This is a genomic window from Brevundimonas sp., from assembly GCF_032017145.1.
Lineage (GTDB): Bacteria > Pseudomonadota > Alphaproteobacteria > Caulobacterales > Caulobacteraceae > Brevundimonas.
Window position 1 is genome coordinate 1 of the sequence record NZ_DALZQC010000002.1, and the last position, 52609, is coordinate 52609.

At 65.6% G+C, this 52609-nt stretch carries 65 protein-coding genes, 3 pseudogenes and 1 other annotated feature (1 of these 69 cut by a window edge); of the genes and pseudogenes, 40 read left to right on the top strand and 28 right to left on the bottom strand.

The window, feature by feature from the left end; all coding sequences use genetic code 11:
- Positions 1-78 precede the first annotated feature (78 nt).
- From ctaD to RTU05_RS00470, 9 genes are all read left to right on the top strand, one after another.
- On the top strand, positions 79-1764 hold the full coding sequence (gene ctaD / locus RTU05_RS00430; protein WP_312594758.1) for a cytochrome c oxidase subunit I: 1686 nt from the start codon (positions 79-81) through the stop codon (positions 1762-1764).
- Positions 1765-1916: 152 nt separating this feature from the next.
- Positions 1917-2894 carry a heme o synthase gene (gene cyoE / locus RTU05_RS00435; protein WP_312594760.1) on the top strand — a complete coding sequence of 326 codons (978 nt, stop codon included), beginning with the start codon at positions 1917-1919 and terminating at the stop codon, positions 2892-2894.
- A gap of 3 nt (positions 2895-2897) precedes the next feature.
- On the top strand, positions 2898-3068 hold the full coding sequence (locus tag RTU05_RS00440; protein WP_312594762.1) for a hypothetical protein: 171 nt from the start codon (positions 2898-2900) through the stop codon (positions 3066-3068).
- Positions 3065-3601: a cytochrome c oxidase assembly protein gene (locus RTU05_RS00445; protein WP_312594764.1), complete on the top strand. Its 537-nt coding sequence runs from the start codon at positions 3065-3067 to the stop codon at positions 3599-3601. The genes RTU05_RS00440 and RTU05_RS00445 overlap by 4 nt, the downstream gene beginning before the upstream one ends.
- 141 nt (positions 3602-3742) lie before the next feature.
- On the top strand, positions 3743-4651 hold the full coding sequence (locus tag RTU05_RS00450; RefSeq protein ID WP_312594765.1) for a cytochrome c oxidase subunit 3: 909 nt from the start codon (positions 3743-3745) through the stop codon (positions 4649-4651).
- Between the two features lie 125 nt (positions 4652-4776).
- Entirely contained in the window at positions 4777-5049 is a 273-nt protein-coding gene (locus tag RTU05_RS00455; RefSeq protein ID WP_312594767.1) for a DUF983 domain-containing protein, read from the top strand.
- On the top strand, positions 5046-5798 hold the full coding sequence (locus RTU05_RS00460) for an SURF1 family cytochrome oxidase biogenesis protein (protein ID WP_312594769.1): 753 nt from the start codon (positions 5046-5048) through the stop codon (positions 5796-5798). Before RTU05_RS00455 ends, RTU05_RS00460 begins: the two co-directional genes overlap by 4 nt.
- Before the next feature lie 55 nt (positions 5799-5853).
- Positions 5854-7068: a pitrilysin family protein gene (locus RTU05_RS00465; protein ID WP_312594771.1), complete on the top strand. Its 1215-nt coding sequence runs from the start codon at positions 5854-5856 to the stop codon at positions 7066-7068.
- 180 nt (positions 7069-7248) lie between these two features.
- Positions 7249-7803: an NAD(P)H-dependent oxidoreductase gene (locus tag RTU05_RS00470; protein WP_312594773.1), complete on the top strand. Its 555-nt coding sequence runs from the start codon at positions 7249-7251 to the stop codon at positions 7801-7803.
- A 15-nt stretch (positions 7804-7818) separates the two neighbouring features.
- Here the strand turns inward: RTU05_RS00470 and RTU05_RS00475 are convergent.
- Together RTU05_RS00475 and RTU05_RS00480 are read right to left on the bottom strand one after the other, a co-directional pair.
- Positions 7819-8232, bottom strand: a pseudogene (locus RTU05_RS00475) (MAPEG family protein).
- Positions 8233-8449: 217 nt separating this feature from the next.
- Positions 8450-8662 (bottom strand): cold-shock protein, encoded by a 213-nt coding sequence (locus RTU05_RS00480; RefSeq protein WP_248117799.1) that lies wholly within the window; start codon positions 8660-8662, stop codon positions 8450-8452.
- A 237-nt stretch (positions 8663-8899) separates the two neighbouring features.
- On the opposite strand from RTU05_RS00480, the gene RTU05_RS00485 reads away from it, so the two are divergent.
- On the top strand, positions 8900-9109 hold the full coding sequence (locus RTU05_RS00485; RefSeq protein WP_312594775.1) for a hypothetical protein: 210 nt from the start codon (positions 8900-8902) through the stop codon (positions 9107-9109).
- Positions 9110-9126: 17 nt separating this feature from the next.
- On the opposite strand, the gene RTU05_RS00490 is transcribed toward RTU05_RS00485, so the two are convergent.
- Entirely contained in the window at positions 9127-10605 is a 1479-nt protein-coding gene (locus RTU05_RS00490) for a SulP family inorganic anion transporter (RefSeq protein WP_312594895.1), read from the bottom strand.
- Positions 10606-10664: 59 nt separating this feature from the next.
- Positions 10665-10728, bottom strand: a sequence feature (sul1 is cis-regulatory element that is thought to sense ions involved in sulfur or methionine metabolism; They are found in Alphaproteobacteria).
- Between the two features lie 85 nt (positions 10729-10813).
- Complete coding sequence (locus RTU05_RS00495) at positions 10814-11650, bottom strand: metal-dependent hydrolase (RefSeq protein ID WP_312594777.1); 837 nt, start codon at positions 11648-11650, stop codon at positions 10814-10816.
- Between the two features lie 101 nt (positions 11651-11751).
- Here RTU05_RS00495 and RTU05_RS00500 point away from each other — a divergent pair, with 101 nt between their 5' ends.
- The 3 genes from RTU05_RS00500 to RTU05_RS00510 are packed head-to-tail and all read left to right on the top strand — an operon-like array spanning position 11752 to position 14622.
- Entirely contained in the window at positions 11752-12306 is a 555-nt protein-coding gene (locus RTU05_RS00500; RefSeq protein ID WP_312594779.1) for a TetR/AcrR family transcriptional regulator, read from the top strand.
- 38 nt (positions 12307-12344) lie between these two features.
- Entirely contained in the window at positions 12345-12923 is a 579-nt protein-coding gene (locus RTU05_RS00505) for a GNAT family protein (RefSeq protein ID WP_312594781.1), read from the top strand.
- 31 nt (positions 12924-12954) lie between these two features.
- Positions 12955-14622, top strand: a complete 1668-nt coding sequence (locus RTU05_RS00510; protein WP_312594782.1) for a bifunctional diguanylate cyclase/phosphodiesterase — start codon at positions 12955-12957, stop codon at positions 14620-14622.
- A 16-nt stretch (positions 14623-14638) separates the two neighbouring features.
- On the opposite strand, the gene RTU05_RS00515 is transcribed toward RTU05_RS00510, so the two are convergent.
- Positions 14639-15745 carry a DUF5694 domain-containing protein gene (locus RTU05_RS00515; protein ID WP_312594783.1) on the bottom strand — a complete coding sequence of 369 codons (1107 nt, stop codon included), beginning with the start codon at positions 15743-15745 and terminating at the stop codon, positions 14639-14641.
- A gap of 127 nt (positions 15746-15872) precedes the next feature.
- Here RTU05_RS00515 and RTU05_RS00520 point away from each other — a divergent pair, with 127 nt between their 5' ends.
- Both RTU05_RS00520 and RTU05_RS00525 read left to right on the top strand, forming a co-directional pair.
- Positions 15873-17573, top strand: coding sequence for a protein kinase domain-containing protein (locus tag RTU05_RS00520; protein ID WP_312594785.1), 1701 nt, complete (start codon positions 15873-15875; stop codon positions 17571-17573).
- Positions 17574-17708: 135 nt separating this feature from the next.
- The gene (locus RTU05_RS00525; RefSeq protein ID WP_312594787.1) at positions 17709-18542 is read left to right on the top strand and encodes an outer membrane beta-barrel protein; all 834 of its coding nucleotides are present in this window, start codon (positions 17709-17711) and stop codon (positions 18540-18542) included.
- A gap of 25 nt (positions 18543-18567) precedes the next feature.
- Here RTU05_RS00525 and RTU05_RS00530 read toward each other — a convergent pair whose 3' ends face one another.
- The gene (locus tag RTU05_RS00530; RefSeq protein ID WP_312594789.1) at positions 18568-19137 is read right to left on the bottom strand and encodes a YqgE/AlgH family protein; all 570 of its coding nucleotides are present in this window, start codon (positions 19135-19137) and stop codon (positions 18568-18570) included.
- Positions 19138-19284: 147 nt separating this feature from the next.
- On the opposite strand from RTU05_RS00530, the gene RTU05_RS00535 reads away from it, so the two are divergent.
- Both RTU05_RS00535 and RTU05_RS00540 read left to right on the top strand, forming a co-directional pair.
- Positions 19285-19770, top strand: a complete 486-nt coding sequence (locus RTU05_RS00535; RefSeq protein WP_312594791.1) for a peroxiredoxin — start codon at positions 19285-19287, stop codon at positions 19768-19770.
- Positions 19771-19810: 40 nt separating this feature from the next.
- Positions 19811-20242 (top strand): very short patch repair endonuclease, encoded by a 432-nt coding sequence (locus RTU05_RS00540; protein WP_312594793.1) that lies wholly within the window; start codon positions 19811-19813, stop codon positions 20240-20242.
- On the opposite strand, the gene RTU05_RS00545 is transcribed toward RTU05_RS00540, so the two are convergent.
- The 5 genes from RTU05_RS00545 to RTU05_RS00565 form a co-directional block, all read right to left on the bottom strand.
- On the bottom strand, positions 20218-22119 hold the full coding sequence (locus tag RTU05_RS00545) for an ATP-binding protein (RefSeq protein ID WP_312594795.1): 1902 nt from the start codon (positions 22117-22119) through the stop codon (positions 20218-20220). The two genes, RTU05_RS00540 and RTU05_RS00545, sit on opposite strands and share 25 nt — an antisense overlap.
- 67 nt (positions 22120-22186) lie before the next feature.
- Positions 22187-23236: a quinone-dependent dihydroorotate dehydrogenase gene (locus RTU05_RS00550; RefSeq protein ID WP_312594897.1), complete on the bottom strand. Its 1050-nt coding sequence runs from the start codon at positions 23234-23236 to the stop codon at positions 22187-22189.
- A 5-nt stretch (positions 23237-23241) separates the two neighbouring features.
- On the bottom strand, positions 23242-23586 hold the full coding sequence (locus tag RTU05_RS00555) for a DUF952 domain-containing protein (RefSeq protein ID WP_312594797.1): 345 nt from the start codon (positions 23584-23586) through the stop codon (positions 23242-23244).
- On the bottom strand, positions 23583-24107 hold the full coding sequence (locus RTU05_RS00560; RefSeq protein ID WP_312594799.1) for a histidine phosphatase family protein: 525 nt from the start codon (positions 24105-24107) through the stop codon (positions 23583-23585). The genes RTU05_RS00555 and RTU05_RS00560 overlap by 4 nt, the downstream gene beginning before the upstream one ends.
- A 48-nt stretch (positions 24108-24155) precedes the next feature.
- Positions 24156-24899: a methyltransferase domain-containing protein gene (locus tag RTU05_RS00565; protein WP_312594801.1), complete on the bottom strand. Its 744-nt coding sequence runs from the start codon at positions 24897-24899 to the stop codon at positions 24156-24158.
- Positions 24900-24945: 46 nt separating this feature from the next.
- Between RTU05_RS00565 and gloB the strand changes: the two genes are divergently transcribed.
- The gene (gloB, locus tag RTU05_RS00570) at positions 24946-25668 is read left to right on the top strand and encodes a hydroxyacylglutathione hydrolase (protein WP_312594803.1); all 723 of its coding nucleotides are present in this window, start codon (positions 24946-24948) and stop codon (positions 25666-25668) included.
- 406 nt (positions 25669-26074) lie between these two features.
- On the opposite strand, the gene RTU05_RS00575 is transcribed toward gloB, so the two are convergent.
- From RTU05_RS00575 to RTU05_RS00590, 4 genes and pseudogenes are all read right to left on the bottom strand, one after another.
- Positions 26075-26791: a DUF4908 domain-containing protein gene (locus RTU05_RS00575; protein ID WP_312594805.1), complete on the bottom strand. Its 717-nt coding sequence runs from the start codon at positions 26789-26791 to the stop codon at positions 26075-26077.
- 100 nt (positions 26792-26891) lie between these two features.
- Positions 26892-27617, bottom strand: a complete 726-nt coding sequence (gene phbB / locus RTU05_RS00580; protein WP_312594806.1) for an acetoacetyl-CoA reductase — start codon at positions 27615-27617, stop codon at positions 26892-26894.
- Positions 27618-27725: 108 nt separating this feature from the next.
- Complete coding sequence (locus RTU05_RS00585) at positions 27726-28787, bottom strand: NAD(P)-dependent alcohol dehydrogenase (RefSeq protein ID WP_312594808.1); 1062 nt, start codon at positions 28785-28787, stop codon at positions 27726-27728.
- A gap of 75 nt (positions 28788-28862) precedes the next feature.
- Positions 28863-29273, bottom strand: a pseudogene (locus tag RTU05_RS00590) (DUF72 domain-containing protein); the annotation flags it as partial.
- Between the two features lie 40 nt (positions 29274-29313).
- Here RTU05_RS00590 and RTU05_RS00595 point away from each other — a divergent pair.
- Entirely contained in the window at positions 29314-30948 is a 1635-nt protein-coding gene (locus tag RTU05_RS00595) for a recombinase family protein (RefSeq protein ID WP_312594809.1), read from the top strand.
- A 25-nt stretch (positions 30949-30973) separates the two neighbouring features.
- On the opposite strand, the gene RTU05_RS00600 is transcribed toward RTU05_RS00595, so the two are convergent.
- From RTU05_RS00600 to RTU05_RS00615, 4 genes are all read right to left on the bottom strand, one after another.
- Positions 30974-31381 carry a hypothetical protein gene (locus RTU05_RS00600; RefSeq protein ID WP_312594811.1) on the bottom strand — a complete coding sequence of 136 codons (408 nt, stop codon included), beginning with the start codon at positions 31379-31381 and terminating at the stop codon, positions 30974-30976.
- On the bottom strand, positions 31375-31743 hold the full coding sequence (locus RTU05_RS00605) for a hypothetical protein (protein ID WP_312594813.1): 369 nt from the start codon (positions 31741-31743) through the stop codon (positions 31375-31377). The genes RTU05_RS00600 and RTU05_RS00605 overlap by 7 nt, the downstream gene beginning before the upstream one ends.
- 148 nt (positions 31744-31891) lie before the next feature.
- Positions 31892-32383, bottom strand: coding sequence for a hypothetical protein (locus RTU05_RS00610; protein ID WP_312594815.1), 492 nt, complete (start codon positions 32381-32383; stop codon positions 31892-31894).
- A gap of 216 nt (positions 32384-32599) precedes the next feature.
- Positions 32600-33034 (bottom strand): hypothetical protein, encoded by a 435-nt coding sequence (locus RTU05_RS00615; RefSeq protein WP_312594817.1) that lies wholly within the window; start codon positions 33032-33034, stop codon positions 32600-32602.
- 52 nt (positions 33035-33086) lie between these two features.
- On the opposite strand from RTU05_RS00615, the gene RTU05_RS00620 reads away from it, so the two are divergent.
- From RTU05_RS00620 to RTU05_RS00630, 3 genes are all read left to right on the top strand, one after another.
- Positions 33087-34454, top strand: a complete 1368-nt coding sequence (locus RTU05_RS00620; RefSeq protein ID WP_312594819.1) for a hypothetical protein — start codon at positions 33087-33089, stop codon at positions 34452-34454.
- An 86-nt stretch (positions 34455-34540) separates the two neighbouring features.
- Positions 34541-34699, top strand: coding sequence for a hypothetical protein (locus tag RTU05_RS00625; RefSeq protein ID WP_312594821.1), 159 nt, complete (start codon positions 34541-34543; stop codon positions 34697-34699).
- A gap of 29 nt (positions 34700-34728) precedes the next feature.
- Positions 34729-35448, top strand: a complete 720-nt coding sequence (locus RTU05_RS00630) for a hypothetical protein (protein ID WP_312594822.1) — start codon at positions 34729-34731, stop codon at positions 35446-35448.
- On the opposite strand, the gene RTU05_RS00635 is transcribed toward RTU05_RS00630, so the two are convergent.
- Positions 35445-36185, bottom strand: coding sequence for a hypothetical protein (locus RTU05_RS00635; RefSeq protein ID WP_312594824.1), 741 nt, complete (start codon positions 36183-36185; stop codon positions 35445-35447). The two genes, RTU05_RS00630 and RTU05_RS00635, sit on opposite strands and share 4 nt — an antisense overlap.
- A 67-nt stretch (positions 36186-36252) precedes the next feature.
- On the opposite strand from RTU05_RS00635, the gene RTU05_RS00640 reads away from it, so the two are divergent.
- From RTU05_RS00640 to RTU05_RS00715, 16 genes are all read left to right on the top strand, one after another.
- Positions 36253-36582 carry a hypothetical protein gene (locus tag RTU05_RS00640; protein ID WP_312594826.1) on the top strand — a complete coding sequence of 110 codons (330 nt, stop codon included), beginning with the start codon at positions 36253-36255 and terminating at the stop codon, positions 36580-36582.
- A 61-nt stretch (positions 36583-36643) separates the two neighbouring features.
- The gene (locus RTU05_RS00645) at positions 36644-37048 is read left to right on the top strand and encodes a hypothetical protein (RefSeq protein WP_312594828.1); all 405 of its coding nucleotides are present in this window, start codon (positions 36644-36646) and stop codon (positions 37046-37048) included.
- A gap of 72 nt (positions 37049-37120) precedes the next feature.
- Positions 37121-40630, top strand: coding sequence for a hypothetical protein (locus RTU05_RS00650; protein ID WP_312594830.1), 3510 nt, complete (start codon positions 37121-37123; stop codon positions 40628-40630).
- A gap of 3 nt (positions 40631-40633) precedes the next feature.
- Positions 40634-40933: a hypothetical protein gene (locus RTU05_RS00655; protein WP_312594831.1), complete on the top strand. Its 300-nt coding sequence runs from the start codon at positions 40634-40636 to the stop codon at positions 40931-40933.
- Positions 40933-41343 carry a hypothetical protein gene (locus RTU05_RS00660; RefSeq protein WP_312594832.1) on the top strand — a complete coding sequence of 137 codons (411 nt, stop codon included), beginning with the start codon at positions 40933-40935 and terminating at the stop codon, positions 41341-41343. Before RTU05_RS00655 ends, RTU05_RS00660 begins: the two co-directional genes overlap by 1 nt.
- On the top strand, positions 41340-41729 hold the full coding sequence (locus RTU05_RS00665) for a hypothetical protein (RefSeq protein ID WP_312594833.1): 390 nt from the start codon (positions 41340-41342) through the stop codon (positions 41727-41729). Before RTU05_RS00660 ends, RTU05_RS00665 begins: the two co-directional genes overlap by 4 nt.
- Complete coding sequence (locus RTU05_RS00670) at positions 41730-42026, top strand: hypothetical protein (protein ID WP_312594834.1); 297 nt, start codon at positions 41730-41732, stop codon at positions 42024-42026.
- A gap of 131 nt (positions 42027-42157) precedes the next feature.
- Positions 42158-42964 carry a site-specific DNA-methyltransferase gene (locus RTU05_RS00675; RefSeq protein ID WP_312594836.1) on the top strand — a complete coding sequence of 269 codons (807 nt, stop codon included), beginning with the start codon at positions 42158-42160 and terminating at the stop codon, positions 42962-42964.
- Positions 42965-43300: 336 nt separating this feature from the next.
- Positions 43301-43444 carry a hypothetical protein gene (locus RTU05_RS00680; protein WP_312594838.1) on the top strand — a complete coding sequence of 48 codons (144 nt, stop codon included), beginning with the start codon at positions 43301-43303 and terminating at the stop codon, positions 43442-43444.
- On the top strand, positions 43441-43620 hold the full coding sequence (locus tag RTU05_RS00685) for a hypothetical protein (RefSeq protein WP_312594840.1): 180 nt from the start codon (positions 43441-43443) through the stop codon (positions 43618-43620). Before RTU05_RS00680 ends, RTU05_RS00685 begins: the two co-directional genes overlap by 4 nt.
- On the top strand, positions 43620-43991 hold the full coding sequence (locus RTU05_RS00690) for a response regulator (RefSeq protein ID WP_312594841.1): 372 nt from the start codon (positions 43620-43622) through the stop codon (positions 43989-43991). Before RTU05_RS00685 ends, RTU05_RS00690 begins: the two co-directional genes overlap by 1 nt.
- Positions 43991-44167: a hypothetical protein gene (locus RTU05_RS00695; protein ID WP_312594843.1), complete on the top strand. Its 177-nt coding sequence runs from the start codon at positions 43991-43993 to the stop codon at positions 44165-44167. The genes RTU05_RS00690 and RTU05_RS00695 overlap by 1 nt, the downstream gene beginning before the upstream one ends.
- Entirely contained in the window at positions 44164-44376 is a 213-nt protein-coding gene (locus tag RTU05_RS00700) for a hypothetical protein (RefSeq protein ID WP_312594845.1), read from the top strand. The genes RTU05_RS00695 and RTU05_RS00700 overlap by 4 nt, the downstream gene beginning before the upstream one ends.
- A 32-nt stretch (positions 44377-44408) precedes the next feature.
- Positions 44409-44537: a hypothetical protein gene (locus RTU05_RS00705; protein WP_312594847.1), complete on the top strand. Its 129-nt coding sequence runs from the start codon at positions 44409-44411 to the stop codon at positions 44535-44537.
- On the top strand, positions 44534-44929 hold the full coding sequence (locus RTU05_RS00710; RefSeq protein ID WP_312594849.1) for a hypothetical protein: 396 nt from the start codon (positions 44534-44536) through the stop codon (positions 44927-44929). Before RTU05_RS00705 ends, RTU05_RS00710 begins: the two co-directional genes overlap by 4 nt.
- A 229-nt stretch (positions 44930-45158) precedes the next feature.
- Positions 45159-45497 (top strand): M15 family metallopeptidase, encoded by a 339-nt coding sequence (locus RTU05_RS00715; RefSeq protein ID WP_312594851.1) that lies wholly within the window; start codon positions 45159-45161, stop codon positions 45495-45497.
- A 378-nt stretch (positions 45498-45875) separates the two neighbouring features.
- Here the strand turns inward: RTU05_RS00715 and RTU05_RS00720 are convergent.
- The 3 genes and pseudogenes from RTU05_RS00720 to RTU05_RS00730 form a co-directional block, all read right to left on the bottom strand.
- Positions 45876-46217, bottom strand: a pseudogene (locus RTU05_RS00720) (DUF72 domain-containing protein); the annotation flags it as partial.
- Entirely contained in the window at positions 46214-46534 is a 321-nt protein-coding gene (locus RTU05_RS00725; protein WP_312082175.1) for a type II toxin-antitoxin system RelE/ParE family toxin, read from the bottom strand. The gene RTU05_RS00725 and the pseudogene RTU05_RS00720, both read right to left, overlap by 4 nt.
- Entirely contained in the window at positions 46531-46785 is a 255-nt protein-coding gene (locus tag RTU05_RS00730; RefSeq protein ID WP_312594853.1) for a type II toxin-antitoxin system ParD family antitoxin, read from the bottom strand. Before RTU05_RS00730 ends, RTU05_RS00725 begins: the two co-directional genes overlap by 4 nt.
- A gap of 103 nt (positions 46786-46888) precedes the next feature.
- Here RTU05_RS00730 and RTU05_RS00735 point away from each other — a divergent pair, with 103 nt between their 5' ends.
- Positions 46889-47620, top strand: coding sequence for a hypothetical protein (locus RTU05_RS00735; protein WP_312594855.1), 732 nt, complete (start codon positions 46889-46891; stop codon positions 47618-47620).
- Here RTU05_RS00735 and RTU05_RS00740 read toward each other — a convergent pair.
- Positions 47617-48978, bottom strand: coding sequence for a glutamate--cysteine ligase (locus RTU05_RS00740; protein WP_312594857.1), 1362 nt, complete (start codon positions 48976-48978; stop codon positions 47617-47619). The genes RTU05_RS00735 and RTU05_RS00740 overlap by 4 nt on opposite strands.
- Positions 48979-49067: 89 nt before the next feature.
- A complete protein-coding gene (locus tag RTU05_RS00745) occupies positions 49068-49787 on the bottom strand; it encodes a 16S rRNA (uracil(1498)-N(3))-methyltransferase (RefSeq protein ID WP_312594859.1) in 720 nt (239 codons plus the stop codon).
- Between the two features lie 96 nt (positions 49788-49883).
- Between RTU05_RS00745 and RTU05_RS00750 the strand changes: the two genes are divergently transcribed.
- A complete protein-coding gene (locus RTU05_RS00750) occupies positions 49884-51419 on the top strand; it encodes an AarF/UbiB family protein (protein ID WP_312594861.1) in 1536 nt (511 codons plus the stop codon).
- Between the two features lie 5 nt (positions 51420-51424).
- On the opposite strand, the gene RTU05_RS00755 is transcribed toward RTU05_RS00750, so the two are convergent.
- The 3 genes in view from RTU05_RS00755 to RTU05_RS00765 are tightly spaced (at most 43 nt apart) and all read right to left on the bottom strand, a layout consistent with a single transcriptional unit that may run on beyond the window.
- On the bottom strand, positions 51425-51679 hold the full coding sequence (locus tag RTU05_RS00755) for a Txe/YoeB family addiction module toxin (protein ID WP_312594863.1): 255 nt from the start codon (positions 51677-51679) through the stop codon (positions 51425-51427).
- The gene (locus RTU05_RS00760) at positions 51676-51933 is read right to left on the bottom strand and encodes a type II toxin-antitoxin system prevent-host-death family antitoxin (protein WP_312594865.1); all 258 of its coding nucleotides are present in this window, start codon (positions 51931-51933) and stop codon (positions 51676-51678) included. The genes RTU05_RS00755 and RTU05_RS00760 overlap by 4 nt, the downstream gene beginning before the upstream one ends.
- Positions 51934-51976: 43 nt before the next feature.
- A protein-coding gene (locus tag RTU05_RS00765) for an acyl-CoA dehydrogenase family protein (protein WP_312594899.1) crosses the window boundary here: on the bottom strand, positions 51977-52609 show its 3' portion. It continues 531 nt past the right edge of the window; 633 of the gene's 1164 nt are visible here — the last part of the coding sequence; its start codon lies off the right edge, out of view; it ends in the stop codon at positions 51977-51979.

The window sequence follows — 52609 nt, forward strand, 5'->3', positions numbered from 1 at the left end:
GCCGTCGCTCCCGGCGCTCAACCCGTTCCCGCCGCGGCGCCCGCCGCGCCGGCCGCCCAGTAAGAGGCGAAAAGACATATGGCTGACGCTACCGTAACCCGTGACGCGACCCCCATCGGTCACGCCCACGACCACCATCATCACGACGACCACAAGGTGGGCTTCTTCACCCGCTGGTTCCTGTCGACCAATCACAAGGACATCGGCACGCTCTATCTGATGTTCGCCATCATGGCGGGCATCGTGGGCGGCGCCCTGTCGGGTCTGATCCGCTGGGAACTGGCCGAGCCGGGCATCCAGATCTTCAAGGAAGGCTCGTCGATCCAGCTCCTGGGTCTCGTGGAGCAGTCCAAGCACGGCTACAACGCCGTGGTCACGGCCCACGCCCTGATCATGATCTTCTTCATGGTCATGCCGGCGATGATCGGCGGTTTCGGCAACTGGTTCGTGCCCATCATGATCGGGGCGCCGGACATGGCCTTCCCGCGCATGAACAACATCTCCTTCTGGCTGCTGGTCGCCGCCTGGTGCCTGCTGATCCTGTCGATGTTCGTCGACGGCGGGCCGGGCAAGGGCTTCGGCGGCGGCTGGACGGCCTATCCCCCGCTGTCGACCTCGGGCCACGTCGGCCCCGCCTTCGACCTGGCCATCTTCGCCCTGCACGTCGCGGGCGCCAGCTCGATCCTGGGCGCGATCAACTTCATCACCACCATCCTGAACATGCGCGCCCCGGGCATGACCCTGCACCGGATGCCGCTGTTCGCCTGGTCGGTGCTGATCACCGCCTTCCTGCTGCTGCTGTCGCTGCCCGTGCTGGCCGGCGCCATCACCATGCTGCTGACGGACCGCAACTTCCACACCCACTTCTTCGATCCCGCCGGCGGCGGCGATCCGATCATGTACCAGCACCTGTTCTGGTTCTTCGGTCACCCGGAAGTGTACATCCTGATCCTGCCGGGCTTCGGCATCATCAGCCACATCGTCTCGACCTTCAGCCGCAAGCCCGTGTTCGGCTATCTGGCCATGGCCTACGCCATGGTGGCCATCGGCTTCGTCGGCTTCATCGTGTGGGCGCACCACATGTACACGGTCGGCATGAGCATCAATCTGCGCGCCTATTTCATCGCCGCCACCATGATCATCGCGGTGCCGACGGGCGTGAAGATCTTCAGCTGGATCGCCACCATGTGGGGCGGCTCCATCAGCTTCAAGACGCCCATGCTGTGGGCGATCGGCTTCATCTTCCTGTTCACCGTCGGCGGCGTGACCGGCGTGGTCCTGTCGAACGCCGGCATCGATTACAGCCTGCACGACACCTATTACGTGGTGGCCCACTTCCACTATGTGCTGTCGCTGGGCGCCGTCTTCGCCATCTTCGCGGGCTTCTACTACTGGTTCGAGAAGATGTTCGGGGTGAAGTACAACGAGTTTCTGGGCGCGCTGCACTTCTGGATCATGTTCGTGGGCGTGAACCTGGTCTTCTTCCCGCAGCACTTCCTGGGTCTGCAGGGGATGCCGCGCCGCTACATCGACTATCCCGACGCCTTCACCCTGTGGAACCACGTCTCGTCGATCGGCTATGCGATCACGGCGGTCGGCGTGGTGGTGTTCCTGATCATGCTGGCCGAGGCGGCGATCCGTCGCCGGCCCGGCGTGGCCAATCCGTGGGGCGAGGGCGCCACGACCCTGGAGTGGACCCTGTCCTCTCCGCCGCCGACGCACCAGTTCAACGAACTGCCTGTGGTCAAGGGCGACGAGCACTAAACCTCTTGCGTCACCCTCGGGCTTGGCCCGAGGGCTCACGGCGGAAGCGGACCTGAAAGACTGCGAAGGGCCTCGGGCGGAATGTTCGAGGCCCTTTTCGTATCGTGGAGACGTGGACCCTCGGGACAAGCCCCAGGGTGACGGTGTAGAAGATGACCATCGTGACCCCGACTGACCTCACCCCCCCCGCCCTCTCGACCGCCCAGCCGGAAGACTTCTTCCAGCTGTTGAAGCCGCGCGTGATGTCGCTGGTGGTGTTCACCGCCGCGACCGGGCTGATCGTCGCGCCGGGGTCGGTCAATCCGCTGGTCGCCGCCATCGCCATCCTGTGCATCGCCGTGGGCGCGGGCGCCGCCGGGGCGCTGAACATGGCGCTGGAAGGCGAGACCGACGCCCTGATGCGCCGCACGCGCGGCCGCCCGGTGGCGGCGGGGCGGGTCAGGAAGAACGACGCCATGGCGTTCGGCGTGATCCTGAGCCTGTTCTCGGTCATGCTGTTGGGCATGAACGCCAACTGGCTGGCGGCGGGGCTGCTGGCCCTGACCATCGTCTATTACGCCGGCTTCTACACCCTGCTGCTGAAGCGCCGGACGCCCCAGAACATCGTCATCGGCGGGGCGGCGGGCGCCTTTCCGCCGGTGATCGGCTGGGCGGCGGCGACGGGCCAGGCGCCGTGGCAGGCGTGGCTGCTGTTCGCCATCATCTTCCTGTGGACCCCGCCGCACAGCTGGGCCCTGGCGCTGTACTCGGCCGGCGACTACGCCAAGGCGGGCATTCCGATGATGCCGGTGGCGCGCGGCGCCCGGTCCACCCGGCTGCAGATCCTGATCTACAGCCTGGTCTTCGTGCCGACCGCCATCGCCCCGGCCCTGGTCGGCCTGGGGGGGCTGATCTATCTGGTCGTGTCGGTCGTCGGCGGCCTGGGCTTTCTGGGTCTGGCCTGGCGGCTGTTCCGCTCACGCGCGGGCGACGAGCCGGACAAGGCCGACACCGTGGGACGCGAGGCCGCATTGTATGACGTCAAGGCCCAGGCCAAACCGGCGCGGGACCTGTTCGCCTTTTCCATCCTGTATCTGATGGCCCTGTTCTCGGCTCTGTTGGTCGAGGCCCTGGCCGGCCTGGGAGCGTAAGCCATGCGTCTGACCCCCGAAGAGCTGCGCGCGCGCAAGCGTCGCAACGTCTGGATCGCCAGCGCCCTGGTCGCCTTCATCGTCCTGGTCTTCGCCACCACCGTCCTGCGCCTGCAGCAGAACCAGGCGGCGGAGCGTGAGCTGGAGCGCGCCGTCGCGACGTCCCAGCCGTGAGGAGCGACCGCAAGAACCTGATCGCCATCGTCTGCGTGCTGGGCGTGATGGGGATGACGGGCGCGGCCTTCGCGGCGGTGCCGCTGTATCGGATGTTCTGTCAGGTCACCGGCTTCGACGGCACGGTGCGGCGGGCGGAAAAGGCGCCCGATCAGGTGCTTGACCAGACGGTCCTGGTGCGGTTCGACACCAATGTCCGTGGCCTGCCCATGACGTTCAAATCCGAACAGGCGACCCAGCGCGTGCGGATCGGCGAGACGGGCCTGGCCTATTTTGACGTGACCAACACCTCGGACCGCCCGATCCAGGTGCGGGCCGGCTACAATGTCGTGCCGGAGTATACGGGGCCGTATTTCCAGAAGCTGCAGTGTTTCTGCTTCACCGATCAGACGCTGAATGCCGGAGAGACGCGCCAGTTCCCGGTGCAGTATTTCATCGCCCCCGAACTGGCCACCGACCGCGAGGCGCGGGGCGCGCGCGAGATCACCCTCAGCTACACCTTCTATCCGTCGGTGGATGCGCCGGCGGCCTGACGGCGGGGCTTGATTAGGGCCGACGCGGCGTCTGGCCTGTTGCGCTCGACGCCGTTATGTCGGAAGAAAAGACGACTTCATCGCAGGATCGAGGCCCGACAAAAGGCCCGGCCGAGGATGGATTTGAGGGGAAGAGACCGCATGGCCGACGCGCACGCCGCTCCGCAGCACGACTATCACCTGGTTCCGCCCAGCCCGTGGCCGCTGGTGTCGTCCATCGGCGCCACCATCATGTTCATCGGCGCGGTGATCTGGATGAAGGGTCTGGCGCCGGCCGACGGCGGCCCGATCGCCGCCAACTTCCTGGCCCAGGGCAAGCCCGGAATCTTCTTCGCCGGTCTGGCCGGGGTGCTGATCTCGGCCTTCTGCTGGTGGTCGGACGTCATCAAGGAGTCCAAGGCGGGCGACCATACGCCGGTCGTCTCCATCGGCCTGCGCTACGGCATGATCCTGTTCATCGCGTCGGAGGTGATGTTCTTCGTCGCCTTCTTCTGGATGTTCTTCGACATGGCCCTGTTCCACGAATCGCGGGCGCTGACGCCGGAAGTGGGCACCTGGGCCGACACCGCCAAGGCCTGGTCGACCTGGCCGCCGAAGGGCGTGGAGGTGCTGTCGCCGTGGCAACTGCCGCTGTTGAACACCGTGACCCTGCTGCTCAGCGGCTGCACCGTCACCTGGGCGCACCACGCCATCCAGGTCGGGGACCGCAAGGGCGCCAAGATCGCCCTGGGCATCACCGTGGCGCTGGGCGTGCTGTTCACCTGCGTCCAGGCCTATGAATATCACCACATCCTGCACGAGAAGCTGTTCTTCAACGAAGAGGCGGTCAACTCGGGCCTGTATGGTTCGATCTTCTTCATGGCCACGGGCTTCCACGGCTTCCACGTCCTGATCGGCACCATCTTCCTGGCGGTCTGTCTGATCCGCCTGCTGAAGGGCGACTTCACCCCGCAGAAGCATTTCGGCTTCGAGGCGGCGGCCTGGTACTGGCACTTCGTGGACGTGGTCTGGCTGTTCCTGTTCGCCTTCGTCTATGTCGTCTTCGGTTGATCCAAGACGGGCCTGAGACTGTCGAAACGGCGCGGGACGAGGGATCGTCCCGCGCCGTCGTCGTTTGCGATCACCCGGTTCGCGCGGGGTTGAAGGGGCGCTGCCCGCGCTGCGGCCGGGGGCGGTTGTTCGACGGTTTCCTGAAGGTTCAGCCGGCCTGCGAAGTCTGCGGTCTGGATTTCTCCACCATCCAGACCGGCGACGGCCCGGCGACCTTCATCATGCAGATCGCCGGCTTCCTGGTGGTCTTCTCGGCCCTGTTCGTGGAGATCAGGTTCCATCCGCCCATGTGGCTGCATCTGATCGTCTGGCTGCCGATGGTGGCGGGCCTGTCGCTGGCGCTGATGCGGCCGGGGCGGGGGCTGATGATCGGCCTGCAGTACAGGAATCAGCGATGAAGCGTTTCCCCTGGATTCTGACCGTGCTGACGGCGGCGGCCATCGTGCTGCTGGTCGGCCTGGGCGTGTGGCAGGTCCAGCGCCTGAAGTGGAAGGAAGGACTGATCGCGGCGGCCGATGCGGCGGCGTCGAAACCGCCCGCGCCGCTGGACCAGGTGCTGGCCGAGACAAGGAATGGGGGCGACCTGGAGTTCCGCAAGGCCCTGATCGTCTGTCCGGGCCTGGCCAGCGCGCCCTTCGTGGAGCTTCAGTCGATCCATGACGGCGAGGCCGGGGTGCGGCTGATCTCGGCCTGTCGGCCGTCGGGGCATGACTTCACCGTTCTGATCGACCGGGGCTTCCTCGGCGACGGCGTGACGGCCCGGCCGCGCGTGGTGGAGACGACCCTGCCGCTGGTGATGGTGGGCGAGTTCCGCACCTTCGACAAGCCCGGCGCCATGAGCCCGGCGCCCCGCGACGGCCGCTTCTACGCCCGCGACACCGCGGCGATGGCCAGGGCGCTGAACGTCACGGGGCCGGTGCGGCCCGAGGCCGTGTTCGCCGTCACCGCCGTCAATCCCGAGTTTCCGGCGCTGAGACCCTCCGCGCCCCCGGCCGCCTTTTCCAACAACCATTTCGGATACGCCCTGACGTGGTTCGGACTGGCGATCGCCCTGGCGGGCTTCTATGTGGCCCTGCTTCGCCGTCGAATGAAGAAAGACGGCCCTCAAGCAGCCGCGCGTCGTGTGCGCGGCGATAGGAAAGACTAAGGTCCTGACTGCTCTCCATACCCTGTCCAACGGCGTCCGCGTCGTCTGCGACCCCATGCCGGGGCTGAAGACCCTGGCCGTCGTCGTCACCGTCAAGGGCGGGGCGCGCTGGGAGTCGGAAGACCGCTCCGGCTGGTCGCATCTGCTGGAGCATCTGGTGTTCAAGGGCGCCGGCGACATGGCCGCGCGCGAGATCGTCGAACGGATCGAGGCCGAGGGCGGCACGATCAACGCCTCCACCGGCTACGAGCGGACCAGTTTCGAGGTGCGCGGCCTGGAGGGCTCGCTGCCGCTGGCCATGCAGGTGCTGTCGGACCTGGTGTTGCGCCCCACGCTCGATCCCGCCGAGATCGAGCGGGAAAAGGACGTGGTGGCCCAGGAGATCGCCGAGGCGTTCGACACGCCCGACGACCATGTGTTCGAAATGGTCCAGACCCGCGCCTTCGCCAGACAGCCGCTTGGCCGGCCCATTCTGGGCTCGGTCGCCAGCCTGAAGCCCGCCGACAAGGCCACGGTCGAGGCTTGGCGCGCGCGGCTGTATTCGCCCGAACGGATGGTGGTGTCCGTGTCCGGCGCCGTGGACGAGACCGAACTGCTGGCCCTGGCCGAGCGCTGGTTCGGCGATGCGGTCGCCACGCCGACCGCCGCCCCGGCCCCGGCCGTCTTCGTCGGCGGCCACGCCAAGCTGACGCGCAAGATCGAACAGGCCAATCTGGTGTTCCAGCTTCCGGGCCTGTCGGCGACCGATCCGGCCCTGTCGGCCATGCGGCTGTTCGGCGAAATCCTGGGCGGCGGCATGGCCTCGCGCCTGTTCCAGAGCGCGCGCGAGGAGCGGGGCCTGGCCTACGCCATCGACGCCTATCAGGAGCCCTACGAGGACGCGGGTGTGCTGGGCGTCTACGCCGGGGCGGCGGCGGATCGCGCCAGGGAGCTGGCCGAGGTTTCGGCGGCCGAGGTGCGGGCGCTGGCCGAGCACGGCCCGACCGACAAGGAGCTGTCGCGCGCCAAGGCGGTGATGAAGGCCGGGCTGTGGATGTCGGACGAAAACCCGATGAGTCGGGCGGGGCGCAACGCCGCCCAGACCCTGATCTTCGGCGCGCCGCTGTCCAGCCTGTCGATGACCGAGACGCTGGAGGCCCAGACTATCGCGGATGTGCGCGCGGTCGGCGCAAGGCTGTTGTGCAGCGGCAAGGCGGCCAGCGCCGTGCTGGGGCCGAGATCGGCGTCGGCGGCGGGCGAGGCCTTTGCGACGGCCCTGTTCAGTCTCTAGATTCAATCGACATTCAGCCCTGAACCGCCATTGCGGGTCCTTCGCTCCGCTCAGCCCCGGAATGACGATCTGAGATATCGGTCGACTGAATGTGGATTGGCTTTGGCGGAACTCCAGGCGGGAGGTGGCGGTTAAGCTGACGCTTCAGCGAGCGGCTGGGGCTCAGCCTCGGAGAACCCCATGTCCGTCCGCGTCGCCCTGATCGTCGGCAGTCTGCGCGAAGGCGCCTATTCGCGGGCCATTGGCCTGGAACTGAAGGCGCTCGCCGCACCGGCGCTGGAGCTGGATCTGGTCGAAATCGGCGACCTGCCGCTCTACAACCCCGATCTGGAGACCGATGCGCCGCCGCCCGCGTGGACGCGGTTCCGCGAGGAAATGGCCAAGGCTCAGGCCGTGCTGTTCGTCACGCCCGAATACAATCGCTCCATCCCCGGCGCGCTGAAGAACGCCCTGGACGTCGGCTCGCGCCCCTATGGCCACAGCATCTGGGCCAAGAAGCCCGCCGCCATCGTCAGCGTCTCGCCCGGCGCCCTGGCCGCCTTCGGCGCCAACCACCACCTGCGCCAGCCCCTGGTCTTCCTGGGGATGCCGACGATGCAGCAGCCGGAAGCCTATATCGGCAATGTCGCCGACCTGCTGGACGACAACGGCAAGCTGAAGAAGGACGACACCCGCAAGTTCCTGAAGGACTTCATGGACGCCTTCGCCGCCTGGATCGATAAGAACGCCGCCTGATGCGCGGCGGGCGGCTCACCAGATCAGGATCAGCGCGCGCCCGACCATGACGGCCAGAACCATCGTGGCCAGGACAAACAGCGAAAAGCGCGCCATCACCCGGTTAATGCTGATCTGAACCAGGCTGTGCAGCACCCTCAGCGCCACATAGGCCCAGGCCAGGCCCGCCATCCAGGCGTCGCCATGACCCGCGACCTGGATGGCCAGGGCTGCGGCATAGAAGATGGTCGGCTGCTCCATCAGGTGGTTTTAGTTGTCGGCGGCCTGGCGGACCGGGGCGGGCAGGACGTTCAGACTGCCCGGCATGGCCGCGTCCTGGGGCGTGATGCCCGCCTTCTGCATGGCCGGGATGCGTTTGACATACATCCACGCCCAGATGATCAGCGACCATGTCACCAGCGCCAGCACCGGCGCGACCATTGTCGTCATCGCGACATCCTCCCCCAAAGAACGCCGATACTAACGGGGTTGGCCAGGTCCGAAAAGCGCAAGCTTAACCGGAACGACGTTCTGGCGTTGGAACGTGTGTCCGAAGTCTCGACCGCCGCGCAGGCCCGTGTCGAACGGCGCCGCTCCAGGCGATAGGTCAATTGAAAACGGCGGCTCCGTGAGGAGCCGCCGTCGTCGTATCAGCGATGTGCTGAAATCAGCCTTGGGTCTGGAGCTGGCCAGCCGATTCCTTGCCCGAACGCTTGTCGCGTTCCAGCTCGTAGGAAACCTTCTGGTTTTCGTCCAGGCCGCGCAGGCCGGCGGCTTCAACAGCCGAAATGTGCACGAAGACGTCCTTGCCGCCGTCGTCGGGTTGGATGAAGCCGTAGCCCTTGGTCGCGTTGAACCACTTAACAGTGCCGGTAGCCATTAGTAGACCTCCGTTAGAAGTTGACCGAGGGAACGTCCCTGCGGCCTGTCGGGTCTGAATGGAGCGGCCTGGACTCGTGCGTTCGCAGAGAGAGTGGGCGTTACGCAGAGAGATCGACGAGGCTTATGTGCGCAGGTCTTCGTGACAAATGCAAGCGCGCCGCGTCGGAGGATAAAATCCAGCGCCTGGAACGGTTTAGCTTGCAAGGCGTTGATGTGGCGAACGAAAGGCATTTCCATGAATCGCACCCATGTCGTGGAGCGCGCCTATCAATTGGCCCGCACGCAAAACTGTCTCAATACCGGCGACGTCGTGAAGGCGCTGTCGGGCGAGGGCTACTCCGGCGCCGAGATTTCGCACTTCCAGGGCAGTTCGATCCGCGCCGATCTGAACCGCATCTGCAAGATGCCCAAGGCCGAGATCGAGGCCACGCCGGACGCGGCCTGAGGGGCAACCCTAAAAGCTCAATGCGCGCCGGCGTCGGCCGGCAGATGCATCTTCTCGAACCGCCCCACCCGCGCGACCAGGGTGCGGGCGGCGTCGTTCATGCCGACCACCTGAACCTGGGCGCCCTGTCGGCGATAGCGGAACACCACCTTGTCCACGGCGGCGACGCCGGTCAGGTCCCACAGATGGGCGTCGGTCAGGTCGATCTCGACATGCGTCGGCCGGCCATGGTGTTCGAAACTGGCGGCGAACAGATCGGCTGAGCCGAAGAACAACTGGCCCGACACGCGGTATCGCAGCACACCGGGTTCCGATGTCTGGACTTCGGTCACGCCCAAGGTCTTGCCGACCTTTCGCATGAAGAAGACGGCCGACAGCAGGACGCCCAGCATCACCCCCTTGGACAGGTCGTGGGTGACGACGACGGTCGCCGTCGTGGCGATCATGACGATGGAGGACTGGATCGGCAGGTTGCGCAGCTTCAGCACCGAGTTCCAGTCGAACGTCCCGACCGACACCATGATCATGACCGCCACCAGGGCCGCCATCGGAATGCGCGCCACCCAGTCCTGAAGCGCCAGCATCAGGAACAGCAGGAACAGCCCGGCCCACAGGGTCGACAGTCGGCCCCGCGCGCCCGATCCGACATTGATCATCGACTGGCCGATCATGGCGCAACCCGCCATGCCGCCGAACAGGGGCGACAGGATGTTGGCGATCCCCTGGCCCCGCGTCTCGCGATCCTTGTCCGAGGCGGTGTCGGTCACGTCGTCGATCAGATTGGCGGTCAGCAGGCTCTCCAGCAGGCCGACGAAGGCCAGGGTCGCCGAGATCGGCGCGATGAGGGTCAGCGTCTCCCACGTCAGCGGCACGGCCGGCAGGTGGAACGCCGGCAGGGCCGTGGGCATCTGGCCCATGTCGCCGACCGTCCGCACGTCCAGCTTCATCACCATCACCACGGCGCTGATGACGACAATGGCGATCAGGGGCGAGGGGACGGCCTTGGTCAAACGCGGCGCGCCATAGATGATGGCCAGGGCCGCCGCGACCAAGACATAGGTGATCGGCCCGGCCCCGATCAGTTCGGGCATCTGGGCCAAAAAGATCAGGATCGCCAGCGCATTGACGAAGCCGGTCATCACGCTGCGGCTGACGAACTTGATATAGCGGCCCAGCTTCAGCAGGCCGATGACGATCTGAAACACGCCGCACAGGATGGAGGCGGCGAACAGATATTCGACGCCATGGTCGCGAACCAGGGTGACCATCAGCAGCGCCATGGCCCCGGTCGCCGCCGAGATCATGGCCGGCCGGCCGCCGACGAAGGCGATGGTGATCGCGATCACGACGCTGGCGTACAGGCCCACCGCCGGATCGACCCCGGCGATCAGGGAGAAGGCGATGGCCTCGGGGATCAGGGCCAGGGCCACGACGGTTCCCGCCAGCAGGTCGCGGCGCGGACTGGCGAGCCATTGCTGGCGCGCGGAAGCGATCAGGGTCATGTCAGGATTTCATCTGGATGAGCCGCGCCCGACGATGCGGTTTCTGGCGGTTCGGTTTCCCAGCGGATCGGCGGCGGGGATAGCCACCCGTCGCCTGCGAACAGGGCCGGGTCCAAGGTGATGACGTCCTGATGCGTCAAGCGCGTGCGGAAAGCAAGCGCAGGCTCCGGGGCGCCCGAAGGACGCCCCGGACTGGAGGGCTTTACGCCGGCTGGGCCAGGCCCGTTTCGGCCTCGGCGATCAGGTCGCGGTCGTCGACCTGCCAGGGGTGGAAGTCGGGGCGGTAGAAGGCGAAATAGTCGCCGATCATCCGGCGATACAGGCCCGGCTTGAACCACAGCCAGCGGAACAGGCCGAACCGGGCGCGCAAGCCGACGATGCCGTCCTGTTTCAGCAGCATCAGACTGGTCTGGCGCACCGTCTTGGTGAACAGCAGGGTCGTCAGCAGCATGGCCCAGCGGCGCAGCCGCCAACGCTGCAGCGGCGACATCTCGCGCGTCGCATGCAGGAAGACGTCATAGGCCACGCCCTTGTGCTCGATCTCCTCGATGGAGTGCCAGCGCCACAGCCGCGCCAGATCGTGGGGCGATCCCTTCAGCAGGTCGGGGTCGGCCAGCAGCCGGTGGGCGAAGGCGGCGGTGAAATGCTCCAGCGCCATGGTCGCGGCAAGTTGCGCCAGCGGCGGCCGGGCGCGGGCGATGTTCAGCCGCTGGGCGACATAGGCCTCGATCTCGGCGGTCTGATAGCCGGCGCGTTCTGTGATGGCGTTGAAGGCCATGTGTTCGCGCGTGTGCGCCCCCTCCTGCACCGTGAAGGCGCGGATGTCGGCGGCCAGGTTGGGCGGCGCGTCCTTGGCGAAGCGTTTGACCGACTGGATGAAGAACCGCTCGCCGTCGGGGAAGGTCAGGCTGAGCGCGTTCATCACCGCCGTGCCGAAGGGGTCGCCGTTGAACCACCAGCGTGGCGTGGCGGCCTCGCGGTCGATATGCAGGTCTCGCGGCTTGATCTGGAGGTCGGCGGGGGTGGCGGATTTCGCCATGATAAGGCTCCTTAAGGGTCTGCCCCTCGATTTCGAGGCCAATATGGAGTTAACTGACATCTATGTCAACTAATGGTCCGGCAAGACGCCGTCGAGGGGCGGTGGCGCGTGAAGAGGCGCTGGACGCGGCGCGCGATCTGCTGCTGTCCGGCGGCCCGGCGGCGGTGACGCTGAAGGCCGTGGGCGAGCGGATGGGGGTGGGTCACGCCAATCTGATCCACCACTTCGGCTCGGCGGCGGGGCTTCAGGGCGCCCTGATGGACCGGATGGTGCGCGACCTGGCCGACCGGATCGAGGCGGGGCTGGGCGCGGGACGCGACGACGTCGAGCCCGACCGGCTGATGACGGCGGTGTTCGACGCCTTCGGCCAGGGCGGGGCCTCGCAGATGGCGGCCTGGCTGGCGCTGGCGCGCGAACAGGGGCGGGCCGAAAGTTTCGCCCAGGTGGTGCGCGATCTGGCCGACCGGCTGGCGGCCATGGCGCCCGACGATCCGCGCGCGGCGGAACGGGCCAAGGCCCTGGTGGTCACGGCGGCCTATATGGCCTTCGCCGAGGGTCTGATCGGCGACATACTGACCCCGATGCTGGGCGCGCCGGACGGACTGGGGCGCGATCTGGCGCTGAAACTGACGGCGACGCTTTTGGCCGAACCGTAAGGTTCAGGCCAGGGCTCTTGATGCTATAGTCCCCGCCGATGGCCCTCCTGGACTGGATGAGCGATGTGGGCGGACCCGTGGTGCGCGGGGACGGCGTGCTGCTGCGCCCGCCGCGCGCCGGCGACTACGCCGCCTGGTCCACGCTGCGGGACGGATCGCGCGACTATCTGCAACCGTGGGAGCCGGCCTGGCCCGAGGACGACCTGACCAAGGCGGCGTTCCGGCGGCGGCTGTCGATCTATGCGCGCGAGATGGAGCTGGGCCACGCCTGGCCCTTCTTCGTCCTGGTCGACGGAGGAAAGACGCTGGCCGGCGCCGTCACCCTGTCGAACGTGCGGCGCGGCGTCGCCGAGACCGGAACCCTGGGCTACTGGATCGGCCAGCCCTATTCCGGCCAGGGCGTGGCGACGGCGGCGGTCCGGGCGGTGGTCGGCTATGCGTTCGACGTGCTGAAGCTGCATCGGCTGGAGGCGGCCTGCCTGCCGACCAATCACGGTTCGCGCCGGGTGCTGGAGAAATCCGGCTTTCGCAACGAGGGCCGGGCGCGGGCTTATTTGAAAATTAACGGCGCATGGGCAGACCATCTTCTGTTCGGCCTGGTCGAGGACGAGCGTTGACGGCCGCGGGCCGTCTGGAAGGGCGGATAGGGTGACGACACGATCTCGATCACTGGCCTGGGACGCCACGACCGCCATCGAGGCGCTGGCCGCCGCCGACACGGCCCTGTGGATATGGACCCCGGCCGAGAACGAACTGCGTTTCACCGGGGCCACCCGCGCCCTGGGCCTGGGGCCCCTGGCCCCGGAATGCACCGCCGCCGGCTTTGTCGCCCTGGCCATGCCCCAGGATCGCAGCCTGGCCGAACGGATGCTGAAACCCCAGGAAGAGGGGACCGAGGTCGCCGTGCGCCTGCGGATGCGGGGGTCCGAGACCTGTCTGTGGCGCGGCGTCTGGCTGGAGGACGGCCTGCGCGCCGCCGGCGTCGTCGCGCTGGAGACCAAGTTCGCCGGCTCGGATCAGGATGCGTTGACGGGCCTTTTGGACCGTCGCGCCTTCCTGGCCCGCGTCACCGAGGTTCTGACCCAGGCGGGCGAATACGAGATGGTGGTCGGCGACGTCGACCGCCTGCGTCGCCTGAACGAGGCCCTGGGCCATGAACGGACGGATCTGGTGCTGTCGGCCCTGGGCTCGCGCCTGGCCGCCGCCTTCCCCAAGGACGCCTCGCCCGCCCGGATCGGCGAGGACGAGTTCGCCATCATCGTGCCGCGCAGCGCCTCGCACACCAGCTACCGGATGCGCGACGCGCTGGAGCAGCCGCTGCGGGTCGCCGGCTTCGACATCTATCCGACCGTCTCCATCGGGGCGGTGATGGTGGAGGGCGGGCCGGATGCGCCCGACGCCGCCGAACTGCTGCGGCGGGTCGAACTGGCGGTGGAATCGGCCAAGAGCGCCGGGCGCGGCGGATCGGCCGCCTATGGCCGGGCGCTGGAAAGCGACTCCTTAAGCCGTCTGGCGCTGGAGGCGGACCTCAGGAACGCCTTCGTGCGCGGCGAGATCGTGCCCTTCTTCCAGCCCATCGTGAACCTGAACACCGGGGCGGTGGCGGGGTTCGAGGCCCTGGCCCGCTGGCGGCATCCGCGTCGCGGCCTGGTGCCGCCGGACGAGTTCCTGGGCCTGACCGCCGACCTGGGCATGATGAACGAACTGGGTCTTCTGATGATGACCCAGTCGGCGCGGCAACTGGCCGAATGGATCGAGCGCCATCCGCTGGCCGGCAAGCTGTTCTGCAGCGTCAATCTGTCGGTCGGCGAGATCGAGCGTCCGCACCTGTGCGAGGACGTGGCGCGCGTGATCAAGGAAAGCGGCCTGCCCAAGGGCGCGCTGAAGCTGGAAGTCACCGAGGGCGACATCATGCGCGACACCGCGCGCGCCGCCGAGGTGCTGCAATCGCTGAAGGATGTCGGGGCGTCCCTGGCGCTGGACGACTTCGGCACCGGCTTCTCGTCCCTGTCCTATCTGGCGCGCCTGCCGTTCGATACGCTGAAGATCGACCGCTATTTTGTGCTGACGATGAACAAGGACGAGGGCTCGGCCAAGATCGTCAAGTCGGTGGTCAACCTGGGCCGCGACCTGTCGCTGGAGGTCGTGGCCGAGGGCGTCGAGAACGCCGAACTGGCCCGCCTGCTGCTGGACGCCCAATGCCACTACGGCCAGGGCTTCGGCTATGCGCCTGCGCTGCCCGCCCAGGAGGCCGAGGTCTATCTGGCCGAAAGCCTGGCCGACGGATCGGCGCCGATCAAGCAGCGGTCGGCCTGATCGACGCCTGGCCGCTTCAGCGCAGCACCACCTCGGGGTCGGCCAGGACCACGTCGTGCATCATGTTCAGATAGGCTTCGTAATAGGGTTTGTGCGAGGCGCCGACGATGGTCAGCATCCGCGTGCCCGGATAGCGACCCAGGACATCGCGCATATTGGCGACCATGCGTAGGTTCCGCGTCTCCCAATAGCCGACGTAGTTGCGGCCGAACCCCTGCGGCGACGGCTCCATCAGCGCCGCGCCGAAATCGGACTGATAGATCAGCAGCGACTGACGCGGTTGGTTGTAGGCGCGATACATGGCCAGGACCCCGCCCGGTTCGGCCAGCTTGGCCTGCAACTGTTCGGATTCGGCGCGCCGTTCGCGGCTGTAAGGATTTTTCCAGGCGCCCATGATGGCGTCGGCATAGGCCTTCTTGACCGCCGGATCGGGGCTGTCTGCGGTGTCCGCGGAGTGGTCGTCGACGCTCCACAGCCGCTCCAGACCCAGGCGCGCGGCCAGGGGGGCGGAAATCTGATCGGTCTCGTTGCGGCGGACCCTGATCCGTTCCATCTGCGCGGCCAGTTCTGCGCTCAGGCCGTCGCCCTCATGGCGCTCTCCGGTCGGAAGACGCAGCCATTGCACCAGGGCCGAGCCGGGCTCGCCCGCCGCCAGAAAGACCGCCGCCAAATGTCGACGCTGGGCGGCCGTGGGCGCCGCCGGCCAGTCGGCCAGCAGCCGTTCCGCCTCGGCGTTGGCGGCGGGCACGTCCAGCCCCAGAGCTGCGCCGGCCGCCGAAGGATCGGAACAGTAGGACTTGATCGTATCGGCGTAGCGTTGCGGATAGCGGCGCAGGCTGTCGCATTGCAGGCCCGACAAATCCTCGGTGGCGATGGCGGTGGGCGCCCAGGCGGCCAGCTTGTCCATCAGCGGCGCCAAGAGGGCGAAGTCGAAGGTTTCGGGCAGGCCGGACAGATGGGCCGTGCCCAGAACCAGCACCGTGTTGGGCGTTCCGGCGGGCGGTCCCTTCAACTGGTCGGGATGAAAGTCCGGGCGATAATCCTGGGCCGAGGCCAGGCCGGCGACAGCCGCCGCGGCGATGGCGACGACGGACGACAGGATGCGGTGATGAAAGCGCGCCATGCGATCTGACCTTGAAAGGACGCCGCCAACCCCGGCGACGAAGGCAGTCTGGCGCAAGCGTGACCGCAGCGCCCGTTAAGTTTTGGACAGCTAGTCATACGGCTCAGTTTGACCGACAGTGGCCGCCATGACCGACGCCAGACTGGAGATCGCCGCCGGCTTTGCGACCGCGCAGGGGCCCAAGGCGGACAATCAGGATTTCGGCGGCGTCCACATCGGCACGGCGGCCGAACAGCGCGAACACGGCGTTGTGGCGGTGATCGCCGACGGGGTGTCGGGGTCCAAGGCCGGACGGGTGGCGGCGGAACTGACGACGCGCAGCTTCATCGACGGCTATCTGGACCAGAACCCGCTGAACGGCATCGCCGCCAACGGGATCAAGGCGCTGAGGGGTTTCAATCGCTGGCTCCACGCCAAGGGGCGCAGCGACCCGGCGATGGAGGGGGCGGCGACCACCTTCACCGCCCTGGTGCTGCGCGGGCGCGAGGCCACGGCCCTGCATGTCGGCGACAGCCGCGCCTGGCATTTTCGCGACGGGGTTCTGACCCGCCTGACCGAGGACCACACTCGCGCCCAGCAGGGGCTGAGCCATGTGCTCTATCGCGCCGTGGGCATCGAGGCGGACGTCAAGCTGGATGTGCGCCAGGTGCGGCTGGAGCCGCACGACCGGCTGCTGCTGACCACCGACGGGGTGCATGGGGTGCTGACGGACGCGGCCATCGCCGGGCTGCTGGCGCGGCGCGGATCGCCCGATGCGGACGCCAAGGCGATCCTGGCCGAGGTCGAGGCGGCGGGCGCACGCGACAACGCCACCGCCATCGTCATCGACGTGGTCCGCACCGGGGCGCCCGACTGGGAGGCGATCACGGCCGAGGCGGAAGGGTTGGCCATCGCTTCCCCGCCCGAGGTGGGTCAGACGGTGGACGGCTTCGTGCTGCAGCGGTTGGTGGCGGACGGGCGCTATACGCGGCTGTTCCTGGCCCGGGACACGCTGGGCGACGCAGGCGTGGTGGTGCTGAAATTCCCCAAGCCCGCCGTGGTGTCCGAGCGCGGCGCCCGCACCGCCTTCCTGCGCGAAGCCTTCATCGGCCGGCGCATCGACAGCCCCCATGTCGGCAAGGTGCTGACGCTGGACGCCGGGCGTCAGAGCCGCCTCTACATCGCCCAGCCCTTCCACGCCGGCCGGACCCTGCACGCGCATCTGGCCGAGGAGGGGCCCTATCCGATCGCCGAGGGGATCGCGGTCGCCCTGCCGCTGGCGCGCGCCGTCTCGGCCCTGCACCGGGCGGGGGTGACGCACCGCGACATCAAGCCGGACAATGTGATCCTGGAGGCGAACGGCGGGTTGAAACTGGTCGATCTGGGCGTGGCGCGCCTGCGGCTGGCCGAGGAGTTCGCCGAGGCCGAGGCGCCCGGCACGGCCGGCTACAAGGCGCCGGAGATGTATGCGGGCGAGGCCGGAAACGCCCTGACCGACCAGTTCGCCCTGGGCGTGACCCTGTATCGGCTGTTCACCCGAACCTATCCCTGGGGAGAGGTCGATCCGGCCGACGCCCCCCGGTTCGACCGCGCGCCGGCGCCCCCGACCCGCCACCGGCCGGACATGCCCGCCTGGCTGGAGGCGGCCATCCTGCGCGCCTCGGCGGTCGATCCCAATGATCGGTTCGAGGATGTGGAGGAGCTGATCCATGTGCTGGAGACGGGCAGCGCCGTCGCGGCCCCGCCGCCGCGCCAGCTGTCGCTGATCGAACGCGATCCGGTGCGGTTCTGGCAGGGGGTCAGCCTGGTCCTGCTGCTGGCCTTTCTGATCTCCATGGCGACGCGCTAGGCGCCTACGCCCAGGCGCAGCCATTGGATGTGCGACATTTGGCGGCGCACCTTTTTCGGGAACGTCCCGCGCGGTTTCGCTTTTTCGACCGCGAGCGGGGACTTCGCGCCCGCAGTTCACGACGTAATCCTCCCCATGACCAAGACCCTCGCCTGCAGCGCCCTGGCGCTGGCCCTCGTCTCCACCCCGGCCCTGGCCCAATCGACCGTTCAGAACTGGTCCGGCCCCTATGTCGGCATCTTCGGCGGCTACAACCAGACCAATGACGACGGCGACGAAATCCTGCGCTTCGACCGCAATCTGGACGGAAACTACGGCGACCCGGTCAATACGGCGGCCGGAGCCAACGCCTTCAGCCCAGGCTTCTGCGGGGGCGCCGCCACCAGCACCGGCCCGTCCACCGGCTGCAAGGGCGACAACAGCGGCGTCGAGGCGGGCGTGCGCGCCGGCTATGACTGGCAGTTCGGCAATATCGTCGTCGGCGCCCTGGCCGAATACACCGTCAACAACGCCCAGGATTCGGTGACCGGCTTCTCGACCACCCCGGCCTCCTACACCTTCACGCGCGAGCTGGAGAGCACGGCGGCCGCCCGTCTGCGTCTCGGCTATGCGGCCGGCAACGCCCTGATCTACGGCACCGGCGGCTACGCCTACGGCAAGTTCGACAACAAGTTCCGCACCTCGAACCAGGCCAACAGCTTCAGCCAGAACAGCGAAGGCGACGACGGCGACGGCTGGCAGGCCGGCGGCGGCGTGGAATACGCCCTGGGTCGCGGCCTGACCTTCACCGGCGAATACCTCTACACCTCGCTGGACGTGGACAGCCCCGTCGTCCGCGTGGGCCAGGGCACGGCGCCGGCGACCAACCCGTTCGTTCTGGCGCCCAACACCACGGGCACGGACATCACGCGCGGCAACGGCAAGTTCGGCACGCATATGTTCCGCGTGGGCATGAACTACCGCTTCTAAGTCCTGAAGCGGGGCGGTCGGGTCTTCAAGCCCGGCCGCCCTGGCTGGACAGCATGGCCGCGTCCACGCCCAGCTGGGCCAGGGCGCGCGTCCATTTCGACGTGTGTTCGCCGTCGAAGATCAGATCCAGGTCCGCCTCGGCGGTCAGCCAGACATTGTCGGCCAACTCCTCCTCCAACTGCCCTTCGCCCCAGCCGGCATAGCCCAGCAGCAGGGCCGAGCGGCGCGGGCCGGCGACATCGTCGGTCATGGCCGTCAGCGCCTCGCGCGTGCCCGTCATCGCCAGGCCGTCGCCGACCGGCAGACTGTCCTCGCCGATCATCCAGTCGTCGGTGTGCAGGACAAAGCCCCGCTCGCGCTCCACCGGCCCGCCCATCAGCACCGCACGACCGATGGACTGCTCCGGCGCGGGCGCGTCCAGCTTGTCCAGCACGGTCTTCAGGTCCACGCCCGGCGCGGGTCGATCCAGCCTGAGCCCCATCGCATGGTCCGGGCCGTGCGCGCAGATCAAGATGACCGCATGTTCGAACCGGGGATCGTCGATGCCGGGCATGGCCACCAGCAGGCGGCCGGTCAGGGGAGAGGCTTGGCTCATGATCCGCCCATCATCCGTCGCGAAAGCGGCGGGCGCAAGACGCGGGTGCTTGCGGTTGGCCCGGCGGCCTCTATGTGTCGCAGGCGGCGTTTTTCATCCATCGACGTCAGCCCCTTTCTCGTTCCCTTCCTGTCTGCGGAGACCTCCATGACCATCCAGATCGGCGATCGCATCCCCGACGCGACCCTGGCCCAGGCCACGTCCGAAGGGCCCAAGCCCGTCAGCACGGCCGACATCTTCGCCGGCAAGACCGTGGCCCTGTTCGCCGTGCCCGGCGCCTTCACCCCGACCTGCTCGGCCCGCCACCTGCCGGGCTTCAAGGACCACCTGTCCGACATCAAGGGCAAGGGCGTCGATACGGTCGCCTGCCTTTCGGTCAACGACGCCTTCGTCATGAAGGCGTGGGGCGAGAGCCAGGGCGTCACCGACGACAGCATCGTCATGCTGGCCGACGGCAACGGCGAACTGACCAAGGCCCTGGGCCTGGTGCTGGACGGTTCGGGCTTCGGCCTGGGCGAGCGCTCGCAGCGCTATTCCATGCTGGTCAAGGACGGCGTCGTGACCCAGTTGAACATCGAACAGGGCGGCGAGTTCAAGGTGTCCTCGGCCGAGCATCTGATCGCCCAGCTCTGATGGAGGTCGGGCCGGGGCGTCGTCCAGCGGCCCGACGACCATGACCACCGACGTCTTCAGTCCCCAGCAGCGCAGCGCCGTCATGCGTCGCGTCAAGGGGCGGGACACCTCGCCGGAACTGGCCGTGCGCAAGGTTCTGCGCGCGGCCGGCGTCGGTTACCGGCTGGGCGGCTGCGGCCTGCCCGGTCGGCCGGATGTCGTGATGAAGGGCCGCCGCATCGCCCTGTTCGTCCACGGCTGTTTCTGGCACGGCCACGACTGCTCGAGAGGCGCGCGTCGGCCCAAGACCAACGCCGACTACTGGATCGCCAAGATCGCCCGCAACCGCGCCCGCGACGGGGCGGCCGTGCAGGCGCTGTTGGCGGACGGCTGGCGGGTGGTCGTGGTCTGGGAATGCGACCTGCGGCGACCCGACTTCGCCCCGGCCCTGATCGCCGAGGTGACGGGTCAGGCGGCCTCGGACCGGGCCTGAGCGGTTTCTTCCAGCACGTGCTGCAGGGCGCCGATCAGGGCCGTGGGCGTCAGGGGCTTGGATACGAAATAGGCCATGCCCGCCGCCTGGCAGGCGGCGACGTCCTCGGGCGTCGTGTCGGCGGTGACGGCGACCACCGGCGTCAGGGCGTTGGGGCCTTTGCCGGCCCGCAGGCGGCGGGTGGTCTCGCGCCCGTCCAGTTCGGGCATACGCACATCCATGAAGATGACGTCGAAGACCGTCTCCTCGCAGCGTTCCAGCGCGATCAGCCCGTCGGCGGCCGTGGTGATCTCGCACCCCAGGGGGTGAAGGATCAACTGCACCGCCCGGCGATTGATGTCGTGGTCGTCCACCACCAGCAGCCGCAGGGGCTGGTCGGCCTCGTCTTGCGCTTCCGCCTGGGCCTCCATCGTGGTCGCCGCGACAGGTTCGGGGATCGGAGCGGCGGCTGGCTCAGGCGTCTCCGCGGGCGGGGCCGGGACGGGCGCGGCGGGGCGCAAGGTCCGGGCGATGTCCAACCGGCTCCGATCGACGGGCTCGACCGCCGGTTCGGCCGCCTCGCCGCGCGGCAGGACCAGCGAGACGGTGAAGCGCGATCCCTGGCCCGGCGTGCTGCGAACCGTCAACCGTCCGCCCATCAGGTCCACCAGATTGCGGCTGATCGCCAGCCCCAGGCCCGAACCGCCATGGCGGGCGGTGACCCCCTCGGCCGTCTGGTCGAACGGAGTGAACAGTCGCTCCATCTGGTCCGGCGTCATCCCGGGGCCGGTGTCGGCGATCTCGAACGTCAGGGCGTAGGACGCCGGCTCTTCAAGCCAGCCCTGCACCCGCAGGGTGATGGTCCCGCTGTCGGTGAACTTCATGGCGTTGGACAACAGGTTGTTCAGCACCTGACGAATGCGGATCACGTCGCCCTTGACCGACCGCGGCATGGTCGCCGCCCCCTCGATCCGCAGCTTCAGCCCCTTGGCCTCGGCCGGCGCGCGCCATAGCTGCAGCGTCTGGGCCAGCATCTGGCGCAGGTCGAAATCCTTGACCTCGATGGCCATCCGGCCCGCCCCGATGCGCGAATGGTCCAGCAGATCGTCCAGCAGGGACTTCATCATCAGGCCGGCGTCGGTGATCAGTTCGGCGTTCTGGCGCGATCCGGCGTCCGCCCCGCGCACCTCGGCCGCCCCGCTCAGGATCGCGCCTATGGGTGTGCGCAGGTCATGGCCGATGGCGGCGAGGAAGGCGCGCTGCTCGCTCAGTTCGCGGCTCATCCGCTCGACATGGGCCTCGGCCCGCAGGCGGTCGTGCTGTTCGCGCTTCAGCCGGTCGGCCAGGCTGCGCCAGACGTTCAGGCAGTAGATGGTGAAGATGATCACCGCCGCCGCCGCCGTGATCGCGGCGCCCAGCGGCGCGCCCAGCCCCATCAGCAGGAAGGGGAAGGCCGCCATATACAGGATCTGCGGCGTGGTGGTGCAGGCCAGAACGGTTAGGGACCGGGGTGCATTGACCATGGAATAGACCATGGCGGCCGGCAGCATGATCGCCGCCGATACGCCGCCCGCCGCCCCGCCGAACACCCACAGCATCATCGACAGGGCGCCGTACAGGCCCGTGTTGGCGAACATGGTCGCCCCGCCCAGGATGTTGCGCGCCTTGGACATCGGGCGCGGGATCGGCAGGTTCAGAGGCGCAAAGACGAAGGCTTCCCAAGCCTGGATGGCGATATAGGCCAGGCCCCAGCCAACGGCGATGGGCCAGCCCACCAGGGAGGTCGCGGCCAGGCTGCTGGCCATGCCCACGGCGATGCGCTGCATCATCGCGCCACGGCGTTGCCGGACCGCATAGGCCCAGCCGCTGACCGTATCGGCGCCCGTGGTGTGCGACATGCATTTCCCCGTTTCGCGCGACTATGCGCTTTGCGGGAACCTTGCCTTGATCGAGCCTAACGCTCCGTCAACGGCCCGCGCCGATCGCCTCGGCCGATGTGGAAAAGCCGTCGGCGCGCAGCCGGGCGGCCAGATCGCGCTTGATCCGGGCCACCAGGCCCGGCCCCTCGTAGATCAGGGCGGAATAGAGCTGGACCGCCGAGGCGCCCAGGCGGATGCGGGCATAGGCTTCCGCGCCGCTGTCGATGCCGCCCACGGCGATCAGGGGCAGACGCCCGCCCGCCGCCTCGGCCGCCGCGCGCAGGGCCTTCTCGGCGAAGGGCCGGATCGGCGCGCCCGACAGGCCCCCGCTCTCGTGCGCCTGGGGCGAACGCAGGGTCTGGGGCCGTTCCAGCGTGGTGTTGGACACGATCAGCCCGTCGATCCGGTGCGCCAGCGACGCCTCCACGATCATGCCGATCTCGTCGGCGATCAGGTCGGGCGCGATCTTCAGGAAGACGGGCAGGCGCTGGGGGCCAGTCGCCGGGCGGGCGGCGTCGATGCGGCCCAACAGGTCGTCCAGCTGCGCCCGGCCCTGCAAGGCGCGCAGGCCAGGCGTATTGGGCGAGGAGATGTTGACGGTGAAATAGCCAGCGCGCCCGGCCAGACGTTTCAGGCCCGCCACATAGTCGGCCGCCTTGTCCTCCGTATCCTTGTTGGCGCCCAGATTGGCCCCGACCACCACGCCCGAGGGGCGCCGGTCCAGCCGGGCGGCGAAGGCGTCCAGCCCGGCGTTGTTGAACCCCATTCGGTTGATCACGGCCCGGTCCTCGCTCAGGCGGAACAGGCGCGGCCGGGGGTTGCCGGCCTGGGCGCGCGGCGTGACCGATCCGCACTCCACAAAGCCGAAGCCCAGGCGCGACAGACCGCCCAGGGCCTCGCCGTTCTTGTCCAGACCGGCGGCCAGACCGACCGGATTGGGCAGGTCCAGCCCGGCCAGCGACGTCCTCAGGATCGGATCGTCGACCGGCGCCCGGGGCAGGGGGGCGAGCGCCAAGCCCTTGATCGCCAACTGGTGCGCCTGTTCGGGGTCCAGACGGCGCAGGGCGGCGGCCCCCGCGTCGCTGATGCGCGCCATCAGGCTCATGCCGGGTTCCCGATCTGCATCTCGCCCTCGGCGGTGACGTTCAGGGTTCGCGTGGCGACCACGGCCGAGACGGGCAGGGGCGCATACAGGTGCGGGAACAGGGCGCCGCCCCGCGACGGCTCCCAGACCACCTCGCCGCCCAGTCGCGTCAGGTCCACGTCCAGCAGCAGCAGGTCGCGGCGGCCGGCGAAATGCCGCCGCGCCGTCTCGGCCAGCTGGGCCTGGGTCGACATATGGATATAGCCGTCGGCCAGATCGACCGGCGCGCCGTCATAGCGGCCCTCGGCGACGGCCGCGCGCCATTCGGCGGCGTCCACGATCTTGTAGGCGATGTCGGTCACAGCGAGGGCGCGCCCAGCGACCGGGGCGTCAGAAACCCTTCGTAGGCGCAGCGCCCCGCCGCATCGACGGTGAACAGGGCGGCCGCGCCGGTCGGAAAACCGCCCGACAGCTTGTCCACCACCGCCGGCGAGGCCGCGCTTTCGACCAGATATTCGGCGGCCAGCACATGGACCCCCGGATTGTGCGCCAGGACCAGCAGGCAGCCGGCCTCGTCCTCGCTGCCCTCGACGAAGCGGCGGATGACGTCGGCGGAGGCGTTGTACAGGCACGGCTCGTCGCGCACCTCCACATCGCCCAGGGCGTCGTGCATCTGCTCCCAGGTCTGGCGCGTCCGCACGGCGGTCGAGACCAGGGCCAGGTCGGGCTTCAGCCCACGTTCGGCCAGGGCCCGGCCCATCAGGACCGCCTCGGCGCGGCCGGCGGCGGACAGGGGGCGGGCCTCGTCGCCGCCGCCGGACGGGGCGGAGCTTTCGGCCTGGGCGTGCCGCATCAGGATCAGTCGGTGCATGATCTTCGCCATAAGGCGGTTTCCGTTCGCCGACCAGATGCCGCGCCGGTCAACTCACCGTCAGTCGCGCCGTTCGCGCCGCGAAGGGACGGAGGCGACGGGCTGGGGCGTCAACACGGGGGCGGCGACGCGCTGGGCATGGCCGCTGGGCCGGATGCGGGCGTAGCCCTGGCGCGACGCCTCCAGCAGGATCAGCCCCGCCGTTCCCGGAAAGACATGGCGGCCCACCTGTTCGAACCCTTCGGCCAGGGGCAGCAGCGGCCCCCACGGCGGCACATACAGGGTCTGGGACCAGGCCGCCGGCTCCAGCCCCACGTCGCGCACCAGCCGCTCCAGCTGGCGCCGGGTGAAGGGGCGGCCATGGCCGAAGGGGGTGTTGTCGGCCCGCGCCCACAGGCCGCCGCGCGCCGCCGCCGCCAGAATGATCCGCCCGGTGGGGGCCAGCGCCCTGACGGCCTCCAGCAGCAGGGCGGCGGGATCGTCCGCCTCTTCCAGCGCATGGACCAGCAGGATGCGGTCGAACGATCCGGCGGGGAAGGGCAGGCGGCGGTCGTCCACCAGCAGGGTGCGGTTGCGCCCGACCGCGGGCCATTGCTCCACCCCCTGGCCGCCCGGCATGGCCGCGACCACCCGCCGCGCGCCGACGAAGGCGTCCAGCCACGGCGTGGCGTAACCGATGCCCAGCACGTCGCAATCGGCCGCCTCCCCCCAGGCGTCGTCCAGCCGGCGCGCCACCAGCCGTCGCGCCAGCGCCCCGGTCGGCTCGCCGTAGAAGGTTCGAAGCTCGTCGATGCTGCGCCGCATCCGGCCACTATAGGCCCGGCGATCGCCGTCCTGCTAGGATGGCGTCATGACCCTGGACGTTCATCTGTTCCCCTGCCGCAGCGACAACTACGGCTTTCTGATCCGCGACGCGGCGACCGGCGTGGTCGCGGCGGTCGACACGCCCGACGCGGCACGGATTCTGGAGGAGTTGGAGCGGCTGGGCTGGGGCCGGCTGGATCTGATCCTGAACACCCACTGGCACCCCGATCACACCGAGGGAAACGAACGGCTGAAGGCTGAATGGGATTGCGAGATCGTCGGGCCGGAAGAGGTGCGGCGCGTCGCTCCGCTGGACCGCGTGGTCGCGGACGGCGATGTGGTGATGGTGGGTCAGACCCGGTTCGAGGTCGTGGCCACGCCCGGCCACACCCTGGGCCATGTGGTGTTCCACGCGCCCGAGGGCGGCCTGGCCTTCGTCGGCGACACCCTGTTCGCCCTGGGCTGCGGCCGGCTGTTCGAAGGTACGCCGCAGCAGATGTTCGCCAGCCTGCAACGGCTGAAAGCCTGGCCCGACGCCACGGTCATCTGGTGCGCCCACGAATACACCGCCGCCAACGCTCGCTTCACCCTGAGCCTGGACGACCGGCCCGAAACCGCCGCCCATGCCCAGGCGATCTTCGCCGCCCGCGAACGCGGCGAACCGACCGTGCCGACGACGATGGGGGTGGAAAAGCGGTTCAACCCCTTCCTGACCGCAGCCGACGCCGAACAGTTCGCCGCGCGCCGGGCGGCCAAGGACGCCTTCTAAAGCCATCGGCGCTTGAAGTGATGCGGGCCTGAAAGACGTTCATCACAACGACCACAGCGAGGTCTCGACGACCACGACGAGACCGAACGTGTGTCGGGCGCCAGGCTTTCGCCAGCCATGATCAATCTGCGGCTTCGCCGCCGCAGGCCCTCGATACCTGCCTGACCGGAGCCCGTCTCCGTTGTGGTCGTCGAGACCTCGCGGTGGTCGTTGTGACGAACCCTTGTACGTCCCGGTCAAAGGCGACCGAAGAAGGCTTTACGCTTGCCATGTCTGTCATTCCGGGGCCGAGCGCCGAAGACCCCGGAATCCAAAGGGGCGGTAAGCGTCTTTGGATCGCGCTCGAACAACGATCGCCTGGCTTCCGGGTTCGTCCTGCGGACGCCCGGAATGACGACAGAGGCGATCAGCGGTTCAGGGCGTCGCCGGCGACGACCCGGACGATCCGGGCCGAGGACGGCCGTCCCGCCATGCCGGCGTCGGCGTCGATGACGATCCGCAGCGTGCCCTGGACCAGAGTGACGCCGGGCCGGCCCTGATCGGACACCACCACACGCCGCACCCGCTCGACCTGGCCCCGCAGGTTGGAGGCGCGGGCCATGCGTACGATGGCGTCGCTGGCGGCCGAGACGGTTTCGGCCGCGACCTGTTCGGACCCCGGCTGGATGTCCACGTCGATCACGATCAGCCGGCCCATGGCCTGGCTGGCGCGATAGCTCTGACGCATGAAATAGTCGACCAACTGGGCCCCGGTCAGGGTCGCGCTGGCCAGCCCTTGGGCGTCCCCGACCCGCGACACCGGCGACCCCTGCGGCGCCGCGGTGGTGTACAGGGTCACGCCGCCGTCGGGCGTGACCCTCAACACCTGATCGCCATTGTCGTTGCGATAGATGATGTCGCCGCGCGGCGCGGGCGTGGGGCGCAGCACCCAGACCTCGGTCGACCGCTCGAACCGCAACAGGGCCCGCGAGCCCGAGGTGTCCAGGATGAAGGCCTGGCCATTGCCGCTGACGTAGCGGGCGGTGGGCGGCACGCTGCGACGGGTCTGGGCGTGACAGTCGGCGGGCAGGACGGCGGGCGCGGCCAGGCTGACGCCCATGGCCGCGAGGGCGACGACCGCCATCGCGGTCACGCGCGGCGACTTTTTCGCCCTGACCGTTCCCAACAACTTCATGACAGACTTGATGAAAGCGACGCGCGGCGGATTTTGGGCGAAGGCCGCCTCAACCGACCAGGTATTGACCGCCGTTCAGCGACAGGGTGCAGCCTGTGACATATCCGGCACGCTCGCCCACCAGCCAGGACACCATGTCGGCGATCTCCTCGCCCTTGCCCAGGCGACCGACGGGGATGTGGCTGATGATGCCTTCCAGCACCTTGGGGTCCATGGCCCCGACCATTTCTGTGTCGATATATCCCGGCGCGATACAGTTCACGGTCACGCCCTTCCTCGCATTCTCCAGCGCCAGGGCCTTGGTGAAGCCGATCATCCCGGCCTTGGCGGCGGAATAGTTGGTCTGGCCGATCTGGCCCTTCTGGCCGTTGATCGAGGAGATGTTGACGATGCGGCCGTGGCCCCGGTCGCGCATCCCGTTGATGACCTGGCGGGTCATGTTGAAGACGCTGTCCATGTTGACGCGGATCACGTCGGACCACTGGTCGTGGCTCATCTTGTGGAAGAAGCCGTCGCGGGTGATGCCGGCGTTGTTGACCAGGATGTCGATGGGGCCGAGTTGATCCTCGACCTCCTTCACCGCGCGGGCGCAGTCCTCGAAGCTGCCGACGTTGCCCTTGACCACCATGACGTCCAGCGCATCGGCGATGGCCTTGGCCGCCTCGTCGTTGCCGGAATAGCCGGCGGCCACCTTGAACCCGTCCTCATGCAGGCGCTGAACGATCGCCTTGCCGATGCCCCGGGTCCCGCCCGTCACGAAAGCCACGCGCGCCATGTCGTCTCCTGTCCCTTGCCGGCCCTTTGGAAAGCCTTGTCGGATTTCAGGATTAACGCCCAAGGCCGCGCGCGCAAGGCGAGAATCTGACGCAACGGAAGTTTCACGTCAGGCGGCCAGCTTCTCCATGTCGATGACGAAGCGATAGCGGACGTCCGACTTCTCCATCCGCTCATAGGCCGCGTTGATCTGATCCGGGGCGATGGTTTCGATGTCGCAGGCGATGCCGTGCTGGGCGCAGAAGTCCAGCATCTCCTGCGTTTCCCTGACGCCCCCGATCAGCGAACCCGCGATGCGGCGACGACGCCACAGCAGGGGAATGGCCAGGACCGGCAGGCCCTCGGTCGTCAGGCCCAGCATGACCATGGTCCCGTCGCGGGCCAGCAGTTGGATATGGCTGGCGATCTCGTGCGTGGCCGAGACGGTGTTGATGATCAGGTCGAACTTCTCGGCCGCCGCCTTCATCGCATCCTTGTCGGAGTTGATCAGGAAATGTCTGGCGCCCATCCGTTCGGCGTCGGCCTTCTTGCGGTCCGAGGTGGACAGGACGGTGACCTCAGCCCCCATGGCCGCAGCCAGCTTGACGGCCATGTGACCCAGGCCGCCCAGGCCGATCACCGCCACGTTGGAGCCCGGTCCGACGCCCCATTCCTTCAGCGGCGAATAGGTGGTGATGCCGGCGCAGAGCAGAGGCGCCGCTACGTCCAGCGCCAGGCTGTCGGGGATGGACAGGACGAAATGCTGATCGACCGTGATGTGGTCGGAATAGCCGCCCTGGGTGATCGTCTCGCGGGTCCCGCCCTTCTTGTCCTTGCCGCCGTATGTGCCGGTGAAGCCGGGTACGCAGTATTGCTCGACGCCTTCCTGGCACGAGGCGCATTCGCGGCAGCTGTCGACCATGCAGCCGACGCCGACCCGGTCGCCTTCCTTGAAGCGGGTGACATTGGCGCCCACCGCCTTGACCACGCCGGCGATCTCGTGACCCGGCACCAGCGGATAGGTGGATCGGCCGGTCTCGCTGCGGGCCGCGTGCAGGTCCGAATGGCAGACGCCGCAGTATTTGACGTCGATCAGCACATCGTCCGGGCCGGGATCGCGCCGCTCGAAGCTGTAGGGCGTCAGCGGCTTGTCGGCGGCGGTCGCGGCGAAGGCGCGGGTGGCGATCGGCATGGGGAGGTCCTTCAGGCTTTGGAGTGGCGGGGGCCTTTATGCGGCCCCGGCCGAACGGTCGAAAGACGGCTCGGCCTATTTCAGCTTGGCGATCAGCGTCTGAGCCGCGGCCGGGTTCCGCACCTTGGCCCCCGAGATGAAATAGGCGAAGACGTCGCCGCGTTTCGCCCAGGCCCTGGCCTGATCGGCCACGGCGTCCAGTTCCGTCGTGGTCATGCCGGTCGGCTCGTCCTCGCGGCTGGACATCAGACGGGCATAGGTGAAGTCGGCGGTCGCCTCGTCGATCTGCGGCCAGGTCGGCTCCTCGTCATCGACGGCATAGACGATGGCCGCGCCGTATTTGCGCGCCAGATCATAGAACTGTTCCGTGGCGAAGGTCGGGTTGCGAACCTCCAGCGCGTGACGCAGCCGCACACCATCCTTCTCCTTGGGCAACAGCTTCAGGAACCCCTCGAAATCCTCGGGATCGAACTTCTTGGCGCCCATAACGTGGGTGACTATTGTTTCACCCATGATATGAGCGATTATGTCCACGAAACCCAAGGCTTACGCCTACAGCCGAATCAGTTCGCGCGCCCAACTCAAGGGCGATGGTCTCCGGCGTCAGTTGGCGGCGGCGCTGGAATGGTCAGCTAATCATCCCGACGTGGACTTCGACCCAACCTTCCGAGACGAAGGCGTGTCGGCATTTCGTGGCGATCACCGCGACACCGGCAAACTAGGCGTCCTCTTGGGGATGATCGAAGCCGGGACCATCCGGCCGAACGATTACATTCTGATCGATGAATTCTCGCGCCTGACCCGTGAGGCCGAGACCGAGGCCCTGTATCTTCTGACGTCGATCACCCGGAGGAACGTCCGGGTCGTCACGCTGGTCGATGGCGAGGAATACCACGCCAAGAGCGAGGCCATCGATCTGATGCGGGCCTTGTTCACGATGTCGAACGCGCACCGCGAAAACAAAGAGCGTCAGCGCAAAGTCGCCGTCGCATGGTCTGAAAAGAAAAAGCGGGCGCGCGAGACCGGCGAGGTTCTGTCGAAGCGTGGACCGGCGTGGACCATCTACAACCCGACGACCAAGCGGTTCGATCTGGACCACGACAAAGCCGAAGTGATCCGGGGCATTTTCGCCGAATGTCTGGACGGCTTGGGGATCACCGCCATCGCCCAACGGCTGAACGCCAACAAGGTCGAACCCTTCGTCAAAGGCTCGGACGGCTGGCACCAAGGCTACGTCCTGACCATCCTCCGGTCGCCTTCGGTGATGGGGTTCTATCAACCGACCCTGACCAGCCAGCGGGCGCATCAACGGATGCTTCGCCAGCCTGACGGTGATCCGATCCCGAACTACTATCCGGCGTTCATTGACGAAGAGACCTTCGACAAGGCTCAGGCCATGATCGCCATGCGGAACAAGCGTGGTGGCGGCGCCGGTCGAAAGGGGAAGACCTTCCCGAACCTGATCATGGGAATGGGGAAATGTGAGGAATGCGGCGGGACGTTGGTCGTCGGCAATCACCCGAACTCGAAGAGGGTCAGGGCCTTCCGCTGCTATCAGGCCAATCGCAAACAGAACTGCGACAACCGCCAGACCTACCTTTGCGCCGACGTCGAAGAGCGGCTGACCGCCTTCCTCATGGTGGCGCGGATGGAAGAGGCCCAACCCCTCCCCGACCAAACGGACCTGACGAACAAGCTCGCGGCCAGACATTCGATCCAGATGAAGATCGACAACCTCAATGACACCATCGAGAACCGGGAACCGGGGGAAGACGTCAGTTCGACCAGAGCGCGGTTGAGCCTTCGCCAAGCCGAGGCGTCGAAAATAGACAAGGAAATCGAAGAGCTTCGGGCCACGCTCAAACACCAGACCCGGATGGTCGGTGTGGATGCAATCGAAGAGGCGGCGAAGTGGTTGGATAGCCTCGGCGACGACGAGACCGATGACCTCTACCGCAAGCGCGCCAAGGCCAACGCCATGCTTCTCGCGCTCTACGATACGATCATGCCGATAGACGGTGGCCTCTACGTTCTGTCGAACGGCAAGGGCTGGCTGATCAACGATGAAGTCTATGTCGAACTCGACGTGTCAGACAAACGACCAGTCACCCGCAAGGAACTGGAAATGACCTCGACGTGGGCGAAAGTGACGATGATCTGAGCCGCGTAGAACGCCCGCTGGAGCGTCAGGAAGGGTTGTTGGGTGCTACGGCGTCCGCGAGGTCACCAAGCTTGTCTGACGCCTTCTCAAGGGCTTCCACGGCCTGATCGCGTGTGTCCTCCAAAGTCCCCGATGCGCCGTTCGGGAGGGTGATGGTCAACTTGTCGAAACCCAACGACGTGACAACGATCACCGCGACCAGCGCGATCATCGCGAGGTTCTGGTTCGACAATAGCGGAAGGATGGTCGCAGCCACCGGCGTCGTCGGGACGAACATGGCGACCACCTGAACGACGTAGAGCGCGACGATCAACGCGCCGAACATGACCCCGGCGGTCGTAGAGGCTCGCTTGGGATCGCGGAGGAAGCACGTCGCCGCGTCCACGAAACGCTTGGACCATTTGGCGAACCATCGGCTGATTGATTTCAGCATCGGCCAGCCTCCCGAAGAAGCTCTTCGAAATGGCTCCATTCGATGGTGACCAGAGCATCCTTCCGGCGGTCCACCTTCGTCACCAAGATCGGTGTGACCGGCGTGGCTGATTTTGCCGCGTGGCGAGCCGCCTGATCCCATTGAGTGGCGACGGTCGCCTTGGCGCAACTCTTGACCTCCCAAGCGTATGGGATGGCCTTGCGGGCGGCTGGAGAGAGTTTGATGTCGGCGCCGGTGTCGCCCATCGTGGTCGAAACCACGTCGTCCGGTTCAAGGTGGGGGAAGAGCCGAAGAAGCTGGTCGCGGACCCATTGCTGGCCTCGGCGCCCTTTGCTCTTCGCGGCTTTGATGCTGATCGTCATGACCAGTATTTATCGACACGAAAAAGGCCCGCCGAAGCGGGCCTTCCTAGACATTTGAGAGCGGTTACACATCAACTTTCAAAGCCGCTTGATGCTATCGCTGCGACCTCCCCAACATACCGGGGAGAGGGTCAGGCGGTGATATATTTCAACGGCGCATGGCTCGGCCGATAGCGGCGACGTCCTTGATCAGATTGTCCGTGACGAATTTCGCGCTCCACACCGCGACTTCGGAAATCAGGGTGAAATCGCGACGTGAAAGACCACGATCAAAATGGTCTTGGAGTGAAGCGTTGAGGAACGGGACCATCGCGATCAGCTTCGCTTCGCGCTCATAAGCCGTCTGTGTGAAAGCCAGTTCGTAAGCGCTGGTCAGGTGGTCGCAGTTTTCAAACCGGACGGCTTTCGAAAATTTTAGAGCTAGACCCGCCTTCATCGGGTCTTTCGCCGTGATTGGCTGATCCGGCTTGACCCGATAGCCGATGACATAGGTCGCGATAGCACCAGATAGGGCGGCGGCTCTTGGATATCGCCGGGCGATCTCCAGCGCCTCATGTGGTTGAACTTCGTCGCCACGCGCCGTCGTCAGCGTTTTGAAATCGGCTTCCAAGGCCGCGTAATCAGCTTCTATCGTCATCATGCCCTCTCAACGCGAACCGCCGTATCATATGTCGTCCCGCCGCGCCGCCCATCCGTTCCCGCGTAGTCCTAGTTCTCTTTCCTTCGACTGGAGCAATTAGCTCCGCATCGACCGAAGGGAGAGGCGCTAGGCGCGTAGCGCTGAACCCGCCAGAGGCGCATTACGCCAGATCGCGATATGTCGATCTGTAGTAATTAGTTTTAGTGTCTTCAATTACTACAGATCGACAATTTCCTCGAAGTCGTCAGTCGCCCATTCGTCATCGAAACCGATGATGTCGCACCGCGATTGCAGGATGACATTCCCGCCGTGTTCATTTCCACGGCGGTCAGTCTTCGAGAACCGGGGCAGGACGCGAATGTCGTCGCCGAGGAAGAGGACCATCCGCGTGTCCTCTCCATCCAGCCGAACATGGACCATCTGGTCGTCGTAGTAGATCGTCCCGAACTCGGCCTTCTTCTCAGACAGAAGGCCGAGATATTCGTTCTGAGCCATGTTGGCTTGGAACTCGATCAGGCGCTCAAGGAAATCGGCCGAGAGCGGGAACCGGCGCTTGCCGTTGGCGTCGATGGTCCGCTTGAGCCAAGCCTTGAGGCCCTTGGCGTCCAAAAGGATCACGTTGGCCTTCCGGTCGAAGTTCTTCTTCTTCACGTTGACGTCGGGCTTGGTCCAGAACTCGACGGCCAGCCCGTATTCGCCAGACGTGACGTTCGAACACGTCGCCCAAGCCTATTCGGTGGACGTTGTTCCGAACGCCTTCACCATCGGAACCCAAACCTTCGCGACCAACGACAACACGATCTGGAATGGTCCGGCTCAACAAATCACCGGCATCAACCAGCCGATCACGCTCCGCTTCCAATCCTACGACCCGGCCGGTTCCATGGACGCTTTCGCGGTCCACATTTACCGGGACTATGGGGCCGGGTGGGTCCACCAAGGTTCCATCGATCCTCGGAGCGGAAATCCCTACGTCGATTTCGCCGTGAACAACGGGGACTCGATCCACTACGCCGTCAGCGGATCGACCAACTCTGGTCGGCGAGATTTCGCCTTCACGATGGTCATCTTCAATGGCTCCAGCGGCTGGACGCAATTGTCGAACCATCGCGTCACGACAACCGTGGACGCCGATAACAATTACAACGTCGTGGACGTGACCCCTGACGTCATCGGGAACTGGCCAGCAATCAGCGGTTCGGTGAACGAAAACGACTATACATGGTCCACCTCTTGGTATGGCGAACACTACGTCACGGGGATCAGCCAGAACATCACGGCTCGCTTCGAGGTCTACGACTACAGCGGCAACATGGACGCCATGATCTTGGACGTCTTCACCATGGCGCCGGGTGGATCGACTTGGGATCACCGAGGCTCATTCAACGGTCACGTCAACGGTTCGGATGGCTTGAGAAAGCTGGACGTCGTGGTGTCGAACGGGATGCGGATCGCCGTGAACCCTCGCGGGATTTCGAACTCGGGCGCCCGATCCTGTCTCTTCCGGCTGGTCGTCTGGAGCCTCGACGGCAACATGCAGTTCGCCAACTCGGTCCACCAACTGACCGTGGACGCCAACAATGATTGGAACATCGGCGGGGGCGTCGCGCCTCGCGATTGGAACGACATTTACGCCAGCTACTGGTCCACGAACGGGTCGTCTTCGACGCCGAACTGGCAAGACGGGAACACCCACACCATCGCCGGTCTTGGCGCTGGCCAGACCGCCACGATCACCCTGACGGGTTCGGCCAGCGGGTCAGCCATGGGGTTCGTTGAACTCTACAAGAACGGTGTGAACCAAGGGACGAAGCTCTACTCGCCGGAAGGCACTGAGAACGTCACGACCTACGCTGGCGTGACGGTCCAGAACGGTGACACGATCCGCTTCCGTGGTGGTGTGGGCGGGCGCAACGCCAGCCAGTGGGACACGCCTGTCAGTCAGGAAGTTTATCTGGCGGTGAACGTCTACGCCTCGCCGGGCGGTTTGCTCGATACCTTCGGGGTGAACGGTAGCTACACCGACCAGTGGAGTTCGGGCGGGGGCGGCGGGCCAATCGAGATTAGCTGATCCTGACTAAATATCGGATGACTGAAACCACTCACCCCGCCTCGAAAGAGAACAAACAAGACCACGCCGTCGAAGTCCGTTCGCAGATGACCGCCCTCAAAGCGGCGATCAACAGCCGCCCGGAAGCTTGGTTCGGTGGTCTCCCGGCATTCTATGAAGAGGTCATCCGCTTCATCGATCACAGGACCACGGAACTGGAGCGCGTCTTCGAGATCGCGCCGGTCGAAGGTGGTTCGGGAGAGTAACGACCATCTGGCCGTGATACGGTCGGCGAATGCCGATCACTCAGGAAAAGTTCGAAGAGGCTTTGGAGACGGCGCGGTCGCACCTCGCGAAGATGAAGCCGCACCTCCCGACCCAAGTCGCAGCCACCGACATCGGCGTCTGGTCCAAGGCTCCCTACAAAGCTTTGGTCGCCCGTGGCGGCTTGTTGTGGCGGTCTCAGGAACTCGGCGCTGACGCTATCCAAGCTTACGCGGACGGTCGGCTCGCCACCGCTTCGCTATTGACCCGCGCCGTCATCGAGACCGTGGCCATGCATTGGCGCTTGGGTGATCTGATCGTGAAACGGGGCGACATGAAGCCGAACGATCTGAGCGACCGTCTGACCGAAATGCTGGTCGGGTGGAAAAACGACCCGGAGTTCCCGGTCGCGCCGAACGTGCTGACGATGATCGGCCACCTTGAGAAATACGTCCCCGGCGTTCGGAACGGTTACGACCAACTGAGCGAGATCGCACACCCGAACTACGGGGGCGTCCACGGTCTCTACGCCGAGAACGACGAAGCGAATTTGCTGACGAACCTTGGACCGAACGTCCGCAAAACGACCCCGCGCCACTCTGTGTTGATGCTGGCCGCGACGCTCGGAATCCAGATCAACGCCGACGTCCAGTTCTCCGAAGCTGTCGTGGAATGGATCGCATCGTTGCCATCGATCGATGATCCGAGGCCAGACGACGAAACGTGGTGGGAGCCTAAAACGGTCGCTTAAGCGTCCAGCTTCGAGGCGTTCCAGAGACGGTCGCTGATCATCACTTCGATGGCGTCCACCATGCCCTTGCCGGTAACCCGAACCTTGTCAGCGTTCTCGCTACGGGCAACGGCCTTTGGACGGTCGCTCTCAGGATCGTTGAACTCTTGCTGATTATGGAGAGCGTCCGCGATCAGAAGGCTCAGTTCCATTAGTTTTGCCCTCAAGGGCGGCTCGATGAATATCCCGCGTTGGATGATCGTGTTGTGGAAATTGGCGCGGTCTTTGAACGCGATCCGAAGACGGTCCCGGTCGCACAGGTTCATGTAGAGCGTTTCGCGAGGGCGCCTCTCCAGCCGTCGAAGTTCGTCCTTTTCGTGATCGGCGAAACTGACTTCACCAAGGACGATTTCAAGTTCATCGGGAGACATGCGGCCGACGCCCGCGTAGCTCTGGAACGGCGAGACGACTGCGACCGCGCTCCCCATCATCGTTGTCAGCTTGTCCCAAACGAGCGGGAGGACTTCGAATTCATGCTGGTGGAGCTTCGTCGCTCGATCCAGCATACCGGCGATCTTCGCCCGAAGCCGTTCGATCTCTTGGGCTTGGACGTGTTTGAGGTTGTCCAACTGGCCTTGAAAACGGCGGGTCAGCCATTTGTCGATGTAGGTCTTCCCGAACCAGAGGATGGCCAGCCCGATAGGCGTGGCGAAGAACGTCGCCTTGCCAATCCACTCAAAGACCGCGTTCCAATCCATCGTCCCCTCCGACCGGGCGATCCGGCGATCAGCCTAAATACTCCGAACCCTCATTTGGAGAACTACTTTGATCGTCCACACACTCCCCGAAACCTACATCGCCAGCTACGGCGAGATCGCTGACTGGATCGACGCGCGCTTCCCTGAAAGCGCCCCCGAAGGCCGCTACGTCCGCCACATCAACACGCGCCTCGATCATCCTGACTTCGAGAAACGCGATCTGGAAGCGTGGGTCGAAAGTCCGCTGATCCGCCCGGAGATTCTGGTCGATATCCCGCAGGACTACGGCTTCAACCCGTCGTTCTACCAAGGCTCGCTCCACGTCCCGTTCCATGTCGTCTTTGCGGACGATCAGGCGGACGTCGCGGCCGAGTTTGAGGCGGCGTTCTTGGGCTAAACCCGGCAAAACGTCGGGTCCAAATAAATAGGGGAACACCTCGCTCAAAGGATTTTCCCCTATGGCCTACTCCAACCTCTCGGCCGCGCAGAAACAAGCTCGCGCAACCGCTCTGAACTCCGCAATCGGCGCCAACGCGACGATCAAAATCTACACCGGCGCCCAACCGGCTGGTCCTGACTCGGCTGTCACCGGGACGCTTCTGGCGACCCTGACTTGTGGTTCGGGTGGCTTCGGCACCGCAGCCGCTGGCGTCATCACCGCAGCCGCTATTACGCAAGCAAACGCCGTCGCTTCGGGGACCGCTGGCTACGCTCGCATCGCCACTTCCGGCGGGACGGCGATCATGGACGTGGACGTTGGCACGGCCTCGGCTTCGGTTATCATGAACACCACGGCCATCGTGTCGGGTGGTCCGGTTCAGATCACCAGCCTGACGATCTCGGAAGTCGCCTACTCGGCCTAAGCCGCGTTCGACTGACCAAGCTTTGAGAGCCGCCCTCCGGGGCGGCTTTCGTTGTTCTGGGGTAAATATGGGATGGCTACGACCGCATTCCTTCCCAATCCCGTCCTCTTCGTTTGCTCGGCCTCCACGATTTATTCCGTCGCTCGCGAGGGGACCGGCACTGAGGTCTTCGAGAACCAATATCCTTGGGTCGGCCAATACCTCGGCGGGGGGCGCCATGAGGTCAATCAGGTTTTCGCTCAGTTCGACCTATCGTCCATCCCGGTAGATGCGACCATTACCGGCGCCGTCATGCGCGTCACCCTTGGCGAGAGCTACGGCACGTTCGCTATGGAGGTCCGTTCGTCCGCTGTCCTTGGGCCGTTCATCCCCGGCTCAGAACTCGGATCGCGGACGCAACTCGGCTCCTATTTGGTCACCGGCGCATTTGTCGGAACGACTAACATTCCGCTTTCGAATGTCACCCGCGCCAATCTGGAGCGCGTAGTTTTCGCGTCGGCTCCGCAAAGAACCGGAACGCCGACAACCAACGACGACACCGCCCGGCTCGATAGCGTTGAGCTTGAAGTCACGTTTACGCCGCGAGCGTCGAACAAATCGTTGGTCGTCACCGCGACCGGTGCTGGAACGTGGACGCCGACTTTCACCGGTTGGGTCTACGGCGAAGTGTGGGGTGGTGGTGGCGTGTCACGCACCGCGCGCGGTGGCGGTGGGGCTTATTCCGCTGGATGGTTCCCGGTCACGGCGGGCGTCCCGGTTGCCTACTATGTCGCGGAGCGCCAGTTCGGTGGTCTCCAGAATGGCAACTATCCCAACATCGTCGGCCAAGACAGTTGGGTCGAAAGCCAGACCACTATCCTCGCCAAAGGCGCCAACGTCGTAACAGGCGGTCAAGCCGCCGCTGGTTTTGGTGAGGTTCGTTTCTCCGGCGGCTCCGGCGTCAGTCAGGGTGGCGGGGCTTCCGCTTCACCCTATGGCAACGGTGAGAACGGATCATATCCGACGCTAGGGGGGAGCACTTACGAAGCTGGTGGATCGTCACCCCAAGCAGGCGTTGGCGCGCTCTACCCTGATCAAGGCGGACCATTGGGTCGGTTCGCAGAAAGCCACGTCGATGGAGGCGGTGGCGGCTCTGACTATGACCAGTATGGCGTTCCCGGCGAACCGGGCGGTGGTGCGGGCGAACAACTGACGTTCGGGGATCGACTGACTTCGCGCGGTCAGGCTCGGTTCTCTTGGTATGAAGCCGACCCGCCCAACGGTTCTGGAACCGTCTCGCTCGGTTCGCCTCGCGTCCAATCCACTTCGACTTTCACCCAACCGGCTCGCCAAGGGGCGGGGACGATCTCGCTCGCTCGCAAGGTGGCCGCGACGGTCGTGTCTGTGGTTCCGATCAACGCAGTCGCTGGAGTGTCGCTTCGTTCGCCTCTGCCCTCCGGGTTGTCCAATTTCACCAATCCCCCATCGGGCGCGGGCGTCACCGGCGTCACAGGTTGGAAAACACCCGGCTCGCTCCAGTCCCTAGTGGATGGCAATCGTTCGTGGACGCCATTGACGCCCGCAAACCTCGCTTCGGTGGATGGGACGATTGTGCGCGCGACCGGCATCAACTCGACCGCGATCACGCACGTTCTGCGATCCAATAATTTCGGCTTTTCGACTTCCGACATTCCGGCCGGGGCAACCATCACCGGTGTTGAGGTCGAGATCGTCCGTCGCCGTTCGTTCGGCTCTGGTGTTCCAAACGCGCGCCACGCCCGCCTGTCTCTCAACGACACCGGAGGTTTGGGCGACCAGATCGGGACCAACAATTCGACCGACGTTGAATGGACGAACTCTTTCACGACCGCCCCTTATGGCGGGGCGGCCGACATGTGGGGCGTCGCGCTCACGCCTGAACTGATCAAGAACCCGAACTTCGGGTTCGACTACGGCCTTCAAGGCACCGCCGCGTCGATGGACGCGGCAATCGATCAACTTCGGATGCGGGTCCACTACACCGCACCGGGTGGTCTCTGGGCCATCGGTGTGGTCTCGCTTAAAGGGCCGTCCACCTCCGCTTCGGCTGGCCAGAACATTCAAGCCCTCGCCACCGTGTCCCTGACGGCTCCGAAGGCTGAACTCCAATCTTTCCACGGCCCGTCGTTCAGCGGTGCGATCCAACTCGGCTCGCCATCTGTCCAAGGTTCTGGTTCTCACACTCGCGTCGGCTCCGGCGTCGTCACCCTGACGTCACCGGCGGTTAGTGCGTCATCGGCGCATGGCGTCGAAGGATCGTCCGCGATCTCGCTTCCGTCTCCGGCAACGTCGGCGACCGGCTCCTATACTCGCGTCGGCTCTGGCGTCGTGAACCTGACGGCTCCGGTCGCCTCGGCTGACGGTCAACACAAGGTGGGCGCCCAAGGTCTGGTGACGCTCGGATCGCCGTCCGCCATCGCCTACGCCAACCGTGGCGCGCTCTCTTCTTCCACGATCACCCTGACGGCTCCGGCCGCTTCGGGGACGGTCTCCCATGCGACTGGAGCGTCAGCCGCCATCGTCATGTCGAACCCTTCGACGGACGGTCAGGCTGGCCACGGTGTGGACGCATCTGGTTCGGTCTTCCTGACCGTTCCAATCGCGGCGGCTGACGCTCAACATTCCATCGCCGCATCCTCGGCCGCATCGCTCCCGGCTCCGGCCGTTGTGGTCGATGCTGACCATGGCGTCGCTGGCGACGGTGCGATCTCGATCTCCGCTCCCAAGGCTGACGCCCAAGGATCGCAAATCACAGGCGCCTATTCCGCGATCAGGTTCGCTCCGACCGTCGATGGATCGTCGGTCCATGGTGTGGCCGCGTCGTTGGCCATTCCTCTGGCTCAACCGTCCGTCACCGCTTCTGGATCACTCCAACCTCAAGGCGTCGGCCAGATCGTCCTTGGAGCGTCCAAGGTGGCCGGTGTCATGAGCCAAGGCGGGTTCGCCCGCGTAACGCTCAAGGGGCCGTCTGTGGACGCTCTGGGCGGCCATGGGACGTCCGTCCACGGGATTGTCACCCTGACCGCTCCAAGCGCGTCTGGAGGGGCCGCAGCGGGCGCCACGGGTCAAGGCAACGCCGACCTTGTGTCGCCGGGCGTCAACGCTCTGGCGAAGCGTGGAACGGCATCCAGCGCCGCGATCCCGCTGGCCATGCGTGTCATGGGCGATCTGGTCCACTCCATCGCCGCTGGAGGCATCGTCTCCCTGACGGTCTCAACCAATGGTCTGGCTGATCATGGCGTCGCCGGTGAAGGGGCGATCTCGCTCACGGCTCCGGCCGTCACCGGATCGTTGGAGCCGGGTCTGGTCCACGGTTCGGGGATGGTCTCGCTCGGCGGTGTGGCGGTCGATGGCTCGATCTTCATCGACCTCTCGACCATCTACGCCCAAGGCGCGGTGATGCTCGGATCGCCGTCCGCGAAGGGTCGCGCTCTGACGCTTCCGACCCACGGTCAGCGGACGGTCCTGATCGCCGGTGAACAGCGTGTCGTTGCGCCGCCGAATGAGCCTCGCAGCCTAAATATCGGAAACGAATTGCGCGTGATCACGGTCGCGCCGGAGTGACCGATGGCTGAAAAATTCCCGACCCGCGATCCACGCGATCTTTCTGACTACCTCTTCGACTGGACGGACTTTTTGACCGACCAAGCCAACGGTGATGTCGCCGTCATCGAGACGGCCACCGTCGAGATCGTGGACGGCGACGGTTCGCTCGAAATGACCGGAACGCTGGTCGGTCCTCACTCGGTCGTGGCCGATCTTGAAGGCGGGACGGTCGGCAAGACCTACACGCTGGCTTGCGAAGTGACGCTGGTGGACGGCCGTCGCTTCAACCGCTCGGCCAAGGTCTCGGTGAAAGACCTGTAATGGACGACACCTCCGAACGTCTGGTTCGCGTTGAGACAAAACTCGACGCGCTGATCACGCTCAACGACACCCGGATCACCATGATCGAAAAGAAGGTGGACGAAGTTGAGAAGGCGGCGGCTGACCGCACTCGCCACGAAAAAGCAAACTACGACCAGAAGCTGATCGCGGTCGCGGCAACGGCCGAAACTCGCTCGGCCGGTCTTGAGAAAGACGTCGAGAAAATCAACGGCCACATCACCAAGCTAGTCTGGCTGATCGTGGTGGCGGTGATGGGAGCGGTCCTCGGGATGGTCCTGATCAAACCCGGCCAATCGTCCAACCCACAAGCTCAACTGACGGTCCCGGCCGTGATCCAGCAACACGTCCCGGCGCCGGTCCAGAACCATCCCCCGGAGGCTTCGAAGTGATCGGCCTTCTGACCAACCGTTACGTCCTCGCTGGCGCTGCGATCCTTGTGATCATCGGCGGCGGCATGTTCTGGCTGAAGAGCCATGAACAGACGATCCGCGCCAACGTCGTGGCCGAGTATCAGCCGAAGATCGACCAGCTTGAGGAAGCCGTCGAACAAGCCGAGGGCAACCTTCGCTTCGAGCGTGAACAAGCGTCCAAGAACAGCCGGGCGGCTCAAGGCTACGCCACCGAACGGACCATCATCTATCGCGAGACCGCAGCCGCTGACGCGGTGATCCAGCGCGACATTGCATCCGGGGAGCTTCCGAACCCGGCGATCAGTCCGGTGAAAGTCGCGACCATCGACGCCATCGAAGCGATGCTGGACGCCGAGGCTAACTAGATGATGAAGCCCATCATCACCCTGACCTTGATCCTGACCGCGCTCGGCCTTGGCGCTTGTGGAACTACGCGGACGGTCACCGAGACCGTCTATGTGGCGGTCCAGATCGATCCGTCGTTTTTCGATCCGAACATTTGCCAGTGGCCTCGCAAAGCCGACTACATCGTCAATGGCACCGAGGCGGAAGCGTCCAGCTATGATCTCGCTGGTTTCGCCGCGTGGCGTTGCGAACGCGCTGGTCGTCTGGGCGCCGGGGAGCGCCAGCGCGAGATCATCCGAGACGTCGAGAAGCGCTGACCTCTCACACTTTCCCGGTCTGGCAACCAGAATCCGGTGAAATAAATCCAGCCAGAAATGGGTGACAGATCGGGGATCGGCCTCATGATTTGACTGTGGCCAAAGAGGTCACGGCAACAACGGAGCATCACTTGAGCAACATCGTCAGCCTCGCCGATTTCTCGCTGGCTAACTATAGGATGGAGACTTCCCATCGCGTCGCTTCTGCTGAAATCATGGCCGGTCACTGTCTTGACCAGATGGCGGCGATGGTCGCTGGCTCGGTCAAGCTCATGATCACGTCGCCGCCTTACCTGAACATCGGCATGGAATACGGCGACACCTTCGAGAGCGTGGACGCCTACGTTGATTTCACCCGCGCCTATATCGAAGCCGCCGCGAAAACGCTGGCGGACGATGGCGCGATGTGGATCAACATCGGCCACCACAAAGCGTCTGAACGCTCGCGCATCCCTCTGACATACTACCTTTGGCCGGTGTTCCGCGACTGTGGCTTGACCATGATCCAAGAGGTGATTTGGGACCGTCAACGCCACGTCGCCACGCTGTCGCGGTTCTCCACCCGTTCTGAACGGTGGGTGTGGCTTGTGAAAAACCCGAAGAGCTACACCTTCAACCTCGACCAAGTTCGCCAGACGACGCGACAGGACGATCCACGAAATCATCCCCTTGGCGCCAATCCCTCTGACGTCTGGAGCTACGCTCCGCTCCAAGGCGAAGCCAAACGCGGTCACGCCTGTCCCTATCCTCAAGCCATGATCGAGCGGATCGTTCTGGCGTGTTCCAACGCGGGCGATACGGTCATGGACCCGTTCGCTGGCTCTGGCACGACCGGAGCGGCGGCGCTCGCCCACGGCCGAAAAGCCGTCTTGATCGAGCGTGATCCGAAATCGCTTAAAATCATGGCCGACCGCTGGCCGACCGTCCTCGCAGCCTGAATATTCAGCGGGCAAATATTCAAGACAGAAATGAGCGTCGCCCGATCCCGCTCGCCACCTGACCTGATCAACCTCCAACTAGACAATTTATTTTCGTCGGATTCCTGAATAACCGCGTCGAACTGTATTTCGCGAGGACACAGACGCTCGCCTGACGCTCAGGTGGGTATTAGTGAGGATTCAGGCTGCGATCCGTGAGTATTTCGAAAGCGCTCGCATCCGGCTTACCGGCCGAGGGCTTGTAATCCTTCATGTTTTCGAAGATTATAAGTCCATCGGAAACGGACATTGGAGACGCGATGAACTGAACATCTGAATGAAGGAGACCTTTCAACCATGACCAACGAAACCCTCGACTACCTCAACCGCATCAAGGCTCTCGAAGCCCGCGTTGAACAACTGACCACCCGCGCCATCAAAGCCGAACGGCGTGTGGCTGAACTCGAAGCGAAACCCGCCAAGAAGGCGAGGAAGGCATGAGCGTTCAGGCCATCACCGCGCTTCTCGAAAAATATGACCGGCGGGTCGCCATTGGCGACAAGACCATCGCGGACATTCTCGCCGTCCTCATGTCGGACTGGAGCCTCGATGGCTTGGACAAAATCCATTCCATCGTCCGCGTTCACCACCGCCAAATTCTGAAAGGGGACGAATGATGCGCGTCCTGATCCTCGAAGACGAACCCCTGATCAGCATGGCCATGACCATGATCCTCGAAGAGGCTGGCCACCGTGTCACGACCGCCGAGACCGCCGAGGGCGCCGAAGCGATCAACCGGGTCGATCCCCATGATCTGGCGATCTGCGACTACAACCTCGGCAAAGGTCGCCGGGATGGTGTGGACGCGGCTCTGGCCATGACCCGCGACAATCCCAAGACCCGGATCATCTTCCAATCCGCCTACAGGGATCAGGTCAGCCTTGGCCGGATGGTCTCGGCCATGCCGGAAGCGATCCTCTCCAAACCGTTGGACGAAGCCAAGCTCTTGCGAGCGGTCGTCGGCCACCCTCTGTCGGAGGTCGCGTGATGAAACTCTTGGAAGAGGTCACCAAGCTTCAGGTTGAGATCGATGATCACCTTGATTGGCTGATCACCGACTACCAACGGGTCCAACTGGAGAACGCGGAACTTCGGGGCAAACTGGCCACGGCGCTCGCTCGCAACATCGTCCGCGACTTGTTGGTCTCGGAGCGCGGCGCATGAGGCAAATCATCCCCGCCGACCGGCTGGCCATCGCCATCGCCAAGAGCCGGTCGTGGAGGGGCGTGTGTCGCTACCTCTACCTCCGGCCCTCGGCCCGGACCCGCAACACCCTGATCGAGGCGGCTGATCGCCATGGTCTGGACCACACACACTTCCGCACGTCGGCCAACGCCGGGACGACGACACGCGGCCTGATCATCGGGGACTGACCATGTGCGAACGGACAACCGTCGAAGATATCATGAAGGCCATGTCTGACGAAGTTCAGCGGCGGGAGAGCGAGCGTCGGTCGATGATCGCCAAGGAAGCTTGGAAGAAGCGCAAGGCTAAGCCGCGAGCGGCGACGCCGGTGAAGGGACAATCGAAATGATCATCATCCTGACGGCGCTGGCCTTGGCCGGAGCGCCACAAGAACGCCCCTACCAACACACGGCTCAATGTCTGGCCGAGGTTGCGGCGATGACCTACGAAACCATGGACATGGCTGATCCCGTGATGGTCGCGGCGGCTATCGCCAAGACCGACCGCCTGATCGCTTCACACCAAGATAACCTGAACGCTCAGGCTGGATTGGACGCGGCCAATGCTGCGCTGGTCGCCTCGTTGCGCGTGGAGGAAGCGGCCGGGAAACTCCCGCCCGGATCGGCCGACCTGACGGCTGAACAGCATCGCCAACACCGGCTGATGACCGGGATCAAAGATCGCCAGATCGTCGCCGAGGCTCCCCATTGCCAATGGCCGACCGAGGCGAACGAACACTGACGCGACTGTATCGGGAGCCTCGCTCGCGTCAGGTCTGAGCCGGGTCGCTCCCGACCGTTTTGGCTCAGAATAAATATTGGCGGCGGATCGTTGCACCGATCCAGTCGGGCCATCGGACGTGAGTGTGACGAAAGCTCTTCCCCGATGGTCCGCGCCTGACTTTCCTAAATATGGGATGGCCAGCCTATCCCAACGCTCTCTGGACGCTCTCAAGGGTGTCCACCCCAACATGGTCCGCGTCGTCAAACGCGCGATCTCGATCACCACCCAAGACTTCCTAGTGACCGAAGGCGTCCGCACCCCGGAGCGCCAGCGCCAGCTTTACGCTCAAGGTCGCACGGCGCCGGGGAAGAAAGTGTCGTGGACCCTCAAGTCGAACCACTTCATCCAAGCGTCTGGCTACGGCCACGCGGTCGATCTGTGTCCCTATCCGGTGGATTGGAACGACCTCACCAAGTTCGCCAAGATCGTGGACGCCATGAAGCGCGCCGCTCTCATGGAAGGTGTTCGGATCACCGCCGGGGCCGATTGGTCCACGCCTGACCGGCCACACTTCGAACTGGCCTAGATATCGATGGTCTCGTTGGGGCCGGGCGCATAAGCGCGAAGCCTCATTCGACCGCCACAATGAAGCGCCGGGCATTTCGCCGACTTCCCCCACGGACTGAATTCCCGGCCTTTGACCCGGATGATCTTTTCAGGGTCGGCGCGGGTGGCGAAGCGGCATCGGCTACAATGAAGTGTCAGGCTCCAGCCCCGGCGAGCCATGTCGTGGATCGTCGGAGCGTGACCCATCCAGTTCTCGCGGGTCCATAATCGATATCGGGGATTGAAGCCCATCGCTCGGCCATAACCGATTCCCTCAAGCCTATGTTCCACATTTGTTCTCATGCCTGTGGAGATCGCGGGATCGCAGGGGATAGGGTTGAACAATAGTAAGACATGTCATGAACTGCCAGTTGATCGGCCCCAGCTTGTCGCCCAGCCCGCTCAGGCCCTGCGACAGAAAACGGTCGAAGCTCTCGGCCCCGTCGGACAGCACCTTGCGATTGGTGCAGTAGCGGCTGGCCTTGACCGAGAAGACGAAACCGGCGGGCGTCTCGTCGCGCCACTTCCTCCAGCTGTCGGGCTTGAACGTCGAATAATAGGTGCCGTTGATCTCGATCGAGGTCAGTTTCGACGCCGCATATTCCAGCTCGCGCTTCTGCACCAACCCCTCGGGATAGAAGACTCCGCGCCACGGCTCGAACGTCCAGCCGCCGATGCCGACATGGATGGGATGGGTCATGGGTGGTCGCCTTCGTCGCTGGATCCGTAAGGGTCGCCCTGCCAATCTTCGTGTCCGTGCCGAACCCGCTGGATGAGGACGCCGTCCGGTTCCTGATCATAGATGATCACGTGGGCTTTGAAGACAAACACCCGAACCGGCGGGGCATACTCCAAACGCAACCGCGCAATGGTCGGCGTCGCGGCAAGGCGACGAAACAGAGCGTCCAGATCGTCCTGATATCGGTCGGCCTGTCGCGGACCGAATTGGTCGTGGCCCTGAATATAGATGGCGACGAGATCCTCGCTCGCCTCCTTCGAGAGCCGATAGCCGCTCATCCCGCCTTACGCCGCGCGGTTATGCGAGAAAGAGCTTCGGCGCGAATGTCGGCCATGGTCATGTCGCTGATCCCGCTTGCCCGGCCCTCGTCGATCAGCCTTTGCATATGCGCGATCTTCTCGGCCTTGATCTGTTCGCGGCGGATCAGGTCGCGCACCACGTCGGACGTGTTGGCGTAGCGGCCGGATCTGGCCTGTTCCTCGACCCAGGCCTTCATCGGATCGGGCAGGGAGATGTTCATTGTCGCCATGGTCGGCCTCCTGACGACAGGAGTTGGCGCTTTGGCAATCCTTGTCAAGTTTGGTCTGGCGATATAGGCTGGCGTCGCGATCCGGCTTGGATAGGATGACGGCATGATCGCCGCCCTTCTTTTGATCGCCGCGCTTCAGTCCGACAGGGGCGGCTTGCAGACCCTGACGCGCGTCGAGGATCGCGCCTGCACCGGCGACGGGGCCTGGTGCGTGGCCTTGGCGGGGGGTGTGCAGGATGGCGAGCCGGTGGTGCGACCCGTCCTGCGCCGGGCCGACGAGGCGACCGCCATAGCCAAGCCCGAGAACAGCGCGGTCGAGAGCTTTCAGCCGTGGCTCGGCCTGATCCGCCTGCCCGACGGCGGCGCCCTGGCCGGGGTGCGGGTGGAGACCCAAAGCATGTATTCGGGCGGCGGCGGCCAGGCGACGGCGTTGCGGCTTTATCGGCTGGATGCCCATGGCGATGCGGCGTCGACGCCGGTCCTGTCCGTGCCGCTCCAGGCTTCGCTGACGATCCGGGCCTGTTTCGGCGAGGAGGACATGGCGCAGAGGGCGGGCGCCTGCCACGACGAGTACAACTTCGAGGGCGTGCTGACCGTCGAGGCGGCGGGCGAGGCCCTGCCCGTGCTGACCTATGCGACCACCGCGACTGCCTATCCGCGCGGCGCCTCGCGATCCGAGGACTCGCTGGAGAAGCCGCCGCTGAAGCCCGCCGACCTGGTCACCGCGCGCGATCCGAAATGCAGTTTCACGCGCCGGTTCACGTTTGACGCCGCTGCCGGCGAATACCGCCCGGATCGCAAACTGCCCGACTGTTCGGACTACACCACGCCCTAATAGGCGAAGTCGGCGTAGATGCGTTTGACGTCACCCTGCCAGGCGCCGTGATACAGGTCCAGCAGGCGTTCGGCCGGGGTGATCCCGCTGTCGGCGATGTCTTCCAGTTCCGACAGATAGCCGCGCTCGTCCACCATGCCGCCCGAGAATTTGGCGCGGTTCTTCAGCCCCTGTTTGGCGATGGCGACCAGATCGACGGCGATGTCGCGCACGCTGCGGCCCGCGACCTCGGCCTTCAGGCCCAGGCGCGTCACGTCGCGGCGCAGGCGCTCGTGATCGGCGATGTCCCAGTCCTTGACCAGGTCCCAGGCGGCGGCCAGCGAAGGCGCGTCGTACAGAACCCCTGCCCACAGGGCGGGCAGGGCGCAGATGCGGCTCCACGGCCCGCCGTCGGCGCCGCGCATTTCCAGATAGGCTTTCAGCCGCACCTCGGGGAAGAGGGTGGTCAGATGGTCGTTCCAGTCCTTGATCGTGGGGAACTGACCGGGCAAGGCAGGCAGTTTGCCGGCCTGGAAATCGCGGAACGACTGGCCCGAGGCGTCGACGTAATGGCCGTCGCGTTTGGCGAAATACATCGGCGTGTCCAGCGCATAGTCGGCATAGCGCTCGAAGCCGAAACCGTCCTCGTAAACAAAGCCCAGCATCCCGGTGCGGTCGGCGTCGGTGTCGGTCCACACATTGGCGCGGGCCGACAGGAAGCCGTTGGGGCGGCCCTCGGTGAAGGGCGAACAGGCGAACAGGGCCGTGGCGATGGGCTGCAGCGCCAGGGAGGTGCGGAACTTCAGCACCATGTCGGCCTCGGAATCGAAGTCCAGGTTCGCCTGGATGGTGCAGGTGCGCAGCATCATGTCCAGGCCCAGGGTCCCGACCTTGGGCATATAGGCGCGCATGATGTCATAGCGGCCCTTGGGCATGACCGGCACCTGTTCGCGGGTCCACAGGGGGTCGAAACCGGCGCCCAGGAAGCCGACGCCGATCTGGTCGGCCACCTGCTTGACCTCCATCAGATGCTGGCCGGTCTCGTTGCAGATGTCGTGGATGGTCAGCAGCGGGGCGCCCGACAGCTCCAGCTGGCCGCCCGGCTCCAGGCTGACGGACGCGGTGAAGCCTTCGGCGTTCTTGCGTTCCAGGCCGATCAGGACGCCGTTCTCCTCGACCCGCGACCAGCCGAACCGCCGAAGCCCCTCCAGCATGGCCTTGATGCCGCCCTCGCCCTCATAGGCCGGGCGCGCCAGGGTGATCTTGTCGAAGCCGAACTTTTCGTGCTCGGCGCCGATGCGCCATTGATCCTTGGGCTTGGCGCCCTTGGACATGGCCTCGATCAGGGCGTTGCGGCTCAGCGGCGCGTTCTCGGTCATGCGTCAGTCCCCTGCGGCGCGCCGTACGCGACCGTCTGTCGCGGCTAGATGGGCAAGATTGCGGCGCGGCTCAAGAGTATCCGTTACACTTATCGTTCCCAATCGCCGACCGCGGCCTGCCACAGAGTCATGGCGGCGATGGCGGCGGTGTCGGCGCGCAGGATGCGCGGGCCCAGAGAAACGGCGGTGGTGAAGGGCAGGGACCGCAGGCGTTCGCCCTCTTCCGGCGAGAACCCGCCCTCTGGCCCGATCAGGATCGACCACGGCCCTTCGCCTGCATTCCGCAGGGCCGATACCGCAGGCGCGCCGCCGGTTTCGTCACAGAACATCAGGCGGCGCCCGTCCTCCCAGCCGTTCAGCACAGCATCCAGCCTGACCGGATCATCGACGGCGGGAACATCCAGACGCCCGGTCTGTTCGGCGGCTTCCTCGGCGATGGCGTCCAGCCGGTCCAGACGGATGCGGTCCGCGTTGGTGCGTTGGGTCAGGACCAGCCGGACGCGCCGCACGCCCAACTCGGCGGCCTTTTCCACGATAGTCTCGACGCGTGTCTTCTTCACCACGGCGACGATCAGCTCCAGATCAGGGCCATAGGTCTGGGCCCGCACCTGTTCCTCGGCGCGCAGGATGACGCCCTTCTTCAGCACCTCGGCGACCGAGGCGCGCCATTCGCCGTCGCGGCCGTTGAAGACCAACAGCTCGTCCCCGGCCTTCAGCCGCATGACCTGGGTCAGATAGCGGGACTGGTCCAGCGTGGGCGCGACGGGGGCGGCGGGCGCCAGGGCGCCCTGAACATGCAGACGGATCATGGCGCGTGCATATCGCGGTTTAGGGGGGTGAACCAATCCCTGACGGCGGCTTGAGGCGGGATGGAACGTCGCCCTTCACCCGGCGTTTGTCTGGCCATGTTCACAACCTTGGCTGTTGCTGCGCGCGATCGAAAACGTCTGACGGAAATCTCGGGCATCGCGGCCCGTTTTGGCCTGGGCGCGGTTCTGGCCCGGCTGGGTCTGGATCGCGACGCGGGCGGGGTCGAGGACGCGGGCGCGGAGCCTTTGTCGCGGCGCACCCGTCTGGCGCTCCAGGCGTTGGGCCCGACCTTCATCAAGCTGGGCCAGATTCTGTCGACCCGCTCCGACCTGTTGCCCCCCGATTGGATCGAAGAGTTCGAACGGCTGCAAAGCGGCGGCGCCACCTTGGATTTCGACATCCTGCGCCCGGATGTGGAGGCCGCTTTGGGCGGTCCGCCGGAACAGGTGTTCGCCCGTTTCGACGTTGCGCCCCTGGCTGCCGCCTCCATCGCCCAGGTCCACCGCGCCGCCCTGCATGACGGGACCGAGGTGGTGGTCAAGATTCGCCGTCCCGGCGTGCGGCCGCGCGTCGAGGCCGATCTGCGCCTGATCGCCGAACTGGCGCGAAAGGCGGAACAGGCCAGCGGCGAAATCGCCCGCTACCGCCCCCGCGCCCTGGTCGCCCAGTTGTCCGAGGCCATGCTGGACGAGCTTGATTTCACCAAGGAGGGGCGCAACACGGACCGGTTCGCCGCCGACTTCGCCGCCAATCCCGACGTGGTCATCCCGGCCGTCTATTGGGACTACACCACCGACGGGGTGCTGGTTCAGGACTATCTGGACGGCATCGCGCCGATTGACGCCGAGCGGCTGCGGGCGGGGGGCGTCGATCCTCACCGTCTGGCCCGCATCGGCGCGGACGCGGTGCTGGACATGGTTCTGGTCAATGGCCGGTTCCACGCCGATCCTCACCCCGGCAATCTCCGGGCCATGTCGGGGGATCGGGTGGGCCTGCTGGACTTCGGCATGGTGGGCGTAGTCACGCCGCGCCGCCGGGCGGAACTGATCGGCTTCGTCCAGGCGCTGGCGGGCGGCGACGCCCAGCGGATGGCCGAGGTTCTGGCCGACTGGACCGAGGGCGCGGACGTGCCGTCCCAGAGCCTGAGGGCGGGCGCCGAACGGCTGATCGCGCGTCATGGCCAGGGTCAGGTGGACCTGCCCGCCATCGTCGCCGACATGATGGCCCTGATGCGCCAGGAGCGGGTCGCCGCCCCGCCCGATCTGATGCTGATCCTCAAGGCCCTCGTCACCATCGAGGGGGTGCTGTCGCGCGTCGATCCCGACTTCGATCTGTTGCGCGCCATGAGCGGCGCCTGGAAACGGGTGGTGTTTTCACCGCGCAGCCTGGGCGCGGTGCAGAATCAATTGGTCGGCGCCCTGCTGGACCTCTCGGCGTCAGGCGGCGACCTGCCCCGCATCATCCGGGCGGTGTCGCGGCGTCTGTTGCGCGAGGCGGACGGCCAGGGCGCTGGCGACCGCCAGACGGCCCAGGCCGTGACCCAGGCAGGCCGCTGGATCGGGCTTTCCATCGTCGGCGCGGGCGGGCTGATCGCGCTGGGTCTGGTCGCGGTGGCGTGGCTGGGCCGCTGAGGCGGTCAATAGTGATAGCGGCACTGAACGATCTCCAATCCCGCCTCAGACGCGCGATAGACCAGCCGGTGTTCCTGATCGATACGGCGGGACCACCATCCCGACAGTTCGCCCTTCAAGGGTTCAGGCTTGCCGGACCCGGTGAAGGGCGTGCGCTGACAGTCCTTGATCAGGGCGTTTATCTTCTCGAGGGCCCTGCGATCGGTTTCCTGCCACTCGACATACTGGGTCCAGGCGCGGGCCGAGAATATGAGGTTCATTCCTCGATCAGTTCGCGCGCCTGACCGCCGCCCGCTTCAAGTTCGGCGATCGAGGCGCGCAGAGCCTCGCGGTTCGCCGGGCTGCGCAGCAGATAGTCTGTCTCCTGCCAGGAGGCGAAGTCCTCCAGCGACATCAGCACCGCCGCCGGCTTGCCGCCCTCGCGGGTGATGATGGTGTAGTCATGATCCGCCGTCACCTGGTCGATGGCCGAGGCGAGGTTCTTGCGGAGTTCAGTGACAGACATTGCGTTCATGGCCTAAATGTACAGAATTCTGTACATTGAGGCAAGCGGGCTGTCAGAGCGTCCGCGCGATCAGCAGCTTCATGATCTCGTTCGTGCCGCCATAGATGCGCTGCACCCGCGCGTCCTTGTACAGCTGGGCGACGGCGTATTCGTTCATATAGCCGTATCCGCCGTGCAGTTGCAGCATCTCGTCGATGGTTTCGCCCTGGATGTCGGTGACCCAGTATTTGGCCATGGAGGCGGTGGCGGCGTCGAGCTTGCCCTGCAGATGCAGGCCGATGCAGTGGTCGACGAAGACCTTGGCCACGGTCAGCTTGGTCTTGACCTCGGCCAGTTTGAACTGGGTGTTCTGGAAGTCCAGGATTCGCTTGCCGAAGGCCTTGCGCTCCTTGACGTAGGCCAGGGTCGCCTCGAGGCCGCGCTCGGCGGCGGCGACGCCCTGAACGGCGATGTTCAGCCGTTCCTGCGGCAGTTGCTGCATCAACTGGACAAAGCCCTGACCCTCGCCGCCGCCGATGATGTTGTCGCCGGACACCTTCACGTCGTTGAAGAACAGTTCGGAGGTGTCGTTGGCCTCCATGCCGATCTTGTGCAGATTGCGGCCGCGTTCGAAGCCGTCGGCGCCGTCGGTCTCGACCACGATCAGGGACACGCCCTTGGCGCCTTCCGCCGGGTCGGTCTTGAC

Excerpts from the sequence above, each read along its gene's own strand:
- ctaD (WP_312594758.1), top strand. The coding sequence starts at position 79 with ATGGCTGACGCTACCGTAACCCGTGACGCGACCCCCATCGGTCACGCC.
- cyoE (WP_312594760.1), top strand. The coding sequence starts at position 1,917 with ATGACCATCGTGACCCCGACTGACCTCACCCCCCCCGCCCTCTCGACC.
- RTU05_RS00440 (WP_312594762.1), top strand. The coding sequence starts at position 2,898 with ATGCGTCTGACCCCCGAAGAGCTGCGCGCGCGCAAGCGTCGCAACGTC.
- RTU05_RS00450 (WP_312594765.1), top strand. The coding sequence starts at position 3,743 with ATGGCCGACGCGCACGCCGCTCCGCAGCACGACTATCACCTGGTTCCG.
- RTU05_RS00460 (WP_312594769.1), top strand. The coding sequence starts at position 5,046 with ATGAAGCGTTTCCCCTGGATTCTGACCGTGCTGACGGCGGCGGCCATC.
- RTU05_RS00465 (WP_312594771.1), top strand. The coding sequence starts at position 5,854 with ATGCCGGGGCTGAAGACCCTGGCCGTCGTCGTCACCGTCAAGGGCGGG.
- RTU05_RS00470 (WP_312594773.1), top strand. The coding sequence starts at position 7,249 with ATGTCCGTCCGCGTCGCCCTGATCGTCGGCAGTCTGCGCGAAGGCGCC.
- RTU05_RS00480 (WP_248117799.1), bottom strand. The coding sequence starts at position 8,662 with ATGGCTACCGGCACTGTTAAGTGGTTCAACGCGACCAAGGGCTACGGC.
- RTU05_RS00485 (WP_312594775.1), top strand. The coding sequence starts at position 8,900 with ATGAATCGCACCCATGTCGTGGAGCGCGCCTATCAATTGGCCCGCACG.
- RTU05_RS00495 (WP_312594777.1), bottom strand. The coding sequence starts at position 11,650 with ATGGCGAAATCCGCCACCCCCGCCGACCTCCAGATCAAGCCGCGAGAC.
- RTU05_RS00505 (WP_312594781.1), top strand. The coding sequence starts at position 12,345 with ATGGCCCTCCTGGACTGGATGAGCGATGTGGGCGGACCCGTGGTGCGC.
- RTU05_RS00515 (WP_312594783.1), bottom strand. The coding sequence starts at position 15,745 with ATGGCGCGCTTTCATCACCGCATCCTGTCGTCCGTCGTCGCCATCGCC.
- RTU05_RS00520 (WP_312594785.1), top strand. The coding sequence starts at position 15,873 with ATGACCGACGCCAGACTGGAGATCGCCGCCGGCTTTGCGACCGCGCAG.
- RTU05_RS00525 (WP_312594787.1), top strand. The coding sequence starts at position 17,709 with ATGACCAAGACCCTCGCCTGCAGCGCCCTGGCGCTGGCCCTCGTCTCC.
- RTU05_RS00530 (WP_312594789.1), bottom strand. The coding sequence starts at position 19,137 with ATGAGCCAAGCCTCTCCCCTGACCGGCCGCCTGCTGGTGGCCATGCCC.
- RTU05_RS00535 (WP_312594791.1), top strand. The coding sequence starts at position 19,285 with ATGACCATCCAGATCGGCGATCGCATCCCCGACGCGACCCTGGCCCAG.
- RTU05_RS00540 (WP_312594793.1), top strand. The coding sequence starts at position 19,811 with ATGACCACCGACGTCTTCAGTCCCCAGCAGCGCAGCGCCGTCATGCGT.
- RTU05_RS00545 (WP_312594795.1), bottom strand. The coding sequence starts at position 22,119 with ATGTCGCACACCACGGGCGCCGATACGGTCAGCGGCTGGGCCTATGCG.
- RTU05_RS00550 (WP_312594897.1), bottom strand. The coding sequence starts at position 23,236 with ATGGCGCGCATCAGCGACGCGGGGGCCGCCGCCCTGCGCCGTCTGGAC.
- RTU05_RS00560 (WP_312594799.1), bottom strand. The coding sequence starts at position 24,107 with ATGGCGAAGATCATGCACCGACTGATCCTGATGCGGCACGCCCAGGCC.
- RTU05_RS00565 (WP_312594801.1), bottom strand. The coding sequence starts at position 24,899 with ATGCGGCGCAGCATCGACGAGCTTCGAACCTTCTACGGCGAGCCGACC.
- gloB (WP_312594803.1), top strand. The coding sequence starts at position 24,946 with ATGACCCTGGACGTTCATCTGTTCCCCTGCCGCAGCGACAACTACGGC.
- RTU05_RS00575 (WP_312594805.1), bottom strand. The coding sequence starts at position 26,791 with ATGGCGGTCGTCGCCCTCGCGGCCATGGGCGTCAGCCTGGCCGCGCCC.
- phbB (WP_312594806.1), bottom strand. The coding sequence starts at position 27,617 with ATGGCGCGCGTGGCTTTCGTGACGGGCGGGACCCGGGGCATCGGCAAG.
- RTU05_RS00585 (WP_312594808.1), bottom strand. The coding sequence starts at position 28,787 with ATGCCGATCGCCACCCGCGCCTTCGCCGCGACCGCCGCCGACAAGCCG.
- RTU05_RS00595 (WP_312594809.1), top strand. The coding sequence starts at position 29,314 with ATGTCCACGAAACCCAAGGCTTACGCCTACAGCCGAATCAGTTCGCGC.
- RTU05_RS00600 (WP_312594811.1), bottom strand. The coding sequence starts at position 31,381 with ATGCTGAAATCAATCAGCCGATGGTTCGCCAAATGGTCCAAGCGTTTC.
- RTU05_RS00605 (WP_312594813.1), bottom strand. The coding sequence starts at position 31,743 with ATGACGATCAGCATCAAAGCCGCGAAGAGCAAAGGGCGCCGAGGCCAG.
- RTU05_RS00610 (WP_312594815.1), bottom strand. The coding sequence starts at position 32,383 with ATGATGACGATAGAAGCTGATTACGCGGCCTTGGAAGCCGATTTCAAA.
- RTU05_RS00625 (WP_312594821.1), top strand. The coding sequence starts at position 34,541 with ATGACCGCCCTCAAAGCGGCGATCAACAGCCGCCCGGAAGCTTGGTTC.
- RTU05_RS00630 (WP_312594822.1), top strand. The coding sequence starts at position 34,729 with ATGCCGATCACTCAGGAAAAGTTCGAAGAGGCTTTGGAGACGGCGCGG.
- RTU05_RS00635 (WP_312594824.1), bottom strand. The coding sequence starts at position 36,185 with ATGGATTGGAACGCGGTCTTTGAGTGGATTGGCAAGGCGACGTTCTTC.
- RTU05_RS00645 (WP_312594828.1), top strand. The coding sequence starts at position 36,644 with ATGGCCTACTCCAACCTCTCGGCCGCGCAGAAACAAGCTCGCGCAACC.
- RTU05_RS00650 (WP_312594830.1), top strand. The coding sequence starts at position 37,121 with ATGGCTACGACCGCATTCCTTCCCAATCCCGTCCTCTTCGTTTGCTCG.
- RTU05_RS00655 (WP_312594831.1), top strand. The coding sequence starts at position 40,634 with ATGGCTGAAAAATTCCCGACCCGCGATCCACGCGATCTTTCTGACTAC.
- RTU05_RS00660 (WP_312594832.1), top strand. The coding sequence starts at position 40,933 with ATGGACGACACCTCCGAACGTCTGGTTCGCGTTGAGACAAAACTCGAC.
- RTU05_RS00670 (WP_312594834.1), top strand. The coding sequence starts at position 41,730 with ATGATGAAGCCCATCATCACCCTGACCTTGATCCTGACCGCGCTCGGC.
- RTU05_RS00680 (WP_312594838.1), top strand. The coding sequence starts at position 43,301 with ATGACCAACGAAACCCTCGACTACCTCAACCGCATCAAGGCTCTCGAA.
- RTU05_RS00685 (WP_312594840.1), top strand. The coding sequence starts at position 43,441 with ATGAGCGTTCAGGCCATCACCGCGCTTCTCGAAAAATATGACCGGCGG.
- RTU05_RS00690 (WP_312594841.1), top strand. The coding sequence starts at position 43,620 with ATGCGCGTCCTGATCCTCGAAGACGAACCCCTGATCAGCATGGCCATG.
- RTU05_RS00695 (WP_312594843.1), top strand. The coding sequence starts at position 43,991 with ATGAAACTCTTGGAAGAGGTCACCAAGCTTCAGGTTGAGATCGATGAT.
- RTU05_RS00700 (WP_312594845.1), top strand. The coding sequence starts at position 44,164 with ATGAGGCAAATCATCCCCGCCGACCGGCTGGCCATCGCCATCGCCAAG.
- RTU05_RS00705 (WP_312594847.1), top strand. The coding sequence starts at position 44,409 with ATGAAGGCCATGTCTGACGAAGTTCAGCGGCGGGAGAGCGAGCGTCGG.
- RTU05_RS00710 (WP_312594849.1), top strand. The coding sequence starts at position 44,534 with ATGATCATCATCCTGACGGCGCTGGCCTTGGCCGGAGCGCCACAAGAA.
- RTU05_RS00715 (WP_312594851.1), top strand. The coding sequence starts at position 45,159 with ATGGTCCGCGTCGTCAAACGCGCGATCTCGATCACCACCCAAGACTTC.
- RTU05_RS00725 (WP_312082175.1), bottom strand. The coding sequence starts at position 46,534 with ATGAGCGGCTATCGGCTCTCGAAGGAGGCGAGCGAGGATCTCGTCGCC.
- RTU05_RS00730 (WP_312594853.1), bottom strand. The coding sequence starts at position 46,785 with ATGGCGACAATGAACATCTCCCTGCCCGATCCGATGAAGGCCTGGGTC.
- RTU05_RS00735 (WP_312594855.1), top strand. The coding sequence starts at position 46,889 with ATGATCGCCGCCCTTCTTTTGATCGCCGCGCTTCAGTCCGACAGGGGC.
- RTU05_RS00740 (WP_312594857.1), bottom strand. The coding sequence starts at position 48,978 with ATGACCGAGAACGCGCCGCTGAGCCGCAACGCCCTGATCGAGGCCATG.
- RTU05_RS00745 (WP_312594859.1), bottom strand. The coding sequence starts at position 49,787 with ATGATCCGTCTGCATGTTCAGGGCGCCCTGGCGCCCGCCGCCCCCGTC.
- RTU05_RS00750 (WP_312594861.1), top strand. The coding sequence starts at position 49,884 with ATGTTCACAACCTTGGCTGTTGCTGCGCGCGATCGAAAACGTCTGACG.
- RTU05_RS00755 (WP_312594863.1), bottom strand. The coding sequence starts at position 51,679 with ATGAACCTCATATTCTCGGCCCGCGCCTGGACCCAGTATGTCGAGTGG.
- RTU05_RS00760 (WP_312594865.1), bottom strand. The coding sequence starts at position 51,933 with ATGAACGCAATGTCTGTCACTGAACTCCGCAAGAACCTCGCCTCGGCC.